The organism is Enterococcus durans NBRC 100479 = LMG 10746 (genome assembly GCF_001544215.1).
Lineage (GTDB): Bacteria > Bacillota > Bacilli > Lactobacillales > Enterococcaceae > Enterococcus_B > Enterococcus_B durans.
The window spans coordinates 1-57,671 of record NZ_BCQB01000013.1 but is presented as its reverse complement, the minus strand read 5'-3'; the positions used below and the strand labels follow the sequence as shown (position 1 = coordinate 57,671).

44 protein-coding genes, 5 pseudogenes and 1 other annotated feature (1 of these 50 running past the window's edge) are annotated in these 57,671 nt (G+C 37.9%); of the genes and pseudogenes, 19 read left to right on the top strand and 30 right to left on the bottom strand.

From position 1 onward, the window contains the following. The 4 genes from ED2_RS05555 to ED2_RS05540 all read right to left on the bottom strand — a co-directional run. The coding region annotated (locus ED2_RS05555; protein ID WP_060789704.1) for an AcpB/EbpR/MafR family transcriptional regulator crosses the window boundary (this coding region is incomplete at its 3' end): on the bottom strand, positions 1–68 show 68 of its 1,337 nt. 1,269 nt of the annotated region lie to the left of the window's left edge. Further along, positions 58–1,356: an NAD(P)/FAD-dependent oxidoreductase gene (locus ED2_RS05550; RefSeq protein WP_005875465.1), complete on the bottom strand. Its 1,299-nt coding sequence runs from the start codon at positions 1,354–1,356 to the stop codon at positions 58–60. The genes ED2_RS05550 and ED2_RS05555, both read right to left, overlap by 11 nt. 649 nt (positions 1,357–2,005) lie before the next feature. Beyond that, positions 2,006–3,556 carry an ArnT family glycosyltransferase gene (locus tag ED2_RS05545; protein ID WP_016177282.1) on the bottom strand — a complete coding sequence of 517 codons (1,551 nt, stop codon included), beginning with the start codon at positions 3,554–3,556 and terminating at the stop codon, positions 2,006–2,008. A gap of 656 nt (positions 3,557–4,212) precedes the next feature. Continuing rightward, positions 4,213–4,515, bottom strand: coding sequence for a hypothetical protein (locus ED2_RS05540; protein WP_005875462.1), 303 nt, complete (start codon positions 4,513–4,515; stop codon positions 4,213–4,215). Positions 4,516–4,684: 169 nt separating this feature from the next. Here ED2_RS05540 and ED2_RS05535 point away from each other — a divergent pair, with 169 nt between their 5' ends. The 3 genes and pseudogenes from ED2_RS05535 (at position 4,685) to lpdD (ending at position 7,269) form a co-directional block, all read left to right on the top strand. Next, positions 4,685–6,160 carry a UbiD family decarboxylase gene (locus tag ED2_RS05535; protein WP_016177281.1) on the top strand — a complete coding sequence of 492 codons (1,476 nt, stop codon included), beginning with the start codon at positions 4,685–4,687 and terminating at the stop codon, positions 6,158–6,160. A 121-nt stretch (positions 6,161–6,281) separates the two neighbouring features. After that, positions 6,282–6,848 (top strand): annotated as a pseudogene (locus tag ED2_RS05530) (UbiX family flavin prenyltransferase); the annotation flags it as partial. A 1-nt stretch (position 6,849) separates the two neighbouring features. After that, positions 6,850–7,269 (top strand): prenylated flavin chaperone LpdD, encoded by a 420-nt coding sequence (lpdD, locus tag ED2_RS05525; RefSeq protein WP_016177279.1) that lies wholly within the window; start codon positions 6,850–6,852, stop codon positions 7,267–7,269. 83 nt (positions 7,270–7,352) lie between these two features. Here lpdD and ED2_RS05520 read toward each other — a convergent pair whose 3' ends face one another. The 3 genes from ED2_RS05520 to ED2_RS05510 all read right to left on the bottom strand — a co-directional run bounded on the left by ED2_RS05520 (position 7,353) and on the right by ED2_RS05510 (position 10,021). Continuing rightward, positions 7,353–7,640, bottom strand: coding sequence for a DUF1905 domain-containing protein (locus tag ED2_RS05520; protein ID WP_016177278.1), 288 nt, complete (start codon positions 7,638–7,640; stop codon positions 7,353–7,355). 201 nt (positions 7,641–7,841) lie between these two features. Beyond that, positions 7,842–8,552 (bottom strand): DUF4811 domain-containing protein, encoded by a 711-nt coding sequence (locus ED2_RS05515; protein WP_005875454.1) that lies wholly within the window; start codon positions 8,550–8,552, stop codon positions 7,842–7,844. After that, the gene (locus ED2_RS05510) at positions 8,549–10,021 is read right to left on the bottom strand and encodes an MDR family MFS transporter (RefSeq protein WP_005875452.1); all 1,473 of its coding nucleotides are present in this window, start codon (positions 10,019–10,021) and stop codon (positions 8,549–8,551) included. The genes ED2_RS05515 and ED2_RS05510 overlap by 4 nt, the downstream gene beginning before the upstream one ends. Before the next feature lie 137 nt (positions 10,022–10,158). Here ED2_RS05510 and ED2_RS05505 point away from each other — a divergent pair, with 137 nt between their 5' ends. Then, positions 10,159–10,638 carry a MerR family transcriptional regulator gene (locus ED2_RS05505; protein WP_016177277.1) on the top strand — a complete coding sequence of 160 codons (480 nt, stop codon included), beginning with the start codon at positions 10,159–10,161 and terminating at the stop codon, positions 10,636–10,638. 77 nt (positions 10,639–10,715) lie between these two features. Here ED2_RS05505 and ED2_RS05500 read toward each other — a convergent pair whose 3' ends face one another. Further along, entirely contained in the window at positions 10,716–11,255 is a 540-nt protein-coding gene (locus ED2_RS05500; RefSeq protein WP_005875450.1) for a PadR family transcriptional regulator, read from the bottom strand. 103 nt (positions 11,256–11,358) lie between these two features. Between ED2_RS05500 and ED2_RS05495 the strand changes: the two genes are divergently transcribed. Next, the gene (locus ED2_RS05495) at positions 11,359–11,898 is read left to right on the top strand and encodes a phenolic acid decarboxylase (RefSeq protein WP_005875449.1); all 540 of its coding nucleotides are present in this window, start codon (positions 11,359–11,361) and stop codon (positions 11,896–11,898) included. A 206-nt stretch (positions 11,899–12,104) separates the two neighbouring features. Here the strand turns inward: ED2_RS05495 and ED2_RS05490 are convergent, their stop codons facing one another. Further along, on the bottom strand, positions 12,105–13,229 hold the full coding sequence (locus tag ED2_RS05490) for a class C sortase (protein ID WP_016177276.1): 1,125 nt from the start codon (positions 13,227–13,229) through the stop codon (positions 12,105–12,107). 236 nt (positions 13,230–13,465) lie between these two features. On the opposite strand from ED2_RS05490, the gene ED2_RS05485 reads away from it, so the two are divergent. Beyond that, positions 13,466–15,118 carry a putative glycosyltransferase family protein gene (locus ED2_RS05485; RefSeq protein ID WP_005875447.1) on the top strand — a complete coding sequence of 551 codons (1,653 nt, stop codon included), beginning with the start codon at positions 13,466–13,468 and terminating at the stop codon, positions 15,116–15,118. A gap of 127 nt (positions 15,119–15,245) precedes the next feature. Further along, a pseudogene (locus ED2_RS16325) lies at positions 15,246–15,371 on the top strand (DUF3788 family protein); the annotation flags it as partial. A 70-nt stretch (positions 15,372–15,441) separates the two neighbouring features. On the opposite strand, the gene ED2_RS05480 reads toward ED2_RS16325, so the two are convergent. Together ED2_RS05480 and ED2_RS05475 are read right to left on the bottom strand one after the other, a co-directional pair. After that, positions 15,442–16,266, bottom strand: a complete 825-nt coding sequence (locus ED2_RS05480) for an endonuclease/exonuclease/phosphatase family protein (RefSeq protein WP_002311045.1) — start codon at positions 16,264–16,266, stop codon at positions 15,442–15,444. Positions 16,267–16,483: 217 nt separating this feature from the next. Next, on the bottom strand, positions 16,484–18,646 hold the full coding sequence (locus ED2_RS05475; protein WP_002311046.1) for a PTS transporter subunit IIBC: 2,163 nt from the start codon (positions 18,644–18,646) through the stop codon (positions 16,484–16,486). 280 nt (positions 18,647–18,926) lie between these two features. Between ED2_RS05475 and ED2_RS05470 the strand changes: the two genes are divergently transcribed. The 5 genes and pseudogenes from ED2_RS05470 to ED2_RS16320 form a co-directional block, all read left to right on the top strand. Then, entirely contained in the window at positions 18,927–21,221 is a 2,295-nt protein-coding gene (locus ED2_RS05470; RefSeq protein WP_002311047.1) for a glycoside hydrolase family 65 protein, read from the top strand. Beyond that, a complete protein-coding gene (gene pgmB, locus ED2_RS05465) occupies positions 21,214–21,879 on the top strand; it encodes a beta-phosphoglucomutase (protein ID WP_005875444.1) in 666 nt (221 codons plus the stop codon). Before ED2_RS05470 ends, pgmB begins: the two co-directional genes overlap by 8 nt. Next, a complete protein-coding gene (locus tag ED2_RS05460; RefSeq protein WP_016177275.1) occupies positions 21,872–22,906 on the top strand; it encodes an aldose epimerase family protein in 1,035 nt (344 codons plus the stop codon). The genes pgmB and ED2_RS05460 overlap by 8 nt, the downstream gene beginning before the upstream one ends. A 68-nt stretch (positions 22,907–22,974) precedes the next feature. Continuing rightward, a complete protein-coding gene (locus tag ED2_RS05455) occupies positions 22,975–23,994 on the top strand; it encodes a LacI family DNA-binding transcriptional regulator (RefSeq protein WP_016177274.1) in 1,020 nt (339 codons plus the stop codon). A gap of 136 nt (positions 23,995–24,130) precedes the next feature. Then, positions 24,131–24,250: pseudogene (locus ED2_RS16320) on the top strand (DUF3788 family protein); the annotation flags it as partial. Between the two features lie 177 nt (positions 24,251–24,427). On the opposite strand, the gene nhaC reads toward ED2_RS16320, so the two are convergent. The 4 genes from nhaC to tyrS form a co-directional block, all read right to left on the bottom strand. Next, positions 24,428–25,810: a Na+/H+ antiporter NhaC gene (gene nhaC / locus ED2_RS05450; protein ID WP_016177273.1), complete on the bottom strand. Its 1,383-nt coding sequence runs from the start codon at positions 25,808–25,810 to the stop codon at positions 24,428–24,430. Between the two features lie 480 nt (positions 25,811–26,290). After that, on the bottom strand, positions 26,291–27,709 hold the full coding sequence (gene tyrP, locus ED2_RS05445; RefSeq protein ID WP_016177272.1) for a tyrosine-tyramine antiporter: 1,419 nt from the start codon (positions 27,707–27,709) through the stop codon (positions 26,291–26,293). A 310-nt stretch (positions 27,710–28,019) separates the two neighbouring features. After that, the gene (gene tdc, locus ED2_RS05440) at positions 28,020–29,894 is read right to left on the bottom strand and encodes a tyrosine decarboxylase (protein ID WP_060789703.1); all 1,875 of its coding nucleotides are present in this window, start codon (positions 29,892–29,894) and stop codon (positions 28,020–28,022) included. Positions 29,895–30,185: 291 nt separating this feature from the next. Continuing rightward, positions 30,186–31,442: a tyrosine--tRNA ligase gene (gene tyrS / locus ED2_RS05435; protein ID WP_016177270.1), complete on the bottom strand. Its 1,257-nt coding sequence runs from the start codon at positions 31,440–31,442 to the stop codon at positions 30,186–30,188. Positions 31,443–31,546: 104 nt separating this feature from the next. Continuing rightward, positions 31,547–31,751 (bottom strand) — a binding site (T-box leader). Between the two features lie 321 nt (positions 31,752–32,072). Between tyrS and ED2_RS05430 the strand changes: the two genes are divergently transcribed. Beyond that, complete coding sequence (locus tag ED2_RS05430; RefSeq protein WP_016252601.1) at positions 32,073–33,353, top strand: polysaccharide deacetylase family protein; 1,281 nt, start codon at positions 32,073–32,075, stop codon at positions 33,351–33,353. 873 nt (positions 33,354–34,226) lie between these two features. Here the strand turns inward: ED2_RS05430 and dhaL are convergent. Genes dhaL through dhaM form a run of 3 tightly spaced genes read right to left on the bottom strand, consistent with a single transcriptional unit; the run spans position 34,227 to position 36,224 of the window. Further along, complete coding sequence (gene dhaL, locus ED2_RS05425) at positions 34,227–34,829, bottom strand: dihydroxyacetone kinase subunit DhaL (RefSeq protein ID WP_005875433.1); 603 nt, start codon at positions 34,827–34,829, stop codon at positions 34,227–34,229. A gap of 14 nt (positions 34,830–34,843) precedes the next feature. After that, positions 34,844–35,827, bottom strand: a complete 984-nt coding sequence (gene dhaK / locus ED2_RS05420; protein ID WP_005875432.1) for a dihydroxyacetone kinase subunit DhaK — start codon at positions 35,825–35,827, stop codon at positions 34,844–34,846. Between the two features lies 1 nt (position 35,828). Then, entirely contained in the window at positions 35,829–36,224 is a 396-nt protein-coding gene (dhaM, locus tag ED2_RS05415; RefSeq protein ID WP_005875431.1) for a dihydroxyacetone kinase phosphoryl donor subunit DhaM, read from the bottom strand. 231 nt (positions 36,225–36,455) lie between these two features. On the opposite strand from dhaM, the gene ED2_RS05410 reads away from it, so the two are divergent. Further along, positions 36,456–36,779 (top strand): putative heavy metal-binding protein, encoded by a 324-nt coding sequence (locus tag ED2_RS05410; RefSeq protein WP_005875430.1) that lies wholly within the window; start codon positions 36,456–36,458, stop codon positions 36,777–36,779. 249 nt (positions 36,780–37,028) lie between these two features. Here ED2_RS05410 and nagE read toward each other — a convergent pair whose 3' ends face one another. After that, entirely contained in the window at positions 37,029–39,020 is a 1,992-nt protein-coding gene (gene nagE / locus ED2_RS05405; RefSeq protein ID WP_016177268.1) for an N-acetylglucosamine-specific PTS transporter subunit IIBC, read from the bottom strand. A gap of 399 nt (positions 39,021–39,419) precedes the next feature. On the opposite strand from nagE, the gene ED2_RS05400 reads away from it, so the two are divergent. Continuing rightward, positions 39,420–40,265 (top strand): LPXTG cell wall anchor domain-containing protein, encoded by an 846-nt coding sequence (locus ED2_RS05400; protein WP_016177267.1) that lies wholly within the window; start codon positions 39,420–39,422, stop codon positions 40,263–40,265. 68 nt (positions 40,266–40,333) lie between these two features. Here ED2_RS05400 and pepV read toward each other — a convergent pair whose 3' ends face one another. Further along, positions 40,334–41,752, bottom strand: coding sequence for a dipeptidase PepV (pepV, locus tag ED2_RS05395; protein ID WP_016177266.1), 1,419 nt, complete (start codon positions 41,750–41,752; stop codon positions 40,334–40,336). A gap of 146 nt (positions 41,753–41,898) precedes the next feature. Between pepV and ED2_RS05390 the strand changes: the two genes are divergently transcribed. The 4 genes from ED2_RS05390 to ED2_RS05380 all read left to right on the top strand — a co-directional run bounded on the left by ED2_RS05390 (position 41,899) and on the right by ED2_RS05380 (position 44,413). Continuing rightward, positions 41,899–42,729 (top strand): NAD(P)H-hydrate dehydratase, encoded by an 831-nt coding sequence (locus ED2_RS05390; RefSeq protein ID WP_016177265.1) that lies wholly within the window; start codon positions 41,899–41,901, stop codon positions 42,727–42,729. Between the two features lie 17 nt (positions 42,730–42,746). Then, complete coding sequence (locus ED2_RS05385; RefSeq protein ID WP_005875422.1) at positions 42,747–43,181, top strand: acyl-CoA thioesterase; 435 nt, start codon at positions 42,747–42,749, stop codon at positions 43,179–43,181. Positions 43,182–43,280: 99 nt separating this feature from the next. Next, positions 43,281–43,457 carry a hypothetical protein gene (locus ED2_RS15635; RefSeq protein WP_005875420.1) on the top strand — a complete coding sequence of 59 codons (177 nt, stop codon included), beginning with the start codon at positions 43,281–43,283 and terminating at the stop codon, positions 43,455–43,457. A gap of 287 nt (positions 43,458–43,744) precedes the next feature. Beyond that, entirely contained in the window at positions 43,745–44,413 is a 669-nt protein-coding gene (locus ED2_RS05380) for a GntR family transcriptional regulator (RefSeq protein WP_016177263.1), read from the top strand. A gap of 235 nt (positions 44,414–44,648) precedes the next feature. Here the strand turns inward: ED2_RS05380 and ED2_RS05375 are convergent, their stop codons facing one another. From ED2_RS05375 to ED2_RS05325, 10 genes and pseudogenes are all read right to left on the bottom strand, one after another. Continuing rightward, positions 44,649–45,332, bottom strand: coding sequence for a hypothetical protein (locus tag ED2_RS05375; protein ID WP_016177262.1), 684 nt, complete (start codon positions 45,330–45,332; stop codon positions 44,649–44,651). Further along, on the bottom strand, positions 45,301–47,430 hold the full coding sequence (locus ED2_RS05370) for a hydantoinase/oxoprolinase family protein (protein WP_016177261.1): 2,130 nt from the start codon (positions 47,428–47,430) through the stop codon (positions 45,301–45,303). Before ED2_RS05370 ends, ED2_RS05375 begins: the two co-directional genes overlap by 32 nt. 38 nt (positions 47,431–47,468) lie before the next feature. Further along, a pseudogene (locus ED2_RS05365) lies at positions 47,469–48,805 on the bottom strand (citrate transporter). 263 nt (positions 48,806–49,068) lie between these two features. Further along, a pseudogene (locus tag ED2_RS16315) lies at positions 49,069–49,209 on the bottom strand (DUF3788 family protein); the annotation flags it as partial. A gap of 370 nt (positions 49,210–49,579) precedes the next feature. After that, the gene (locus tag ED2_RS05355; RefSeq protein ID WP_016177258.1) at positions 49,580–50,929 is read right to left on the bottom strand and encodes an NAD(P)/FAD-dependent oxidoreductase; all 1,350 of its coding nucleotides are present in this window, start codon (positions 50,927–50,929) and stop codon (positions 49,580–49,582) included. A gap of 3 nt (positions 50,930–50,932) precedes the next feature. Further along, positions 50,933–51,337 (bottom strand): hypothetical protein, encoded by a 405-nt coding sequence (locus tag ED2_RS05350; protein ID WP_229090079.1) that lies wholly within the window; start codon positions 51,335–51,337, stop codon positions 50,933–50,935. Between the two features lie 60 nt (positions 51,338–51,397). After that, entirely contained in the window at positions 51,398–52,423 is a 1,026-nt protein-coding gene (locus ED2_RS05345) for an AcpB/EbpR/MafR family transcriptional regulator (protein ID WP_016177256.1), read from the bottom strand. 704 nt (positions 52,424–53,127) lie between these two features. After that, positions 53,128–55,365: an MSCRAMM family protein gene (locus tag ED2_RS05340; RefSeq protein WP_229109210.1), complete on the bottom strand. Its 2,238-nt coding sequence runs from the start codon at positions 55,363–55,365 to the stop codon at positions 53,128–53,130. Positions 55,366–55,539: 174 nt separating this feature from the next. After that, positions 55,540–56,702 (bottom strand): IS3 family transposase gene (locus tag ED2_RS05335; protein WP_123839725.1). Its coding sequence is split into 2 segments (ribosomal slippage): positions 55,540–56,426 and positions 56,426–56,702, totalling 1,164 coding nucleotides; the frame shifts between segments, so codons are not numbered across the junction. Between the two features lie 68 nt (positions 56,703–56,770). Continuing rightward, the gene (locus ED2_RS05325; protein ID WP_016177254.1) at positions 56,771–57,586 is read right to left on the bottom strand and encodes a hypothetical protein; all 816 of its coding nucleotides are present in this window, start codon (positions 57,584–57,586) and stop codon (positions 56,771–56,773) included. Positions 57,587–57,671 lie beyond the last annotated feature (85 nt).

Sequence of the window (57,671 nt, the reverse complement as noted above, 5' to 3'; positions counted from 1 at the left end):
AACACAAGTTCTCGCAACAACAAGACTTGTAACTGTTCTTTTTTTTCCAATAATTGTTCAATCTTCATGGGTGTCTTCAACCACCTTTGTAAAAGGGATCGGCATCCGATATTCCGGTTGGAAGAATAATTCGTGTTCCTCAAGTTGTTCCAATGTCCAGCTTTCTTCGATTGCTAGCGTAAATTGATCCAACAGATGGAAAATATTGCCTTTGCTTTGAAGCTGCGCACCAACTAACTGTTGCTGTTCATTTTGGATGATCTTGATCTTTACTGGCTGATGATCCGTAGCAGAAACCTGAGTTGTTAGATACTCTTTTGTGATTTGTTGGGGATAAAAAATGCTTTCTTCTTCTGTTATCCCTACGCTTCCTAGAAAATAGCCAAACCAATGATTGCCCACTGGACGATAGGTTCCCGGATCTTTCGTTGGTTTACCACTGATCGTTCGACTAACGACATGTGCCGTGCGTATCGCATTATTTACCAGTGACACGTACATTTTTTCTTCTGTCGGACGAAAATTCACCTGGATCGTGTCACCAATTGCGTAAATGTTTTTTGCCGAAGTTTGTAAGTAATCATCCACCCAGATCGTTCCGTCATCATTTAGTTTCAATTTTTCTTGCCAAAGTCGGTTATCTGGTCTTGTGTGGTTTGCCAATAAAACCAGATCATACCGTTCTTTTCGCTGATCCGTAGTGACTGTCACTGACTCAGATTCCACCAACGATTGGACCTGCTCGTTCAAGAAGACAGGAATCTTTCTTTTTTCCAGTTCTTCACGTAACGGGGCAACCATTTCAGGATCAAAATAGCGGAACAACAAATTTTTTCGGCTTTCATATAAGTGGATCTGCTTATTTTGACCCACCAATCCTTCCGCCAGTTCAATACCCACCTGACCGGCACCAACAATAGCTACCTTTTGTGCTTGTGCGATTTTTTCTTCTAAAGGTTCCTTTAAATGAGCATCTCTCACCGAACGGATCAATTCACTTTCTGTACTGATCGTTTTGAATTGTTGGTTCGACCCTGTAGCGATGACTAAGTGATCAAAAGTCAACTGGCCACCGTTTTGCAAAATAAGCGTGTTCGTCGTTGTCCCTAACGAAGCCACTTCTGTATTGATTCGCACATCCACATTGTAGAACGCTTCCATTTTTTCTTTTGTCATCCAGTAAAGCTGCTTTTCCTCAGTGATTTCTTTTTTCAAAAGCAAGTTGATTCCACTGGGGATAAAACCTATCTTCGCCTGTTTTTCAATCAATATGATTTCACTATCCGGACAATGCTTGCGCAGTGCCATTGCAGTGTGGATTCCTGCGAAGGAACCACCAACGATCACGACTCTCATTCATTTCCCTCTTTTCTAACACCCTAATTGAAGGGTATCATGTAACAGCAAATGTTTCAAAAAATGTACTCAGCGAATTGATCAAGTGATTCTGGATTACAAAAAATACTTTCATCTCTAAAATTGACCAACAACCTTCAACTATCGTAAAGCGACACATGTATTTTTAGATCAACATACACTTAGATAAAGATCAGTCTTTGAAAAACCGTTTATCCTTTTGGACTAATTTATGATAGAAAGAAAAAAAGGGAGAGTCTATTAACTCTTTTATTGACTCCTACTTTTGGATATGCAAAAGCTGAGATCTAACAAAAATTTCCTACAAGACCTATCATAATCATTCCCAAAAAAGAGTACGGTATGCTGCATGTTGAAAAATTGTACACAGAGATAATCACTTCATTGAATCAATAAGGAATTACCAATCTGGAAGTATTTCTCTATTTAGAGGTCTAGCAAATATACTCTTATTTTGGTACAAAAAAATAATCTAAATGCCAATCAAGTCGACTAGCATCTAGATATTTCGTCATGATTTATATCCCTAACTCTTTAAAAACGTTCAAACAATCCCTAGCTCAAAAATAGCTAAGCGCACATTTCCTGTAGAATTATTTTTAAACTTTACATTATTTATTAAGTAGAATTACACTTGCTTGTCCTTAACTGAAAATCTTTCTAGTAATACACCAATCAATAAAATTGCTGGAACAAAAATTCCCATTGCATATCTAGGACTAGCCTCCCAAAATAGCAAGAATGTAAAATAACCGGTAATATAAATCATACATAATAAAGCTATTTTACTTTTAGAATTGAACAAATAAATACAGGCCAAGAGCACACCAATATACAATAAATATTGAATCGTCATCATCCAAGAGTACAAGATCAATCCCGTAACCTTACTTGAAAATAAATTTGCTGCCTTTTTAGATTTCCCAGTACCTAAGTAGACTTCAAAAGAAGATTTTAAATCTCCTGATCCCCAAGTAACTGATACCTTATTATTCATTGCCTTTAGTAACTCTTTTATACTTAAATTTGCATAACGTTCCTTAATGATTTTTAAATGTTCTTGTTGTACTTGTGATTTTGGTTCTTTATTTTCTAAAAACAGGTGCCAAGTAAATTGCTGTTCAGCAGTTGAATATGCACCTACGACCCATGTAGATTTTTCATACGTTGTTAACCCTTCAGGAATAGGTGCATTATTAATACCCATCATTAAATAGTGCGTGTTGGGCTGTCCATAATTTGAATCTGGATACAAATGTTGACTGTTTATAAATTGTTTCCATCCAAAGTTTCCAACAAATAAAAATAAGAACGGTAATAATCCAAGTAATTTCCACTGTTTTCTATTGATAATTGCTAAAAATAATGCAATTGCGATTACTAGTATTAAAACCGTGCCCTTACTAATAAAGCCTACAGTACAAAATAAGAGCGCACAGATAAGATTTAAAGTCCAATTTTTTTTGTCTTTGTAACTTTGGATATACCTTGTCATAAAATAAAATGTTAATGAAACAAAAAAGAGTGCCAAAATATCTGTATAAGCAACTGGAACATGTAAAGTAATTTGTAACGCAAAGATAAGCAACTGAACAACAAACAATGAAATAAAATTACTTATTTTTATATTTTTTAGTGCTAGAAAAACAAAAGTTATCGTTAATATATGGATAATAGAAAATACCACGATTAACGCATAGTAACTTTGGCCAAAAAGCGCTTGTACACCCATAAAGATATACATCAAGAGTAAATTTTGTGGGTTCGAGTACATATAATCATAACCCCACTTCGCACCGTCTTTCAGTTGCTGTAAATAATTCAATACAATTCGTGTATCATCCACAGGTTGATTAAAACCTATATATTTTACAAATAATAATAACATGACAAAATAAAGAACTAGTTCGATAGTTAAAAATACATAAGTAAATTTATTTTTTAGAACTGGAAACTTCTTTTTTTTCAACCATTGAATAATCAAAAAATATATCAATAAAGAAAAAATAACACAAATAATATTTACTGTTAAAATCACTTTATAAGAGTAATTATTTCTAAATAAGGAAAAAATCATTCCTATTCTGGGAGAAAAAATACTTGCTGCAATTGTCCACAGTATAAATAGAAGAACTAGACATGAAAAGAATCGAAAAAAAATATTTTTATTTAACTGCATATCACCATACTCCTTTGAATTTTTTGCAAAAGTAAATCAGTCTTTTTTCTTTGTTTAAAAAAAGACCAATGTAATTACTGATAAATTCTAAATGTAGTAATTACATCGACAAATAATATATTTGTAGCGAATGATAGACATTAATAAGTGTCAAAGAAGCATCTAATTTCTTTAAAACAAGATATAATGAAAGTAGCTAAGGCTTTTACATTACTTTAAGCGTGTCATTCTTAAAATCATCATCAATAATAACTATTCATATTTAGAGACATTTTTATAGTTTTCCATTTCCTAGAAAAACAATGCTCTAGATTCTTCCATATCAAAACACGGATTGGTATACCTATCCTTATAAATAAACTCCTTTCAAAAACTTGATATGATAATTTTAATTGATAATACTAAAAAAAGGAACCAAACTAATATATATTTTTTTAACTTGTTTCAGTAAGAATATATTTATAAATGTATACCATTTATTCTTTTTTTATTACTATCTCAGTATTTTACTCTATATTTTTGAATTCTCATGTTTATCTAATAGTTCCATTATTTTTAGTTTCTTCTTACAACTTGTGCTTCTATTCTTTTGTTAAACTATTACTTCTCAAAAACGTTACGTACTTCTTTCACCTCCCGACTTTCTAACTCGTTCACTATAACTCTGCCATTGAGCTGCTTCCGTCACACCATAATTCTTCTGGTGTATAGCGATCCTTTCCATTTAGAACCACTGTTCCATCATCTTCAATAGTGATATTCGAACCGATCCACATATTTCGATTAACTGTTAACAGAAGTTTTCGTTTCCCTTTACCACGTTTTCCGAATTGTAAGGAATCTGTCATATCTCCGACCCAATGCGTACGTATGAATTTCGTTGAGCCATCCTCAAATTCAACTTTTAAAACATTCGCTAGATTTTCAGCACGTACTGCTTTTGGAAATTGTTTCGTCATTTCCTCTCCACTCTTTTGTAATCGTTTTCTTTTGATTATATCACAGACTATCGAATGATAAAAATACGTATCCATTCCACTATGGAATAGAAATCTTCATAACTTGAATTGTTTCACTGCCCTAAGGCTCGTACTATAAAGAAGGAAAGAAAAAAAGGAGGAAATACAAATGACAGAACAACCCTATGACTTAAGAAAAGTCATCGAAGAACTAAAAACTCTTCCTGGACAATACCATGAAACGGATCTTGAAATTGATCCAGAAGCAGATTTATCTGGTGTATATCGCTATATTGGTGCTGGCGGTACGGTCAAACGTCCCACACAAGAAGGACCTGCAATGACCTTCAACAACATCAAAGGCTTTCCTGGAAAACGAGTAAACATCGGAACAATGGCTAGCCGCAAACGTGTTGGTCAAATCTTACACCATGATTATCGTGCATTGGGACGCTTCTTAAAAGATGCCGTTGAGCATCCCCTTAAACCTGTGAAAGTAGACAAAGCGGATGCCCCTGCACAAGAAGTTGTCCACCTTGCAACAGACGCAGATTTTGATATCCGCAACATTTTACCTGCTCCAAAAAATACACCCGAAGATGCTGGTCCATATATCACAATGGGCGTTGTTTTAGGTTCTGATCCTGAAAAAACAATGAGTGACGTAACTATCCATCGCATGGTTTTGGAAGATAAAGATACAATTGGCATGTACATCATGCCTGGCGGACGTCACATCGGTCATTTCCAAAAACAATTCGAAGCATTGAATCAGCCAATGCCTATTACGATCAATATTGGATTAGATCCAGCAATTGCCATCGGAACAACTTTTGAACCACCTACCACTCCTCTTGGCTACAATGAACTATGGTGTGCAGGTGCTTTACGTAATGAACCCATTCAACTCGTTGACGGTGTTGCAGTAAACGAAGTCGGAATTGCCCGCGCAGAATTCATTATTGAAGCAGAAATCATGCCTAACCAAACAATGCAAGAAGATATCAACACGAACTCAGGAAAAGCAATGCCCGAGTTTCCTGGTTATACAGGTGATGCAAATCCGGCTGTGAATGTCGTTAAAGTAAAAGCCATTACTCACCGCAAAGATAATCCAATCATGCAAACAACGATTGGTCCAAGCGAAGAACATGTTTCTATGGCTGGCATCCCTACTGAAGCAAGTATTCTAGCACTTGTGGATAAAGCAATTCCTGGCAAAGTCGTCAATGTTTACAATCCACCAGCTGGAGGCGGCAAATTGATGACAATCATGCAAATCCGCAAAGAAAATGAAGCTGACGAAGGAATCCAACGCCAAGCAGCAATCCTTGCATTGTCCGCCTTCAAAGAATTAAAAACAGTTATTTTAGTTGATGAAGATGTTGATATCTTTGATATGAACGACGTTATGTGGACATTCAACACTCGTTTCCAAGGAGACAAAGATATCATCGTGATTCCTGGCATGAGAAATCATCCACGCGACCCTTCAGAGTTACCACAATACAATCCTGGCGTTATACGCTTCCGCGGGATGAGCGCAAAAACAATCTTCGATGGCACCGTGCCATTCGACATGAAAGAGCATTTTATTCGTGCGCAATTCAAAGAAGTAGATAACTGGAAAGACTATTTAAACTAAGTCTGATGATGCGTCATTTAAGAGTCCTTACCGATTGGTTCTTTCTCATTGATCTTGTTTGATGAGAGAGCCGATTGGTATTTTCCTTTAATACTAAAAAACAGAAGGGAACGATCCAAATGAAAAAAAAAAAATCGTAGTTGGTGTAAGTGGCGCCTCTGGTATCATTTATGCAATCAATTTTGTAAAAAAATTAAAAGAAAATCCATTAGTCGAAACACATGGTATTATCAGCACTTGGGCAAAAGAAAATTTAAAATTGGAATCAGATATGACGCTTCATGAATTTGAAGACCTATTTGATTATCATTATTCGAACAAAGACTTAGGAGCAGCTGTAGCAAGTGGTTCTTTTTTAACAGACGGCATGGTCATCGTTCCTGCGAGCATGAAAACAATTGCAGGTATCTCTATTGGTTTAGGAGAGAATCTGATTGCTCGCGCAGCCGATGTGACATTGAAAGAACAAAGAAAATTAGTCCTCGTTCCTCGAGAAACGCCGTTGAATGCGATTCACCTAGAAAATCTAACAAAATTAGCACGTCTTGGCGTGCAAATCATTCCACCAATCCCTGCTTTTTATAATCATCCTGAAACGATCCAAGACCTTGTGGATCATCATACAATGAAATTACTAGATCAATTTGGTATCGAGAATGACACCTCAAGACGTTGGCAAGGTGAGTAAGATGGAGAAAATCAAACGATTTTTAGTCACACAAGAAGCTTTTACGATGCAAGCAAATGTACAAGTTATCGGCAAAGATTTACTGATAACGATTACTGGTGGCAATGTAGCGCATATCGGGACAGTCACCACTGTTTCTAAAGAGACAAAAGCGCAAACGATTCGTTTCCCTAGTAATGATGGTCGCTTCCATAAAGATGATGTCTTAGCACAATCACTCCTTGCTATCATTAAAGATGAACTACCAGGGAATTGCGTTATCACTTCAGGTGTCCATGTCGACCACATTACGAATGCACAGATCCATGCCTCTTTTTCCATGGCAGAAAGTTTGGGACAGCAAATGTTAGCTTGGATGCAGAACCACCATTTCGACAACGAAAAACCTCTTTATTATACCAATGGAGAAAAACCATCCTAACTAAAAATAGATTGGCACTAGCAGACCAAAACAGAAATACTGACTGTTCAGTTGCTTACCAATCTGTTTTTTAGTTTACAGTTTTATTCTCTCAGCTCTATTGTTACATTTACACGATCACCGATGTCTTTTCCGATTTTCTTGCGAATGTCTTTTCGAATGCCTAAGATATAGCAAATACTGCCATCTTCCCTTTTCACACCCATATTCACAATACTACCTTCATATGAAACTCCATCAAACATTGCTTGGACTTTGACTCGTCCTGCGCCAAATTCTTTTCTGATATCATAAGGAAAAACAACGTATGCGCCTCCCTTACCAACTTCAGAAGAATAAATAAGTGATTCAAAAGAATATGTTTTTCCCATTGCTTTCTCCTACTTTTTTTATTTTAGTATACCAAAAAAGAGATAGATTATCGCTCCCAACGCTAAAGGACGGATCTTTGAAGTATGTAACAAAAAAGCCGAACCATTCATAATAACTTTCGTTATCTTTGAAATGATCCGGCTTTTTTGTTGAAACTTTGAAGTAGTCCCTCTTTTTGAATTGTACCTTTTGTTAAGAGATTACTCTCCTTTAGCTTCTTTTACTAATTTCGCTAAAGCTTGTTTTTGATAATCTGCGGCTAAGTCTTTTGTTAATTTTGCTTGTTCTTCTTGACTCATCGTTGGATTTTCAGTCATCGCTTTAACAATGCCTTCTTGCACATAAGCTTTAGCATCATTTGCCATTGTGCTTTGTTGTTGTTTCACTAGTTCAGCTAATTTTGCTGCTTGATCTGTACTTAATTCGATCCAGTCGGCTGGAATCTTGAATGTATTGACACGTTTGTCGTACTCATGATTGTTATCTGCTAGATTGAACCAGAATTTGTACATGTCATTTTTGTATTCCCAATAAGTGGTTTTCGATACTTTCTCTGCTTCACCACTTGTTTGTTCTACTTTATTTGTTTCATTATCGGTACCAGTCGCTTTTGGTTCCTTTTGATCTTCATCGGTGCGGTAAAGATAAACCTTTTCTGTTCCATCCCCTAATGCTTTATATAAAAGCATATTAGCGTTGTCAGATTTTGCACTAGAAACGATTTTCGTTGTTTTTGTTTCTGTTACTCTTTCCATTCCGAAGTGGTTCGAAAGGTTAGCAACGATCAAACCCAATGAAGCAACAAAAATCAAACCAAAAACCAACGATAGGAATGTTTGCCATGATTTTTTTGCAAATACATTTGTAGCTGCAAAGGCGATTAAACTAATGATCAATACTGCGATTATCATGCTTTATCTCCCGCTTTCGTTTGAACAGGTTCTTTTCTCTTCAATGCAAAGGCAATCAAGAAGCCGATGATTCCAAAGACGATTGCTACAATGAAGGCTGCATGGTAACCAGATAATGTCGCATTGATTGCTTGATCTTTATAAGCTAAAGGTGTGCTGTTCAATACTGATTTACCTGGAAGGTTGTCTTTTGTCACATTCGTCAATACGCTGATCAAAATAGCTGTACCGATCGAGCTGGCAATTTGGCGGAACGTATTGTTTACTGCCGTACCATGACTGATCAATTTATTTGGTAAAGCATTCATACCAGATGTAGTAACTGGCATCATAACCATTGAGATACCGAACATGCGGATCGCATAAAGAACGACGATATATAAGACTGGTGTTGTTTTTGTTAGGAATGCAAACGGCGCTGTCGCAGCGGTTAAGATGAACATCCCGATAATCGCTAAACGTTTTGCTCCATATTTATCAAAAATGGCTCCAGTGATCGGCATCATTGCCCCCATGATCAAAGCACCTGGCAATAGCATCAAACCAGAATGGAATGCTGATTCACCACGGATATTTTGGATATATAGAGGTACAACCATTTCAGCACCCACCATGGCCATGTTTGTTACTCCAGCCAATACAGCCGCAATTGTAAAGGTAGACGATTTGAATACGCGTAGTTCCAAGAATGGATTTTCCAAATGAAGTTGGCGCCATGCGAATAATGCAATAAATACGACACCTACGATCAAGAAACCAATTACTTTGGCACTGCCCCAACCAGCGTCACCAACACTTGAGAATCCGTAAAGTAAGCTACCGAATCCAATAGTTGAAAGAATAGCTGATAAAATATCGATACTTGGATTAGATAGAGGAATCACGCTTCTCATTAAGAAGAATGCCAACACTAAAACTAAAACGACGATTGGTAAAACCATACCAAAAAGATCACGCCAATGATAATTATCAATGATGTAACCTGATAAAGTTGGGCCTAAGGCAGGCGCTAGTCCAATAACGATCCCAGACATCCCCATTGCTGACCCTCTTTTTTCTGGTGGGAAGATGGATAACATAATGTTTTGTAATAAAGGCATTGAGATCCCTACACCACATGCTTGGATCAAACGTCCAATCAATAATGTACTGAAGTTTGGTGCAACAAAACAAGTAATTGTTCCAATCAAGAAAATGGACATAGCTGAAAGATATAAGTTTCTTGAACTAAACTTATTGATCAACCAAGCTGTGATTGGAATCATGATTCCGTTAACTAATAGGAATCCGGTTGTAAGCCATTGTACGCTTGAAGCAGAAATATCGAAAGCTTTCATCAATGTAGGGAAAGCTGTTGTTAATAATGTCTGATTCAAAACCGTACAAAACGTACCAATTAATAAGACAACAACTAAAAGTGTCCGATTATATGGTTTGCCGTAAATATCTACGGGTTGATTTTTACTCATATTTCTCCTTCTTTCTGAATTTTTTCTGAAACCACTAGAATACTTTAGTCCTATTTTTTGTGTTTGTCAACCTACTTGACACATAAGTTAATGAAAGTATAATGGAGGAAACAGGAAGGACAAAAGGAGTGACTAAAATGGTTGGTGCTTCTCTCAAACGATTGTTAGAAAATGATCAATTACTAGTCGGAATTAGTGAATTAAGTGAACTCGTCGGGGTTTCTCCTCGACAATTACGTTATTGGGAACAAAAAGGATTGATAGACTCCATCGCAGCAGATAGCAATTGTCCTCGAAAATATCGTTTTCCAACAGTCGTAAAAGTTGAAATGATCAAACTTTATTTAGATGAAGGCTATACTTTGATGAAAGCCGCGGAAAAAGCAACGATCCGTCAAAAGAAAATGCATCACGTCAGAAAGGTTTTCTCAAAAGCAATCAAGGAAATCGAGTTGATTGATGAACGTTATACCGTCCTCTTGATTGGAGATTTCAAAAAAGAAGATGCACAGATCTATATCATTCATGATGAAGAAACAGATGAACTAACGTATAAAGTTTTGCCTGTGGGTGAAAAAACAGATGTAAAACAATTGATAACTGACCTTTATTCATAGAAGTCAAAAAAAATGTAGTTGATGGCCTAGCCTTCCTCCAGTTGTTGGATGTGGCTTTCTCATCAGCTACATTTTTTTCATTTTTCTTCTAATACACTGGTCAACCAATTGGTATATTCTGTTTCACGATTGATTGCATGTGAAAGAATCAGATAATGCCCGTAGTTCTCATGTTTTTCCTTTTCTGTAGGGAATATCACTGCTTTTCTTGCTAATAGGTGGACACGCTTTTCTTCATGGAGATCTCTTTGCTGTTCAATGATCTCTCTCAGTGCCGGATCATTGACGTCTTTAACAAAGTACAGCTTTAACACAAATTCATCCCGATTGACTGGTAATTCATTCGTAGGAGTATGGATCCATTCGTTTAATAATATTTTTCCTTCTTCTGTTAATCGATAAATCTTTTTTTCCAATTTCATACCAGTTATTTCAACTTCATGTTCGATGATTCCCCGTTCTTCCATTTTTGCCAGTTCTGGATAAATCTGACTATGTTTTGCTTGCCAAAACTCACCGATTTCATTTTTAAATGATTGATTCAGTTCATATCCTGACATGCTTTTCTTGCTCAGCAACCCTAATAAAATATAGCGCAATGTGTTTTTCCTCGCCATCAGTCTTCCTCCTTGACAAATCATTCAATTCATTCTATCATAAATGAGTAATCAAAAACATGTAGTTTATTACATGTTTTAAATTAAAAGGAGATGCTTAGGCATGAAAGAATTTAAAGAGTTTAAAGAATTAGAAGATTTTATCGGTACACATTTTATCTACACATATGACAACGGTTGGGAATATGAATGGTATGCAAAAAATGACCATACTGTCGATTACCGTATCCATGGTGGGATGGTTAAAGGACGCTGGGTCAAAGATCAAGAAGCTGACATCGTAAAATTAACTGATGGGGTATTTAAAATTACTTGGACTGAACCAACAGGTACAGATGTTGCATTAGACTTTATGCCAAATGAAAAGAAATTACACGGCACGATCTTCTTCCCTAAATGGGTCGAAGAACATCCAGAAATCACTGTAACTTTCCAAAATGAACACATCGCTGAAATGGAAGCTGCTCGTGAAAAATATGAAACTTATCCAAAATTATTGGTACCAGAATTTGCCACGATCACTTACATGGGCGATGCTGGCGTAGATAATGAAGATGTCATCAGCGAAGAACCTTATGAAGGTATGCCTGCAGATATCCGTGAAGGCAGATACTTTGACGAAAATTACAAACGTGTAAAATAAGCGATTATGTAGTGTGGTTGGATCAAAAGTAAAAATCACTTTGATCTCACTACTCGAAAAAGGGCTTGGGACAAAAGTAAGAAACACTTTTGTCTCATTCTTTAAAAACGAATAAACGGTGGGAGCAGAAGCAACCTCTTTTTACTCTTCTGATATTTTTGTCAGGATCCCAACAATCAAGTCAGTAAAAGTTTAAGATTACTCGTTTATTCTTTGATCTGATAACGATTCGCTTCATTATCCAAAGTCCTTATTCTTTTGTGTCGTTTTATAAATAGCATCTGTTGCTGGTTCAAGCGTGTGACTCCAAATTTCACTCGTTGGTTTGGTTTCTCCATAGGAACTAGCCAGTAAGAATCCCCCTTAAGCTGCGTAAAAGTAAGCTGGCCTTCTTCATTCGTAACCCCTTCCAAAGGAACGCCGTGTTGGAGGACTGCTTTTTTCTTTTTCACGCAAAAACGTTGATTGCCTATCGGGGTCCCTTTCTTATCCGTGAAGATGAATGTAAAATCAAATAGCCGTTTCTTCAACAGGAAACGATACACTGTACGAAAAATACTATAAATGATCATTCCAACAAGTAAGGCAACTCCTAAAAGAATCAATAGATGGATCAGTTGACTTTTTCTCGCTCCATCATTTTCTATTGCTTGGACTTCTTCATTATAAGGAACTCGTTCACCAGTGACTAATAAACGATGCGAATTGATCATGTACGGTGTACAAGTCAACAGCGTGACGATATCCTTCCCATTTTCCAGTTTGATCCCAGATGTATCATCAGGTTCTACTACTTGGATAGTGCTAACTTTATATGCTAACTTTTCTCCCAACACAGTTAAAATAAAAAGATCTTCTTTTTTTAACTTTCCTAAATCAGTGAATAGTCGCCTCGTTGAGAGACCACTGTGAGCAGAAATCACAGAATGGGATGGCACACCTCCCAATGGAAAAGAAGTGCCCTGTAATACACCTGCTCCCTTTTCAAGAACTCGCTGGTTCAAGGTATCATATAATGCAACATTCACGTTGATTTTTGGAATATTGACTGCTCCGATAAGCTGGGCAGATGAATGTGTATCGGTCAGTTGATTGTCAAAGGGATCAACTCCGGGAGCCAGACCAGCTTCTACCTTTTGTTGATTTTCTTCTTGCATCTGTACTTTTAATTTTTCTTTTTTCTTTATAGATATTTGTTGTGCTTGCTCAATTCGTTTTTGATCGATAAAACCGTTCAACGAGTCGCTATAGAATGGATAGAGGGTGATCAACAAACCTATCAACATACATATTAGCAAGAACACCTGAAAGACTAATCTTTTTTTCTTCAACTCAGACTCACCTTCATCCCCCTTTTTCTTTTATTATAAATGTCTAATGGATAAATGAAAACGAAAAGCCGATTCTTATTTTTTATTGATAAAAAAACACTTCTTCTCTGTGTAAAATCACTTGATAATTTCTTGTAACATTCATAAGCTTTTTCATATATTTTCTAATTTCTTGCCTCAATTTTCCGTAAGCTTTATGATGAAGCTAACTAATCTATAAAAAGGAGTATGAAAAATTGAAAAAATATGTTCCGTATTTGACAATTTTGCTTTTCGCAATTTTATTTATTCTGCCAAATATCCTTACACATAAGTTAGTTATTGGAGCGGATGCCCCATTTCACTACAATCGGTTCTACGATGCAGCCGAACAGTTCGCCAATTGGGATTTCCATTATTTCCCTTCTATGTATGGATTTCAACAAAGTGGACGGATCGTAAATGCTGTCTATGGTCCATTATTTGCTTATTTCCAAGGATTGATCGTCTTACTCTCAGGTAGTTGGTTCCATTACCAAATTTTATCTAATTTTATTCTTTTCCTGATTTCTGGGTGGTCGATGCTGACTTTACTAAAATATGTTCACGTCAAAAACTGGGTAAGTGTGCCTATTTCTGTTTTGTTCATGACAACTTATTCGATCCAATATTGGGCTGTCAATCAAGGCTTTACTAGTTGGGGTACTTGTTTTTATCCCTTATGTATGATTCCAATGGTGGATTTTGTTGTCCACCGACGCTTTCCCGTTCTTAAGGTCACTGCCTCGATTGCATTGATGACTCAGATCCATTTATTGTCTTCTGTGATGCTGGCACTGATGTATGTTCCTTTTTATCTTTACTATTTCTTTGATCAGAATGAAAAAGGAAAAGCTTTGTTGCAATTAGGAAAATCAGTCTTGCTCTATTTCGTGTTGACTGCGAATATTTGGGGTGGTTTAGCCCTAGTCTATAGTGGCAACAAAATACTGCCGCCTTTCGTGAATCGTGAGATGAGTCAAAAAGCAATCAACTTGGATGGAAGCTACTGGTTGACCTATCCCAAAATCTTCTCATTGATTCTATTTATTGGTTTCTTATTATTCTTACTGTTTCGACGTAGATATGATCCTTTCACTAAGTTACTACTTCGTTCAAGTATCGTCTTTTTCTTACTATCAACGAGTCTGATTCCTTGGACCACTTTAGTAGAAAAACAGGTGCCTTTTATCAGCTTAATCCAATTTCCATTTCGCTTTTTTGTGCCATTTACGTTACTCTTCTTACTCTTTTTGGCACTTGCACTGAATCAATGGGAAAAGAAAACGTGGTATCGGACACTTAGCGTATTGTTTTTACTGGTTGCTTCAGCCCAAACGCTTCAAAACTTATACAAACATTTAGACAGATGGGAATCTGAGACGTTTGTCAGCCGCCACACTTATTTATTCGATACACCAGAACAAGCCAGAAAAACATTTTACAGCCAAGACATGTCAACGAGCTTATTCGTCTTCCAAAAGACAACACCTGATTATTTACCGATTTATAAAGACACCACAGCCAATAAATACGATCGTTACAATGAAGAAATACTAGAAGGTGAAACAACCTTCATCAAAACACACCCTGACGGACGTTTAACGATCAAGTGGAAAAATAACGGTCAGAAAACAGTCCATTTACCAGTCATTGTTTACGACCGTACAGTATTGTTGCAAAACGGCAAACCTTTGACAGATTATGAATTGACAGACATCGGTACGCCAATCGTCAAACAGCATAATGGTATCAATGAGATCACCTTGTATTATGACTTGCCGCTCTTCTTTTATTTCATCATCGGGTTGACCTTCATTGGTTGGCTGATTTTATTCATCATGTTTATTAGAAGTCGGATACATTCATAAAAAAATGAGGTCGAGACAAAAATCGTTTATGAGAAATCAGAGAAAAAAAAACGAACAATACATTTTTTGTATTGCTCGTTTTTTTTAAATTTCCGAAAAACCTGCCTTTCGGACGTCGTTTATTTGAGAGAGGCTAGGACAGAAGTGTTTAACTCCGAGAAATAAGAAGAAATTCACGAAAATTACTTTTCAAATTTTTGTGAATTTCGGCTTATTTCCGAAGGAGTTGTTTCTGCTCCCGCCGTTTATTCGAGAGTCTGTAGCAAACCTGATTTTTAGATTTGTCTCATATTCTTACTGTGACAATATTCCTTCGTTTCTCTTCACTCCAACGTGACTGCTACCCCATAATGATCACTGACAATCGGGCCATTTTCCCCGTCAAAAATACGTTGATAACTTGTAACAAAGCAATCTTGTGGTACATAAATATAGTCAATACGTAGCCCCTCTTTATTGTTTTCCCAGCCATCGATTCTCTTTTCGATCGTTGCTTCAGCTTGTTTTTTTTGAGCGATTGGATAAGCATCACGAATAGGCAACTGACTTTTTGCCACTAAATCGTACCCGCTGCCTTCAGCAGGATTGTTGAAATCCCCTAATAGATACAGTGGTGTTGTAAGAGGCGCTAAACTTGCTTCTAATTCTTTCCACTCAAATGCAAATCCGCTTTTTTCATCTGCCCACCAAGAAAAATGACAGCTTGCTACAGTAATACATTGTGATTTGACAGAGGTTTGACCCACTAATATTTTTCGAGTATGGTAATCCTCTTTTTCTTTCGTTTCGGAGACTAGGTGCGTTTGACTAATTAGTGGTTGTTTGGAAAGAAGCGCATTGCCTTCCTCATAGATAGCATAGCCGATATGACTCATTTCCCAACTCCAATAGTAAGTTTCACCTTGTTCTGCTAAGAGCTGGATCAAGCAATAGGCAAAGTTATCCGAGCGGACAGGCGTTTGTTCCTGCACCTGACTAAAATTCTTCAGCTGCTCACTGGTTAGTCGTTTTGCGTCCATCGTTTGATTGACTTCTTGCAATGCGATCACATCATATTGTTCATGACAGATTTTTTGAGCGATCTGTTTTAATTTTTCTCGTGGTTCCTCTTCTAACCAGCTATGCGTATTCAACGTCATTATTTTCATATAATTCTCCTTCTTAATGGGATGGGCCGAAACATTGCTCCCACCTTCTGAATCCATATAGATATAGGTAGAGACCCCAAAGTAGTTCACTCAAAAAATAAGCCAATAATCCCTGAAATAGGAAAAGCAATTTCGGGATTATCGGCTTACTTCTAGGATTACACACATCGAACACATTCTTTCGATATGAAATACACACATGAACTTCTGAGATTCTTTACAAGTTTATTTTCCCGATCACTGTTCCTCGTTCAGTGTCTCCTAATTTATTGATGGTCAGCCCATTGACTTTGTCATCTGTAAAGACTACTATGATCGTCGTTTCTTTTCCTTCGTTCTTGATTGCATCTAGATCCATCTGAGCAATCGTTGTTCCTGCTACTACTTCTTGGCCTTCAGAAACTAAGATCTCAAATGCTGGCTGGCTCATCTGAACAGTATCCAGTCCCATATGGATCAAAACTTCTGCTCCTTCTGCTGTTTGCATGCCAATTGCATGCTTGGTTGGGAAGACACTCACGATTTTACCAGAAAGTGGTGCCGTCACTTCTCCAGTGGCAGGAATAACAGCAAAGCCATCACCCATCATCTTTTGTGAAAAGACTGGATCATTCACATCTTTTAAAGCAATTACCTCACCAGTTGCTACAGTGAATAATTCTTTTTCGATACCTAAAACATGTTTCTCTTCATTCTTCTTATTTTTATTTGTTGCCTCAACTGTTGGCTCTGGAATATCAGCGCCTGATTGTAGTAAATCTTCAATATCCGATTTCAACACATCCGCTTTTGGTCCATACACGGCTTGCACACCTTTGTCCTTAACGATCAAGCCCATCGCTCCAGCACGTTTCCATTCTTCTTCTGAACCGACTTTCCCAGGATCCTCGACGCTGACACGTAAACGAGTCATACAAGCATCTACATCCTTGATGTTTTCTTTCCCACCTAATAAATGGATGATCTTAATGATTTGTTGATCTGCATTAGTTGCAGAACCTGACGGCGTTTCTTCACTGTCGTTATCATAGTTCCCATTACGTCCTGGTGTAGCATAATTGAATTTTTTGATCAAGAAGTTTGCCACAAAATACGTCAATACTCCAAATAATATGACACAGATAACAAAATTGAGCAAGTCGATACCTAGTCCTGCTTTGATCGCTAATGGTGTACGTGTCAATAGTTCAATGTTCCCAAATGAATGGACACGTAAAGGTAGAATATCTGCCATTGCAAAAGCTGCCCCTTGGATCACGGAATAAACAATGTAAAGAGGTACAGCTGCAAACATGAACATGAACTCTAATGGTTCGGTTACACCTGTTAAGAAAACTGCAAGTGCTGCTGAAAAATACATTGATTTATATTTAGACTTTTTGTCTGGATCAACATTACGGTACATCGCTAGTGCTAATCCCATCAAGATACCGGAAGAACCAATCATTTGTCCCACTTTAAAACGAGCAGGTGTCCAGTTCGTCAATACGAATTCATATTGCGACATATCGCCGGCGCCTTTCAAGTTGACCAAATCAGTCGCCCACGCCAACCATAAAGGATCTTGTCCAAATACTTGTGTTCCCGCTTGCGCACCAGATAATATCTCATAGGTACCACCTAGCTGCGTATAATTGATTGGGATCGTCAACATGTGATGTAAGCCAAATGGTAACAATAGACGTTCCAATGTACCATATAGGAATGGTGCTAAAATCGGAGCGCTTTCTTTTGACTCAGCAATCCACAATCCAAAGTTATTGATCCCTGCTTGGACATTCGGCCATACAATAGCAAGAATCAAGGCAACAATCGTTGACCACAAAATAACTACAAAAGGAACAAATCTTTTTCCATTAAAGAAAGATAATGCGTCAGGTAATTTACGATAATTGTAATATTTATTATAGGCCATCGCCCCAACGAACCCTGCAATAATCCCAACAAATACCCCCATATTTAGCGCTGGTGCTTCTAATACACTGGTAAAGAACCCTTTGACCATGATTTTCGTGCCAAACAAGGTATGCGTAAATGCGTCTTCATTTGCCAACATCTCATTAGTCACACCAAAAATTGCTCCCGTGATCCGATTGATCAATATAAATGAGATCCCCGCAGCGAATGCTCCCCCTGCTCGTTCTTTTGCCCAACTACCACCTATCGCTAGTGCAAATAAAAGATGTAAATTTCCGATAATTGCCCAACCAATATTTTCGATCACGCCACCCGTTGTAACTAAAGGTGCAAGATCAGGATTGATCAACGGAATCGATTTACCGATACTGATCATCAAACCTGCCGCTGGCATAACTGCCACAACGACCATTAAAGCCTTTCCAAATTTTTGCCAAAACTCAAAGCTAAATATTTTTTTCATTTCCTCGTCTCCTTTGTGCAATCGGTTTCGTTATTAGTTATTATAGCGTGTGTTTCTTTTTTTGTAAATGCTTTATTTCGTATTTTTATGCTTTTTCAGTAAGTACTCAATCGTTCTTTATACATTTTTTCTGTTCATATTATAGTAGTAAATATTGATACAATAGCTTTTATTTTGTTTTTTCATCCACTTCAAAATTTAATTTCACTTTTCTAGTTGACTTACGCAATCGGTTGCGTTTATTATGGACGTATAAACGACAACGTCTAGGAGGAGAACAATGAAACAAATTAAACGGTTATTTCAGATCGACCCTTGGAAAATCAGCACGAATAAATTAGATAAAGAAAATTTACGCTTGCAAGAATCATTGACCAGTATCGGTAACGGTTATATGGGTATGCGCGGAAATTTTGAAGAAGCATATTCTGGTGATCATCACCAAGGAACCTATTTAGCAGGTGTTTGGTACCCTGACAAAACACGTGTTGGCTGGTGGAAAAACGGCTATCCTGAATATTTTGGAAAAGTAATCAATGCAGTCGATTTTATCGCTATGGATCTTTTTATCGATGATCAGCTGATTGATCTAGCTACACTTACTACTGAAGATTTTTATTGGGAATTAAACATGAAAAACGGTGTTTTGACACGTAGTTATACAGTCACTACCCCTTCAAACAAAGTTCGTCTTTCATTCGAGCGCTTTTTAAGTATTGTCAAAAATGAAGCCGCTTATATTCGCTTAACCATTGAAATGTTGGAAGGAAATGGAACTGTAAAAGTTATTTCTAAGCTAGATGGCAATGTCCAAAACGAAGACAGCAATTACGATGAACACTTTTGGAATGACATCGATCATGGCGTCAAGGAAGAAATAGCGTACTTAACGACTAAAACGATCCCGAATAATTTTGAGATCGAGCAATTTACAGTGACCGCTGGGATGCGCCACTACGTTGATGGAAAATTATATACGCCAAGCTACCAAGAGGGCACCTTAGCAATCGAAGGTTCATTCACCTTTGACTTAACAGAAAATGAAACACTTCTAATCGACAAAGAAGTATTGGTTTTCACAAGCCGAGATATCCCTGAAGCGCAACAAGCGACACATCTCTTTAAAGAATTCAACGAATTGAAGGTTCACTATTCCCAAGCAAAAGAGGACCAAACAGCCGCTTGGTCTAAACGATGGGAATTGGCAGATGTAGTCATCGAAGGAGACGATGAAGCACAACAAGGAATCCGTTTCAACCTCTTCCAGCTATTTTCTACTTATTATGGCGAAGATGAACGTTTGAATATTGGACCAAAAGGCTTCACTGGCGAAAAATATGGTGGTGCAACTTACTGGGATACTGAAGCCTATGCAGTGCCTCTGTACCTCGCTTTAGCGAAACCTGAAGTCACTAAGAATCTCTTGAAGTACCGCCATAACCAATTGCCACAAGCAATCCATAATGCACAACAGCAAGGCCTAAAAGGCGCGTTATATCCAATGGTCACTTTCACAGGTGTCGAATGCCACAATGAATGGGAAATCACGTTTGAAGAAATCCATCGAAATGGCGCAATTGCCTACGCTATTTATAATTATACTAACTACACTGGTGACATCGACTATTTAAAAAATGAAGGTTTAGAAGTCTTGGCAGAAATCGCTCGCTTTTGGGCAGACCGAGTCCATTTTTCTAAACGAAACAATCAATATATGATTCACGGGGTTACAGGACCGAACGAATATGAGAATAATATCAACAACAATTGGTACACAAATACGATTGCTTGTTGGGTACTACGTTACACACGAGAAAATTATTTGAAGTTCAAAGAAGAGAGCACTGCTAAAATCAGTGACGATGAATTGGCACATTGGCAAGAAATTGCTGAAAATATGTACTTCCCAGTAGATGAAGAATTAGGGATTTTTGTCCAACACGATACTTTCTTAGACAAGGATCTCAAACCAGCAGCGGAACTATCTGCAAGTGAATTGCCATTGAATCAGCATTGGTCATGGGACAAGATCCTTCGTTCTTGCTTCATTAAACAAGCAGACGTTTTACAAGGTATCTACTTCTTCAATGATTCATTTACAAAAGAAGAAAAACAACGCAACTTTGATTTTTACGAGCCAATGACTGTCCACGAGTCTTCCCTATCTCCTAGTATCCATGCTATCTTAGCTGCTGAACTAGGCATGGAAGACAAAGCCGTTGAAATGTATCAACGCACTGCTCGTTTAGATTTAGATAACTACAACAATGATACAGAAGATGGCTTACACATCACTTCAATGACAGGAAGTTGGCTTGCTATCGTACAAGGATTCGCGCAAATGAAGACAGATCATGAACAATTAAGATTTGCACCATTCTTACCTAAAACATGGTCTGCTTATTCATTCCATATCAATTATCGCGGCCGCTTGTTATTTGTCGCCGTTTCAAATGAACAGGTAACATTGAACCTCTTATCTGGCGAAGCATTACCGCTAGAAGTCTACGAAAAAGCGTATGTCCTTACTGATCATTTGACTATTCCATTACGAGAAGGTGAAGCGAATGTTTAAAGGTGTATTATTCGACTTAGATGGGGTCATTACAGATACCGCTGAATTCCATTACCGTGCTTGGAAAAAGCTAGGTGATGAGATCGGTATTCCCTTCGATCGGTCATTCAACGAACAATTGAAGGGTGTAAGCAGAGAAGATTCTCTGACTCTCCTTCTTGCTCATGGAAAAAAAGAAGAGCAATTCTCAAAAACAGAATTTCTCGAATTAGCGAAAAGAAAAAATGAGTATTATCTTGAAATGATCCAATCGATCACACCAAAAGATGTTTTTCCAGGGATTTTAGAATTATTAAAAGACTTACGGGCAAACAATGTCAAGATTTCACTAGCATCTGCAAGCAAAAATGGTCCTTTCCTACTTGCCAAGATGGGTCTAGAAAGCTACTTTGATGCGATTGCTGATCCGGCAAAAGTCGCTAATGGAAAGCCTGCACCAGATATTTTTCTACTTGCTGCGAAAGAAATCGGTTTGACCCCTCGTGACTGCATCGGAATCGAGGATGCAAAATCTGGAATCGCTGCGATCATTGCTAGTGGTGCGCAACCTATCGGCGTAGGACGTTCAGAAGATCTTGGGGAGGATATTCCAATCGTACCTGATACAGCTTCATTGACTTTCGATTACTTGAAAAAAACGTGGCAGCCAAATGCCTGAACCTTCTATTTCAGTGACTCCTATCCCCAACACTGAATTAAAAAAAATCACATTGAAGAACGACGAATTGACCGTCGTTCTTCTAAATTATGGCGCTAGACTTCACCAAATCTTTGCTCCAGATAACAAAGGACATTTAGAAAACGTCTTACTTTCTTATGATGAACTTTCAGATATTTTAACCGATGAAAGTTTCTTTGGAGCCACAGTCGGTCCCGTAGCAGGCAGAATCCGAAATGCTACATGGGGAAATCATCAACTTGAAAAAAACGCCGGCAACCACCATATCCACGGAGGAACAAATGGATGGTCTTTCCAATATTGGGATGTCGAAGTGTTCAAAAATCCACAGTCGATCGGCGTTGTCTTTTATTTACAAGACACTTTTTCCGATTATCCTGGTCCTATCACAGCAACGATCACGTATCAGCTAACTGCGAATAGCCTGGAAATGATCACAAAAACGAACAGTCCCGTCGAGACGATCTGCAATCCAACCAATCATGCCTATTTCAACCTTTCTGGGAATGGTAAACGCGACATTGATACACATGAACTGGCTGTCCAAGCAGAAAGTCTATTGGTATTAGATGAAGATAAACTACCCACAGGCGAACAAATCACTCAAGCGGATTTACCGATCAATTTCAAGAAACCACATACAATCGAAGAAATTCTCAACGCTTATCCAGAAGGACTTGATGACGTTTTTGTTCTTACTACACCGAAACGTTCAAAAAAGGTGCTGTGTCTTTCAGAAAAACAATCTGGACGCCAGTTGTCTATAGCAACAACAAATAGAAGTGTGGTATTATTTTCTACGACTGGTTTTGAAGCTGATTTTATGATCAACGGGAAACATATGCATTCAAACTATGGTTTAGCTATCGAGCCACAAGAATTTCCGGATCTAGTCCATTTACCTGAACTCGGTTCGATCGCTTTGTACCCTGGCCAAGAAAAGGTCAATCATACGACCTATCAGTTTACTATTTTACCGAATGAACAGATAGCAAATACTCAATAGTTGCTTGTTTTGATTACGAATAGTTCAGAAAAGAAGAGATTTTTATTTAGAAGAAAGGTGTTTAAATTATGGCAATTACGGTAAAAGATGTTGCAAACAAAGCGGGAGTAGCTACCTCTACTGTCTCGCGCGTCATCAATGACCATCCAAGTATTTCCGAAGCAACCAAAAAGAAAGTCCGAAAAATCATGGATGAACTTGGCTATGTACCGAATATCACTGCTAGAAATTTAGGTAAACGGGTTTCTAGTGCCATCGGCGTGATATTGCCGCCACTTGATTCTAAAGAACGAATCGGTAATCCCTTCTACTTAGAGATCATGGATGCAATCAATGAAGAAGCACGTCACCACGACATGACAACAGCCATTGCAACAGCGAAAAATTTTGATGTCTTATTAGAAAATGTCCAAAGAATGCACTTACAAAAACAAGTCGATGGCTTTGTCTTAGTGTACTCTGATAGCGAAGACCCAGTCATCGATTATTTGTATCAAAACGAGATCCCCTTCACCCTGATCGGTCAACCTTATCAGCATGAAAATGAGATCATCTACGTTGATAACGACAACCAGCTATTGGGAAAACAGGCAACTGATTTTCTTATCCAAAATGGGCATGAACAGATTCTTTTCGTTACGAACACGACCCACGAAAGCCTCTATTTCGAACGCTATTTTGGGTATCAAAAAGCGATGATGATGGCTGGACTAGATGTTCACCCTAGCGTCGTGATCGAAAAGGCAGAAGACTATCTATCCTTTGACACTATCTTAAAAAACGCCGGTGCTACAGCACTTGTGGTAATCGATGATATTTTTGCACTTCGCACGATGCAATTAGCGCAAATGTACGGTTATCTTATTCCAGAAACCTTATCGATCATCAGTTTCAATAATTCGATTTTTTCTACACTGACTCATCCTTATCTCACAAGTATCGATATCGATATTTCCGAATTAGGGCGAGTAGCCATGCAAAAATTACAAGAATTGATCCATAACGAGATCAGTAGCGGCGTGCGCCTAGTCATCCCTCATCACTTGATCAAGAGAGAAACAGTTGTGCCACTGAACCCCAAGCAATAACTGGTAGAAATTAAAATGAAAAGATAGAATAACCAAAAGATGAGATTGAGACAAAAGTGTTTCTTACTTCTGTCTCAACCTCTTTTTTGAAATTTCCGAACAGCCTGACTTTTGGACACCGTTTATTTGAGAGAGGCTGGGACAGAAGTGTTTAACTCCGAGAAATAAGAAGAAATTAACGAAAATTGCTTTTCAAATTTTTGTGAATTTCGGCTTATTTCCGAAGGAGTTGCTTCTGCTCTCGCCGTTTATTCGAGAGTCTGTAGCAAACCTGATTTTTAGATTTGTCTCGACCTCTCTCTTAATTTATAGTTCCCATGCTTGTACATATTTTCTTTAGTTTTAAAAAATAAAAAAGGAGCCAAGTCACCCAACAGACTCAACTCCCTAAATATAAGTAACTACCGCAGCAACAATGAATTACTTGTCTATCTTAGTTTACTCCTATCTGGCTCTTTTCCTTCTTATGATTCAATAAGAACCCGCCAATAATAGTGAAAATTGGCGCTAAGATCGCAAAGAACGCGAATGGTAAATACTGTAACGCACTGACTTTCATCGTACCCATGATAAATGTGCCACTTACTCCCCACGGCACTAATGAATTGACAGTAGCACCTGCATCAGCCAATGTTCGCGTCAGATATTTTTTATCTAGACCGCTTTGCTCAAAGGAACGTTTGAATGTTTCTCCTGGTAAAATAATTGAAAGATATTGTTCACCGACGATAAGATTGATCCCGATACAGCTTAAAGCTGTAAACCCAATCAAGCGTGACGGACGATCCATCTTTTCTCGTAATTCTTGGACAATCGTCTCTACGATCGTATATTTGATCAGCAATCCTCCCAATGCGAGAGCCAGTAATATCAAACTTGCAGAACTAAGCATACTCATAATGCCACCTCTAGAAAGCAACTCATTGATTTTTGGATCTGCTGTTTGGGCAACATATCCATTCATCAAAATATTGGCTACTCCTTGGATCGTCAATCCAGGCTGGTGGATAAATGCCAAGACAATTGCCGTAGCCGAACCAGTGAGCAGCGTTGGGATGGCTGGTATTTTTTTGATTGCTCCACCGAATAAGACAAGCAATGGAATCAGTGTCCATGGAGAAATCCAAAAACCAGCTTTCATATTTTGGATCATCTCAGTAATTGCTTGAAGATCAGCTGTGTGACTACTATGACCAAGAAAAATATAAAATAACATAGCGATCACAAACGCTGGCAAGTCGGTATACCGTATTCCGGCAATGTGTTCAAATAAATTGACTTCACCGATCCCAGCAGCTAAGTTTGTCGTATCAGATAACGGTGAACAATTATTTCCTAGAAACGCTCCAGAAACAACAGCACCCGTTGTCATCGCATCATTAAAACCTAAAATATGTCCTATACCTAAGAATGCGATCCCAATCGTTGAAATCGTCGTGAATGAGCTGCCAACTGTGATACCAACGATCGTACAAACTAAAAATGCCGTTGGTAAAAAGAAGCGGACAGAAATCAATTGGAATCCATAAACCATAATTGTCGGAATGGTTCCAGATAATATCCATGAAGCAACTAAGACACCGATCAAAAGAAAAATCAAAATCGGGATGATCCCTGGTGTAATCCCTTTTACAATTCCGTCATGGATGTCATCCCAAGAGAATCGTCTAAACCGACCATAAAATAACAAACACATAAAAGCTGTAAGTATCGGGATATGTGGGGATAATTGAAAACCGATGATCAATATACCCAATATCGCTAATAACACAACTAATACAGCTATACTCTCTTTTAACGCTATTTTTTTATTCACTGTACGTCTCCCATTTCTTGTAAAAAAGGCCCTACCATGAAAAACAAACTGTTCATTTGGTAGGACCAACCTTGTAATAGAATCATCTGAGGGAAAGCACCAGCTTAAGAGATCTGCATTGTTTAATCTCTTTGTTTGGTGCTACTCCCTACAACTAACTGATCGTTAAAAAGTTATTTGTGTAAAAAGAGCTAGACAGCTTTCATATTCAAACCCTCAGCTCAGAATAAACATTTCTTTAAAAAACAGCACTCTCAAAAACAAGCCGAACAATCCCAAAAATAGGGAAAGCTATTTTCGGACCATCCGGCTTGTTCCTTGGAGCTAAATGAGCGTGGGAGTAAAAGCAACTCCTTCTTAAATAAGCCGAAATCCACTAAAATTTGAAAAGTAATTTTCGTTAATTTCTTCTTATTCTCGGAGTTGAACACTTCTGTCCCAGCCTCACAGTTTAAACGTTTTTTCCAACTTCTTATTACACTATTCTTCTATACTTTTTTCTACTTCAGTTCCCCATGAATCCTTTTTGAATCGATTGATGATCAAAGGAATAACAAACATCACGATTGCAATGATCGCAACCAATAACGCATCTGTTAATGTTGATGTTCCTAAAGTTGAGAAGACAACTGCAATGATCGAAAAGATCAACATGCAGCTAACGACCCAAGCTAAGCCATTTCCGTTTTTACCAATTCGATAAGGACGTTCTAACTCTGGGTGACTCTTTCTCATTTTTATCAAGGAAACTGCAATCAAGATATATACGATACAATAAATAACTGTTGTTGCATTTGTTAACGTCAAGAATACGGCACTTACATCATCCATTACTCCATAAAGTAAGGCAAACATTGAAATAACGATTGATTGAGTTAACACGACATTTCTAGAAACGCCATATTTATTTTCTTTATGGAAGCCAAATTTTGGTGGTAAGAATCCTTCTCGTGCTACTTGGATGATGGTTTTTGATGGACCAGTAACCCAAGCTGACAACTGTAAAAGTACCCCAATGAATACCATGAAACTAAAGATGTTCCCAATAATCGATGGTAAGCCAAGGATATCGCAGTAAATCAAGATAGGTTGAGTAATATTCGCCAATTCCATTTTTCCATTTGGCACAACATTTGCAACTAACATCGCATTGATCACGTTTAAAAGTACCAAACCGATCAAAGCAATAAAGACACCTTTTGTATAGTTCTTTGTAGCATCTTTTAAGCGTGGCATATAAACAGAACTCATTTCAATACCTACAAAAATAAATGTGATACCTGCAAGATATTTCAATGAATCACTGTGTTGTAAGTCTGGAAAAGCTTTTGACCAAGAGAAGTCACCTAAATAGCCATTTGATACCAAACCAACTTTGAATGCTGCAAACAAGCCTAAAACAAACATGATCACAACTGGGATATATACGCCTAACCAGACACCGATATTCCCACCAACTTTGGCCATATCAAACTTCAAATTCAAAATAGTGATAATCCAATAAATAACTAAAATACAAGCTAATACAAATAAATGATTATTGCCAAGTTCCACATTTCCAAAAGTATTTCCTAGTAATGGGCCTAATGTTGAAGCAACCATGACCATCCCTGGGAACATTTGCACCCATAGTAACCATGCAACTACAAATCCCCATTTACTTCCTAGCGCTGTTTTTACCCATAATTGTGGGCCACCTTCTTGAGGTAACATCGTTGAAAGTTCACCGGAAACCATTGAAATAGGACCAGCAAAGAATAACACTGCAAAAATCGAATAAAAAATCAATGTCCAACCAACTGCAGCTAACGTCGGAATACTCCGAACTGTCGCACATAACGCCATCGTCAGACCGACAAAGGTCCCTAGACCCATTTTACTTACTTGTGATTTACTCACTTTTGACACTCTCCTTGTTTTTTTGGATAAAAAACGGTGTCTTCAAAGTAATCGCAAGTCGCAATAACCGAAAGCAAAGAGGTTGCTTGATTAAAAATTGTTATAACGTACAAAGGTATTTGGTAAATCGAACTTCAGCGCGCATCAAAAAATAAAAAAGCAATGCTTTTTTTCTAGTCAATTTCAATTATTTCCACAACCTCAGCTGTTTTGAACTTATTGCTTGAAGCGATTTTCTTCAAAGACAATCTCAAAACAAAAGGTAGCTGACCCCGTCTTTTTCAGACGGAATCAGAGCCACCTTATTCGATTATTTTGCTTCGCTTGCTAATAATTGATCTGCGTAGATTTTTTCCAATCTTTCTTGAAGAGCTGCTTTGATTTTTTCAGCATATTCTTCAAAATGTTCTTCTTTATTCATGTATGGTGTTATAACACTTGCTCGCAAGACAGTTACTTTACCAGCACGGTTCCATTCTTCATCAGAAAATCCTAATTGATTTACAAATTGTAATGGACTATTTCCGTAATCTGGGATGGCAAAGTCTGTATGTGATGTCAAGAATTCATTTCCATAGATGCTTCCTTTGACATATGAAGAATAGTCATACACATCATGGTTCAATTTATTCATTGCAACTAAATCGTCGTTGCCTTTTTCCTTGAATACATAGTCAACCATATTGAAATCTGGATATGTCAATGGGTGTACTTCGATTTCTTTATCGCCAACTTTGAATGATAAGTTATTCAAGAAGTTATAGAATCGATGTGCCCCTTCGATTGAAGCACCCATCAATTTACCATAACCAGTTACGTTTAAAGGCAATACATGGTGAGCAGCCCAAACACTAGCAGCTGTCGCACCAGCTTTTGAACCTTCTAAGATATATGCACCTAGTAAAGCAGGAATATCTGCACCTTTTTCAAATACGTATGTTGCAAAGTAAGAGATCACATCTCTCATGCGTACGTCTTTGATAACGATACCGCCGGCTGAGTAAGGAACATACCCCATTTTATGTGGGTCGATCGTTACAGATTCAGCTTCTTCGATTGCTTTATATGCACTGTGAACTTCTTCTAAAATATAATTTTTGTTTTCTGTGAAGACGTTATGTTTGAAATGTACGTCTTTCAATTCTTCAAAAGGAATGAAGTTGTTGTCTTCGTCTAAGAAAATCGCACGGCCATAACCGCCATAAGCAGCATCTACATGCAAGTAGAAATAAATACCGTCTTTTTCTAGTACGCGACGCAATTCAACGATCTTATCGATTCCGTCGATTGCTCCTTCTTCGGTTGAACCAACTACACCGACAACACCCAAGATTGGTGTTTTTTCAGCTGCTAAACCACGAACGATTTTTTCAAGTTCGTTGATATCCATGCGATAGTTGTGATCAACTGGTACAGGGATAACTTGGTCTAGACCAACACCGATAATGTCGGCAGCTTTTAGCCATGAATAGTGTTTTGTTTGTGGTACTAACCATTTTCCTAATTTTTGTAAGTTTTTCCCGCTTCGTGCAGAATGTGCTTTGATGTCATCAATTTTATCTGGAACACTATCTAACAAGTCCATGATTTCTTTTGTAGACATGTTCATTAATTCCCAATCACTTTTACCAGCAACTAATTCAGGTGTTACTTCTTGCATCGCAAGAGGTAAAGATTTGATATTACGTGCATACCAAAGTCCTTCTAAGTTTGCTAAAGAGCCATCGGCAACAATGTGTCCCCAGCCATCTTTATAGCTCATTAATTTTGCAAATTCTAATCCTACTTCTTCTTCCATTTGACTTGTTGCTGGAGAAGACTCGTAAGCGACGTTATTACCATTCCATAACATTGCGAAATTATACGCTAGTAAAGATGGCATTAATGTTTCAGAGTTCATGTGGCCCCAGTAGCGACCGGCATTATGCCATGGTACGGAATGAGTACGCATACGTGCTGAAATTTCTGATAAAACATCTTTCGTGCGGTTCACAGTATGTTCAAAACTTGCACTGCTTTTTTCTTCTGGCGTAATGATAGGCATGTCCTGGGGCATGTAGTTTTGACGCCATCCTAAGTGTTCGTCCACTAAATCGTTTAACAAAGCTTTATAGATTTGGCCGTTCTCAGCTTTGTCCCCGATAAATAGGGCGTTAAGGTTTAGATCATTTGACAATGATTCCATGTGAAACCCTCCTAAAAAAAATATTTAAATTTTGTCGAGACCCACATTACACCTGTTTTTTATTTCTGTAAACTAAATCACAATCGTTTTTCTAATAGAAATTTCATAAACGCCAATTGTCTAAATTGTTTACACATTTAAAAAAATTAAAAAAAACGAGGGAATTTACAAAAGTAAATTCCCTCGCAAGGATTGTATTAACGACAACCAGCGTTTCCTTTTTAGGATGGGTTTCAAAATTGGAATCTTGTAATAGTCTTAACCTTTTTCAAGGCAAAAATTTACTAAATTCTAATCAACTACTTTGGCCAAAAAGTAGTTTTTCTTACCTTTTCGAATAACCACAAACTTACCATCGAATGCATCAAATGGATTTATGACAAAATTTAAATCGGTAACGCGGTCACCGTTAATACTAATAGCTCCGTTTGAAACATCTTCACGCGCTTGGCGTTTTGATGGTTCAATTTTTGTGGAAACAAGTAGTTCCACGATATTTTCAGGATTGCTTGAAATTTCTACGTTTGGCATTTTTCCAAACCCTTGTGCAATTTCAGCTGCATTTAATTCTTTGATATTTCCAGAGAACAATGCATCTGTTATTTTTTGCGCTTCTTTCAAGTCTTCTTCACTATGCACGAATCTCGTCACTTCTTCTGCTAAGCGGCGTTGTGCTTCACGTTTTTCAGGTTCAGTCTCTACTTTTTTCGCTAATTCAGCGATTTCTTCTTGTGTCAAGAAAGTAAAGAATTTCAAGTATTTCACTACATCACGATCATCTTGGTTCAACCAGAATTGGTAGAATTCAAATGGGGATGTTTTTTCAGGATCAAGCCAGATTGCGCCACCTGCAGTTTTACCAAATTTAGTCCCATCTGCTTTAAGCATCAACGGAATCGTTAAACCGAACGCTTCTGCCTCTGGCCCTTCTAATTTACGGATCAAGTCCAATCCAGCTGTGATGTTGCCCCATTGGTCGGCCCCACCGATCTGTAATTTAACATCGAATGTTTTGTGTAAATGTAAGAAGTCGATTGATTGCAGGATTTGGTAAGTAAACTCTGTAAATGAGATCCCTACTTCCAAACGACTTGCGACGATATCTTTTGCCAACATCGTATTGATGTTGAAGTTTTTACCGTAATCTCTCAAAAATTCAAGTAATGAGATTTTTGATAACCAGTCGTAGTTATTCACAAATGTAATATTTGCATCTTTTCCGAACAATTTTCTCATTTGATTTGATAGTGCATCTACGTTATGTTGCACTTGTTCCATTGTTTGTAACACTCGTTCTGTCTTACGTCCACTTGGATCACCAATCGTTCCTGTTCCGCCACCAATAAGAATATATGGATGATGGCCCGCCAATTGAAATCTTTTCATCATCATAAATGGGATCAAGTGTCCGATGTGCATAGAATCTCCAGTTGGATCAACACCGCAATAAAGTGAGATACTCTTTTCATCAACGAGCTCACGAAGTCTTTCTTCGTTCGTTTGTTGATTAATGGCGTCGCGCCAAGTTAATTCATCGATAATATTCATTTTAATGCCCTCCGTATAATTTTTTTATGAAAGCAGGAACCTGCTAGCATGCTTCATTTGTACTACTAAGTGGAAACGACAAAAAATCCCTTGGTTAATCTTAACCAAGGGACGAAATTTCGCGGTACCACCCATTTTATATGTTTTGTAGTAAAACATATCACTCGAACATTTAACGCTGTCGCGTGGCATCACTGCCATAGGCTCCTAAAATGTAATTCGCTTTAAAGCATGTACTAGTTCTCAGCAACCACTAGCTTTCTGAAACATTGGCTTTAATAACTACTTCGTTTTGATCATTGCCTGTTATCTAATTAATATGTGTCTATCATAGAACGGCATTTTTTCTTTGTCAACAAAAAAGTAAAATTTTTTTTATTTTAGTTTTTCTTGGAAATAAAAACAGCGAAAATCCGAACATTTTCACCTCTCTCACTTTATAACTTTTACAAAATAGTACTTCTCATAAAAAGCGCTCTAATCAAAGAAAATAAGATAAAAATCAAAAAAAACAAAAGTTTCTTTTACACTTGTTTCTATATTCGTTACAATGGTTATGGGAAGTTTTTCAAAAGGTTAAGAAAAGCTTACGGGGGTTTTTGAAATCAAAAAGTAGTAGGGGACGATAAAATGAAACATACACAAAAAATCATATTGGCTGTCACTTCTGTATGCACTGTTATTATTCTAGGTGTAAGTATCTTTTTTGTTACACAAGCAGCAACAAACAATAAATTAGAAAACACTAGTCAAACAACTCAACACTCAAGCAGCAGCTCAAAACCTGTTGAAGATAAACAAACGACGAAACAGCTTGCTGCAAGTTATCGTTATGATGAAGCCATCGCCTTACTTGAAAAAGACGACGCTAAAGAAGCGCAACAATTGTTAGCAACCTTGAAAAAAGAAAAAGAATCCTTGGTAAAATGGGAAGACCCAGCCAAAATCTCACACGTCTTCTTTCATAGTCTGATCGTTGATCCAGCTAAGGCTTTTCATACCCAACAAGCCCAAGGATATAAAGATTATATGGTCACTATTTCCGAATTCAATAAAACCATTGACCAGTTATATAAAAATAACTATGTTCTTGTTAATCTAAATGGATTAGTCAAAAAAGGACCAGATGGAAAACTGACCTTTACAGGTGTTTCTCTTCCAGAAGGAAAGAAACCGTTAATTCTTTCGCAAGATGATGTCAGCTATTATGAATACATGGACAATTCAGGATTTCCAAGTAAGTTGATTGTCGATAAACAGAACCAAATCAAGAATATTTATATCGACAATAAGAAGGAAACTGTTGGTGACTATGATATGGTTCCCCTGATCGATTCATTCATTAAAAAACATCCCGATTTTTCTTATCAAGGCGCCAAAGGAACATTAGCTTTAACAGGCTATAATGGTGTACTAGGCTACCGTACATCAAAATCCGAATACGGTGATAACGAAAAAACAAATAAAGAAATTGAAGCAGCCAAAAAAGTTGCTGATCAATTAAAGAAAGACGGTTGGAGTTTTGCTTCCCACACATGGGGACACTTGAATATGACACAAGCTTCTTTAGCCGATATCCAACAAGATAACGAACGTTGGCAAAATGAAGTTGCACCTATTTTAGGCAAAACAAATATCCTGATCTATCCATTCGGTGCTGACATCAGCGATTGGCAACCTTATTCCGAAGCAAATCAAAAGTTTGCTTACTTGAAACAACAAGGATTTGATATCTTCTGCAATGTCGATGCCTCAACTCCTGCATGGGGACAACTAGGAACTGACTACTACCGTAACGCCAGAATCAACATTGACGGTATCCGCTTCGCAGCTGACCTAAAAGGAGAAAATCCAATACTTGATCAATTTATCAACATCAAAGAAGTGTATGACCAAAAAGATCGAGGATAAGGTTGTGAAAAGGCTGGTCTGCATCAAGCAATAAGAATGAACAGAGAAAAACAGCTTCTCATGTTTTTCATCTGTTTAGGCTTATTGTTGAAGATGCAAGCCTTTGAACACCGTGGATAGAGGTTGTGAAAGAAGCGCCCAGCTCCGAGCAAATAAGAACTAGATTTCTAAAATAGTTTCTCATATTTTGGAAATCTAGCGCTTATTGCTGAGGAGTTGCTTCTTGAACACCGTGGATAAGGTTGTGAAAAGACCGTTCAGCTCCGCCGACAATAAGAATGGATTTTTCGAAACAGCTCTCCATGTTTTGAAAAATCCAGACTTATTTCAAGGAGTTGAGCTTTGAACACCGTGGATAAAGGTTGTGAAAAGAGCGTTTTGACCTGAGCAATAAGGATGAAAATCTCGAAATAGCTTCCCATATTTTGAGATTTTTTGACTTATTGTTGAAGGTCAGCTCTTTGAACACCGTGAATAAGGTTGCGAAAAGGCTGGCCTGCATCAAGCAATAAGAATGAACAGAGAAAAACAGCTTCTTGAATACCGCAGACAGGTTGCAAAAAAAGTTTTGACCTGACAATAACCAGTAAAACAGAAGGTGAGACCATTGCTAAAAGTAGCAGTGGTCTCACCTCTGTTTTGCACAAGTCATCTTTGATTATTTCGTTATTTTAATCAGGATCAAATTCTTTTTTCCATGCTAAAGAGTGATTTTTTCTTCTCGATTTTCACTTTCTTCGTTTAACTTTTGGTAAATATCTCTGTCAAAAAAAACTCTAGGTAGACACACGAAAGCAAACAAAAAGCCTAACTTTTGCAACAGTTTATGCTGTCGTTCAAAGTTAGGCTTATACAGTTTATAAATAGCCCTTTCTATCCATGAATCACATCAAGTAATGTCTGGAATAAGATTGCACTAGAAGCTGCCCCTGGATCAATGTGTCCAATCGCCCGTTCCCCTAAATAAGAGGCACGTCCTTTTTTTGCGACCAAATTTTTAGTATGTTCTTTGGCATTTTCGATGACGTCTGCGGTTAGCTGATTGTTTTTTAATGCTTCCGTAACAGGCAACCAAACATCTAGCATTGTTTTATCCTCTGCTTCAGCTTTTCCTCTTGCTTGTATCCCATTTGTACCTTCTTCGATGATTTTCCCTAATTGCTCTTGTGAATTGATGATGTCAACATCCTTTGTCGCTTTCATCATGTTCATGAATGCTGAACCATATAGCGGACCTGAAGCTCCTCCAACTTTGGAGATCATTGCCATCGAAAGAACTTTAAAGGTGTCACTGATTGTTGTCGGTTCCTCTTTCTTAAAGGCGTCTTCAAATGCGGAAACACCTCGCCCCATATTATTTCCATGGTCACCGTCACCGATCGGCGTATCTAGATCACTAAGATAACTTTTGTTTTCATTGATTTCTTTTGTAAATTTCATCAACCATTCTTGTATCTCTTTTACCGTTACATCCATCTGTCATTCACCCTTTACCAAGAAATTGTTTGTACGTCACTTATCAATGCTTCTCGCCAGTCTTTATCCTTCAAATCGATCATCGTCAAAGAAAGTCCTTGCATATCCAGAGAAGTCATTAGATTACCGACTTTATGAAAAGTCACATTTATATTTTCTGCTTCTAACAAAGCTAAAACATCATTCATGAAAACAAATTGTTCCATTAGTGGTGTGCCACCCATACCATTGACTAAAACGCCGACTTCTTTCGGTTTTTCCGTATAATCAGCTAGGATTTTAGTAACCAACTCTTTAGCCAACACTTTGGATGGTTGCAATTTTTCTCTGCGATAACCAGGTTCACCGTGAATGCCGACTCCATATTCGATCTCATCTTCTGCCAATTCAAATCCTGGCTTACCTACTTCCGGAACAGTAGCAGCGCGAAGAGCGACACCAATCGTTTTGATTGCCTGCACTACTTTATCCCCTAGTTCCTTCAACTCAGCTAAAGATTGCCCTTTTCTAGCCGCATCTCCTAAAATCTTATGGACCAGGATCGTACCAGCCACACCGCGTTTTCCTGCAGTATAGGTGCTATTTTCTACCGCAATATCATCGTCGACCACAACACTTTCCACTTGGATGTCATCCATCGCAGCCATTTCTTTGGCCATATCAAAGTTTAGAATATCCCCAGTATAATTTTTCACGATCAGCAAAACGCCTTTTCCCTGATTTGCTTCGTTGATGGCTGTTTGTACTTGGTCTGGCGTTGGAGAAGTGAAGACATCCCCCAAAACAGCAGCACTTAGCATCCCATTTCCGACAAAGCCTGCATGTGCCGGTTCATGGCCACTTCCACCACCAGAAACTAACCCCACTTGTTCGACCTTTTCATTTTTTGCTATTACTCTGGAATCAGCTACACGATGGATAAGTTCCGGGTAACTTTTCACAATTCCTTGCAACATCTCTTCTACGATATTTCCCGCTTCATTCATGATTTTTTTCATTTTATGACCAACCTTTCTGTCCGGCTTTTTTCGCTTCTGCTATGATTTGCGTGAGATCATCCGTCACTCCTGCAGTAATTGCACCAGCAAATGCCCCTTCCACAAGAGGTGCATCAACAAGGTAGTATTTTTTTTGCACTTCCTCATCTAGCATATCTTTGGCCATTTCAGCATTTAGTACCGCACTGCCGATATCCGCAAAAACTAGATACGCTTCTGCATCCTTTGACTGATCGACTGCATCAATGATCTTCATTGGATCTGAACCAATCTGACCATCGATCCCTCCCAAAGAAAAAATAGTGACATCCTCCGATTTTTGCATTTGTTCAATCATTTCTTTCAGACCATCTGTCACCTTTTGGCTGTGGGAAATAAGCAAAATACTTTTTTTCATTTACGTTCGCCTTCTTTCATCTTCAGGTATATTTGTTTCCGTTTTCATTTTTTCGAAAACAAGCTTCTGTAAATCCCCCGTTTTTTCCTACATTCCCAGTATATAATACAATCGGCTTTTTTTGGAAATGATGCGCTGTATTTATCACTACATTTTTGATTTTTATTTTCCACTCCTCTCTGTTCTTGCCATATATTCTGGTATACTGATTTTAAAGAAAGGAGTGATCGAATGATCATTACAACAACGAACAGTGTTGAAGATAGAACAGTCGAGTCCTACCAAGGAATCGTATTTGGTGAAGTAATCACAGGGATCAATGTATTGAAAGACTTAGGTGCTGGTTTACGCAATGTTTTTGGAGGTCGCTCAAAAAGTTATGAAGACGAGTTGATGACTGCTCGTGAAGAAGCCCTCCGAGAAATGGAAGACCGTGGAAAATCCCTTGGAGCAGACGCAATCATCGGTGTCAAAATGGATTATGAAGTATTAGGTAGCGACAATGGTATGCTAATGGTTACTTGCAGTGGCACAGCCGTTAAGTTAAACCGCTAGACGCTAAAAGGCTGAGACAGAAGTGTTCAACTCCGAGAAATAAGAAGAAATCAACAAAAATTGCTTTTCAAATTTTTGTGAATTTCGGCTTATTTTCCAAGGAGTTGCTTCTGCTCCCACCGTTTATCCGTTTTTAAAGAATGAGACAGAAGTGTTTCTTACTTTTAGCCCACGCTTATGGTGCCTGATACTACAAAAAAGTGCGAATACAGCCAGAAATGGCTCGTCATTCGCACTTTTTTCTTAAAATTATCCTTTTACCTGTCCAACCACTTCATTGGCTTGCACGAGTGCATTTGAGCGAATAGACAGTTCCTTGACTGCTGCTCCGTTTGTGAAAACAACGATCATATCTGATTTTTTACCTGCTTTTTCAAGCATTTCTAAATCAACTACCGCAATCAATTGTCCGCGAGCAATTCGTTGTCCTTCTTCAACATAAAGCGTAAATGGTTCGCCTTTAAGATCGACCGTATTGATCCCCATGTGCAGTAATACTTCGAGTCCATTATCTGTTTGGATACCGATCGCATGTTTTGTCGGAAAGACATTTAAGATCGTTCCAGAAATAGGCGCAAATACTTCATTCGCTTCAGGTAAAACTGCAAAACCGTCTCCCATCATTTTTTCAGAAAATACAGGATCAGCTACTTCGCTGATTGGAATCAATTCACCTTTCGAAGGCGCGTATACAGCTAGCTGCTCTTCAGGTAAAGTTGTTTTTTCTTCTTTTTCTTCTACGATCATAGGCTTAGCTACAGATTCGCCTGTGTTTGTTCCACCTTGTTGCAAACGACTCATTTCATCAGCAACGAATTGGACTTGTGTACCTACGACTACTTGTATATTTGTTTTGTCGATCACTTTCACTCCAGGGACACCTGTCTGTTTGATTTTTTCTTGATCGACTTTGTCAGTGTCTTGGACTTGAAGGCGCAAACGCGTCGTACAGTTATCGATGACACGTACATTTTCTTTTCCACCTAACGCCTGGTAGATCTGTGTTGCTAAAACAGCAAATTTATCATCACCCGTGGCAATATCTGGTGTTTCTTCTCCCGCTGTTTCTTCTCTTCCTGGTGTCATCAGATTGAATTTCTGAATAGCAAAGCGGAAGCCGAAGTAATAGATAACCGCAAATACAGCTCCTTGGACTAAAAGCATCAAAGGTTGATTTGCTACAGGATTTTTCAGCGATAAAAAGTAATCTACAAAACCAGCACTAAAAGCGAATCCAGCCGTCCAATGGAAAAAGGCGCTGACAGCTAATGAGATACCAGTAAAAACAGCATGCAAAACATATAATGGCCAAGCCACAAACATAAATGAGAATTCCAAAGGCTCAGTCACACCAGTGAAAAATGATGCAAAAGCTGCTGCCAACATCAAAGAAGCAGTTTGCTTTTTCTTTTCTGGTCGTGCACATTGATAGATTGCTAATGCTCCAGCAGGTAAGCCGAACATCATGACTGGGAAGAAGCCCGCTTGATACATCCCAGTTTGCCCAACGATTGCTTGACCACTGTCTAAAGCTTGCTGACCTGCTAAGAAATTCCCGATATCATTGATACCAGCTACATCAAACCAAAAAACCGAGTTCAGTGCGTGGTGAAGTCCTGTTGGAATCAATAAGCGATTGAAAAAGCCATATAACCCAGCCCCTACAAAGCCTAAGTGTGAGATTCCTTTACCAAATGCCACTAATACATCATAAACACTTGGCCAGATGAATAAAAGAATGGCAGATATAACCAACATTGCTAATGCTGACATGATAGGCACTAATCGTTTCCCACTAAAGAACGATAACGCCATCGGTAATTTAACTTGACTAAATCGGTTATACATCGCTGCTGCAGTCAATCCGGCGATGATCCCAATAAATACATTATTATCCATTGTACTGAACGCAGGATTCACATCGCTCAGCTTTTCCAAACCTAATAGTCCTTGCACAGATTCAGATGCTAAGACCGTTTGTGGAACTAAGTACGCCACTAATCCTGCAAGTGCTGCCGAACCGTCCTTATCTTTAGACATTCCTAAAGCTAATCCTACGGCAAATAATAATGCCAAGTGATTTAAAATTGCTAATCCTGCATTCATCAAAAATGTAGTACCAGCATTACTGACACCCATTCCAACGATCCAGTTTGCAATTCCCACCAACAATGAAGCTGCTGGTAAAACGGCAACTGGTAACATCAGAGAGCGTCCCATTCGTTGCATATAAGCTTTCATTTTCTTCCTCCTAGAACAATCATCCATCTAAATAAATGCAATAATTTTTGAAAAATATTTCTTTTTTGAAAACTTTCAAGAAATTATCTAAAAATTAATAAAATGAGTATACCACTTTAAAATAAAAATGAACAGATTTTTTTAAATTTATAAAAAACACTGTTTAAACAGCATAATAAAAGAAAAAAAAGTAAAAAAATCACACGGTAATGTTATATACCAATTTCATAGATTTCAATCATAAGAGAGGAATTCTCTGCATTGAATACTAAAAACAAATTTTTTTACATTAACATGATTTGGTAATAATTAGACAAACTCCTAAGATTGTTCATAGTTATTTGTTGCCTTTTTTACTATAATCATAAGTTAGTAAACAGTATCGAGAGTGGGGAAATTATGAAAAAAATAGTTATTGTATCACTAGCCTTATTGACTTCCAGTTGCATTTTCCTTCAACAAGAAGTACAAGCAGATACAACGTCTGATAGTCAAATTATAGAAACAACTACAACTACTGCGGAAGATTCTTCTTCAGCTACTACGGACAGTCAGTCAACTAGCGAAACAACTTCCAGCACTGGATCAGAAACCGATAGCTCGGCTACAGAGACTTCTTCAAGCAGGGATACATTACAGGATTTAGAAAATCGTAGAAAAGAAATCGAACAGGCCTTAGAAGAAGCCAAAAATCGATTAGCTGAACATCATCAACAAATCCAGCAAGACTTATCTGCATTAAAAGACCAAGCTGATAAAGATCACGCACAAATCCAACAAGATCTAGCAGGTGCAAAAGCGAAAGCTGAACTTGCCAAAAATGATATAGATGCAAAGATCCAACAAGCAAAAGCACTCCAAGATGAATTGGATGCTTTCGGGCAGTCTGCTGCTGCTTCCATAAACAATGTCCAACCAGAGATCGAAACAGCTAGTGCAGACATCCATTCAAAAATCACTGACGCAAAAGCAGTCATGGCTGATTTTGACTCTAAAAAAATAGATCTACAAGCAAGCATCAAACGGATCAAAGAAACGTTGAACAATGTCGGAACAGATTTTTCTCAATCAGCAACATGTGAAGCACCACAAGCAACTAGTACGGCAAAAGTAGCTAGCGAACAACAAAACGCCTCTGCAAAATCCTTGCCAAAAACAAATGAAACAAGTTCACCAATTTTTTTGTCTACTATTGGTACATTTTTTGTAACACTTGGCATACTCTTGAAAAAACGAATAAACTGACATCAACTTGATGCACAAAAAAAGAAACGAACCGTGACGGTTCGTTTCTTTTTGCTTTTAATCAATGATTATTTTGCCAAACGATAAATAGCATCTGCATAAATAGCCGTTGCTCTGAATAGATCGTCTAAACTCATAAATTCATTTGCTTGGTGCATTGTATCTGTGTAGCCTGGGAACATCGCACCGTAAGCAACACCACGTTTCAATAGACGTCCATAAGTTCCGCCACCGATGATTTGTTCATAACCTTCTTCACCTGTGTGATCTTTATAGACTTGTAACAATGTTGCAACCAATGGATCATCCATTGGTACATAGTGAGGTTCCATTACACGTGCACCACGAGTAACTGAAGCTCCTTCTTCTTTGACTGTTGCTAAGATATCACTTTCTAAGCCGTCAACAGTCACACCTTGTGGGAAACGGAAGTTCATGTTGATGAAGTTATCATCTTCTGTTCCATTTTCTTTAAAGGCAAATAAGCCAGCGTTCATTGTTAATTTACCCATTTTTTCATCTTCATATGCCACGCCAAGTTTTTCACCATAGAAATCTTCATGGACATACGCTGCTGCAACATGGATAAATTGTTTTGCTGAACCAATAAATTCATAGTTATCTAGGAAAAGAGCTAAGAATGTCCCTGCATTGATTCCTGCTTGAGGACTTGCTCCATGAGCGCCTTTTCCGATTAAGTCGATTTTTACATACGTATTGTCTGCTTCGATCGAACCGCTAACTGGATTTGCTTCAGTAAATTTATAGAATGCTTCTTCCATCGCAATCGCTGCATCCGCATCTGGTACTTGAAGAGCTGCAGTAGCTGTACCAGGGACCATATTTTCACGCAAGCCTGAAACAAAGGATTTCAATACGTAGTCACCTTCGTTATCGCCTTGGAATCTCAAAGCAAGTGATACATTTCCTTTTTCACCATTGATGATCGGGAACTCAGCATCAGGAGAAAAACCAAAATCAGGTTCTTCTTCATGTTGGAAATAATAAGCCATGTCGCCCCAGCCGCTTTCTTCATCACTACCGATAACGAAACGAACTTTTTTAGACAATTTCAAATCTAGTTCTTTAATGATTTTCATTGCATAATAAGCTGCCATACTTGGGCCTTTGTCATCACTTGAACCACGCGCAAAGATTTTGCCATCTTTGATTACTGGTTCATAAGGATCAGTATCCCAACCGTCACCAGCAGGTACAACATCCATATGGCCAAAAATCCCTAATGTTTCATCACCTTCACCAAGATCGATATGTCCTGCATAATTATCCACGTTTTTGACAGCAAAGCCATCACGTTCGCCATATGCTAACATGTGTTTCAACGCATCACGAGGACCAGGTCCAAAGGGTGCATCCGGTGTTACTTTTGAATCATCACGTTCACTGCTGACACGTAAAAGATTTTTTAAGTCTTCAAGCAAGTCTTCTTTACGTGCTTCTACTTCTTTTTGCCAATTGATTGTCATAAAGTTAATCCTCCACTCATTAAGTCTACCTGTTCATCATACCATAAATCGAAGAAAAAAATAGTTCAAAAAATCTGACAATTCCTAGTCCAAAGAGTGTTCCAACAAAAATATCTACGCTATAATACAAGAAAGGAGGCATTTCGATGATAATAGATGAACGTTTGGTACAACAAGTCATTACTCCACGTCCAGCTGAATCACATAAAGGGACATACGGCCGGACAGTTTTGATTGGCGGCAATGAACAATATGGCGGCGCAATCATCATGAGCGCTTTAGCTACAGTCAATAGCGGCGCTGGTTTGACAACTGTCATCACCGCTCCTAAAAATCACGCCCCCCTTCATGCCCATTTACCAGAAGCAATGTGTGTCGATTGGCATGATAAAAAAATGATTCTTTCCGTACTTGAAACAGCTGATATTTTATTGATAGGTCCCGGACTCGGCACTACTCCTGAAAGTTTCGATCTACTTGAGTTGATTTTAGCCCATCAAACTAAAAAACAATGGCTGATCATGGATGGTTCCGCTCTAACTTTATTTGCAAAGGAACAGCTAGAACTTCCTTATCCTAAACAAACAGTTTTCACACCACATCAAATGGAATGGCAGAGACTTACCTCATTAGCGATCGCTGATCAAACGAAAGAAAAAAATAGCATGAAACAGCGGGAACTAGGAACGACTGTCGTACTAAAAAGTCACCAGACGACTATTTATGGTCAAAAAATGATTTATCAAAATACCATAGGTTCTGCTGCAATGGCAACTGGTGGAATGGGGGATACTTTGGCAGGTACGATTGCTGGTTTTCTCGCCCAATTCCCCAAGAATGACCAGACAATCGCAGCGGCTGTCTATCTTCATAGCTATATCGGAGATCAATTAGCCAAATCACAATACGTTGTGCTCCCTACGCAAATCAGTCAGCACTTACCACAATGGATGCATCATTTCAGTCAAAAAAATTAAGATCAAGGAGTTATTTTATGGAACTGTTTACTGGATATATTCGAGAACCTTTTTATTATGAAACTGATCAGATGGGAATCATCCATCACAGCAATTACATTCGTTGGTTAGAAGAATCACGTGTGGCATTACTCGATTATTTAGGGTTCAGTTATAAAAAAATCGAAGAATTAGGACTGATCATTCCCGTACTTGAGGTCACTTGCCAATACAAAGAAATGGTCCGCTATGGCGAACCCATCCGTATCTTACCGAAAATCGCGAAGTATACGGGCACTCGCTTAGATTTCACCTATGAAATCTATGGTTTAGCAGATAATCAGTTACGAACTACTGGCTCAAGCAAACATTGCTTTTTAACTGCCGATACGCAACGATTAGTCAAACTCAGTCGTTTTGATACACAGTTGGATCACCTATTCAAAGACTACGCGCAGTTGGCGAACGAATGATTTCTCTCTACGCAAAAAACTTTCCTTTTATTTAAGAAAATCAGAGACTTTTTTCTTGTGTTATATAGGACAATTTGTATAATAAAGAGAAAAAAGCAGGTGATCATCATGTATGTTGTCAAAGTATTGCATGGTTACATTGATAAAACTGGCTGCCGCACACGAGAAAAGAACCCTGATAACTTGTTGATTTTCAAAGAGAAAAAAGACTCTGAAGCATTTGCTAAACAGATCGGCGGCCGTGTCAAACAACTGCATGAGATACGACCTGATTGATCATTTTGTTAAAAAATTGAGTCTCTTGTGAGGTTGGGACAGAAGTGTTTAACTCCGAGAAATAAGAAGAAATTCACGAAAATTGCTTTTTAAATTTTTGTGAATTTCGGCTTATTTCCGAAGGATTTGCTTCTGCTCCCACCGTTTATTCGTTTTTAGAGAATGAGACAAAAGTGTTTCTTACTTTTGTCCCATGCTTTTTTTGTTTGGACCTATTTCGCTCCTCTCTCTCCTGTAAACGATTTATGTTATAATACTTGTAAAACATTGTGTAGAAAGGAGCATTTATGGCTGGCACAAACTTACAACAACAGGCTTACGAAACAATACGTAAGCAGATTATTTATTCTGAGTTAGCACCTGGAAGCAGAATCTCAGACAAAGTCTTAGAAGAACAACTTGCCATCGGTCGCACACCGATACGAGAAGCGTTGATCCAGTTACGCAACCAAGAATTGATCAAAACGATCCCACAATCTGGAACCTTCGTGTCAAAGATCGACATTCGTTCTGCATCCTTAGCTCTCTATACTCGAGAAAAGCTAGAAAATCCTATTCTTCAAGAATGCAGCGCCAAAATGACCCCACAGGATCAATTGACATTAGAAGATATTTTGGAACAAACAGACCAAGCAATCATGATCCAAGATAAAAAATTATTTTTCTATTTAGATAAAGCGTTCCACCGCACCTGTTATAAAGTTGCTGAAAAATCAGAAATCTGGGATTGGATCGAAAGCTATAGTACACATCTTGACCGATTCAGATGGTTACGGTTGAGTATTACAGAACTGGGTTGGGGTCGTGTTTTAGATGAGCACCAAACACTCCTTCAATCCATGATCGATCATAACCTTGATGAAGTGAGTTTTCTTTGCAGCATGCATATGCATATGATCATTGAAGAACAGGAATATGTACGACAGGCTTACCCAGATTATTTTGAGAAAGATTAGATCAAGAGATGTGAGAAGGAGAATCGGTCAATTCCATTGAACAATTGAATTTCCCTTTAGATGGTTCATCAAATCTTAAAAACTCACATCCACCTCTTTAGCTCGCAAATACTATCAGACAAAAAAATCACTAAAAAAGACAGATGATCCCAAAATAGCAGCGCTAATTTTGAGAGTAACTGTCTTTTTTAATAGCCAAAATCGAACTATCCTGTTTAGCTACCTTTTTATTATTTCAAGCTTCGATTTTTCTTTGTTCAATCTCTTGTACTTCTGCAAATAATTTTTCACTCCGCTCTGGATCGTACGGCCAAACCATCGCTACCTCCAATATATATGGATGAAAACCAAACTGATTGATTTCCTGTGAAAAACTCATTGCGGCGATTTCACTCAGGGAACGAATCGTTGAATAATATTTGTAAGAAAAGATATGCCATAGTTCGATTTTCGTTTGTTGTGTATAGATCAATGGATCACTCATCTCGATATGATGGAATAATTCATGGGCCAAAATCGAATCAGTGATTTTGGTCGTTGTTAGATCTGGATGATCACTTTCTTGTACAAACCGTTGGATAGGTTCCAACATCAATCGGATACCCTCTTCTTTGTCATAGGTGGCAAAAGTTACACGTTCAGCTGTTGTTTCTGATTTACAGTGCACTACCTTAGTACCTAATATTCCACAAAGCTCCATGATGTTCTTATGGGGATATCTTTTTCGCAATGCCTGTGCCATTTGTTTCCCACACATGATTGCTTGTTGAATAAATTCTTTTCGTTGCTCTAAAGAGACTTTTTTTCTTAAAATATCTCTTTGGAATTGATAATACCCCCAACTTTCCTCTGAGATAGTAAACAACTCATTGAGCAATCGATTTAGTTTATGTTTGCTTGATGTTTCCAGCAACGACAATCACTTCTTCCCCTGGTTCCAAAGTAGAGATTTCCAGATCCATCAACAATTGTAGCTGTTCAAGATCCGTTGCAGTAAAGTCAGAGATCCTTGCCCCCAGACAGAGATAAAATTCTGGACGAGCAATCAGTTCCGTTTGATAAACTGCCATCTCTTCCCATAGTTTTTCTACCGCAGATAAATAATTGCCAGCAGTCGTTTTTAAGCAAGCAGCATTCCCTCGCTGTACTTTGATAAATCCCTTTTGATCGACGATACGGATCGCTCCGGCATTTTTCGGACGTTTTTTTTCACCCACCACATAAAAGAACGGTGTGCTTTCTATTACCTCGACTTCCGCTGTAGAAACTCGCATATCTTCAGCAGCTAACTCCAACGCTTCTGGCAGCGTGATCTCTTTTGTTAAATCAGTTGCTTTTACTTCTGTCGAACCCGTAGCAATAGCTGTGACTTTTGATGTTTGAGGATCAATTTCAACGTGGATCTCAATTGATTCCGGTGTTGCGCCTGATTCGATTGCTTTATTCATTGCCTCATTCTTCAATGCACGAATATCTTCTTTACTTGGAGATGGGATGATCCGTTCTACAACATCTCGTACCATCGCTAATGCAACACCGATCGACGAAATCACTTCCGCATTTTCAGGGATCGAATATTTTACACCCATTTTATTACTAAAATAAGTAATCAGTGAAGCAGCTCCGCCGCCTACACCTACCAATGAGATCTGATCTTTTTCTAAATGGTATTTTTCAGCTAACTCCAAGATAACTGGCTCGATTTTAGCATACGATTTTGCCATGATCTGTTCCGCAATATCTTCTACTGTAGTTTGACAATAATCTGCTAAAGCTTGTAGCGCTTTACGGGCAGAAGGGACATTCCCATAAGAAAAATGCTCTTCTTGCACTAATCCCAATACATTTGCTGCACAAGTATTTGTGATCGTTACTTCTTGGCCATCCTCCATCACGACTTTGACGTAGTCTGCCGGATCGCCTTCTTTTGGTGAAAAGAATACTACTTTCGGTCCTTTGATTTCTTCTGTCGGTGTAAATACAGCATAGTCCAAACCTGCGATATGCGCAGAACGTGGGCCTACATCAATGATCCCTGCTTGATTGGCGCGAACCATCGAACCACCTGCTACTCCTAACACTCGAACATCTAATGAAGAAATATAGGTTGGATGCCCACCAACGATCGAATAATCGATTGCCGGACGGCCGTTTTTGATGACACCGATATTAGTTGTCGTGCCCCCCACTTCAAAATAGACTCCGTTGGATGCCCGCAAGTACATCAATGACCCCATCACAGAAGCTGCTGGTCCAGAAAGCATTGTCAATACTGGGCGTTTTTTCATCTCGTTGATTTCCATAACGCCCCCATCACCACGCATGATCATCAAAGAAACATTGACCCCTGCTTCACGCACTGAATTCTCTGTAGAAGTAGCAGTATCTAGCATTTTAGGCAGAATAGAGGCATTGATTGCTGCCGTTCTCGTTCTTCTAGTCAATCCATATAATTTAGTGATATCAGATGCCATCGTTGTTGGAATGGCTTTACAAGAAGCAGCTTCATAAACAACACGTTCTGGCTCACCATTATCTACCCCAAAGGCCATCGAAGATACTAGTACCTCCGCTTTTTCTTTTTCTAAATTAGAGATCGTTTCAGCCACTCGATCCACATTCAAATGTTTTACTGGTAAAAAAGCATTGACGATTTCGATTTTTTTCTTGTTCCCTAGATCAATATCGTTCAATCGTGTTTGTCTTTTGGCTAAAAATCCTTCAAGACCGCCTTTCGACATGCCGATTACTCCAACTTTAGCTACATCTCCTTCAATCAATGCATTCGTTGCTTGCGTTGTCGAGTGAGCCACGAAAACCACATCATCTGGACTGATTTGATTCTCTTGTAAACAGTTTTGAAAAGACTGCACCACTCCTGCTGCCACCCCATTCAAATGATCATGTGTCGTCTTCACTGAAGACTTCCCAATAATTTCATGTGTGGCATAGTCGATTGCTACCGCTTTTGTATGTGTCCCGCCAACGTCGATCCCCATTCGTACAAACCGTTTCATCCGTCATTCCTCCATTTCATTTCTATTGTCACAATCTGTTAGAAGTTACCATACAATAAGAACGTGATCATACAGACAATTGCTCCAATTATCCAACCAGTTGGAATTGATTTTTTCATATACTCTCTTGAAGATACTTTTGTATATCCTAAGCCCCAAGCTACCCATGATTGCGTAATATCTAAATGCTGTGGCGCAATCGTCGTTGTTGCAAATAGCGGGAATAAGAAGGCAACGGGCATTGTTGGATTCACTGCTAAAACAACTGCTAGAATGGCTGAACCAGAACCCACTAAACTTAAAGGCCCACGGAAAAATCCAAGTGGTGTCAATATAGCAAATGCTATAGCCAAAACTAAAGGCGTTTTTGGAATAAAGTCCCCAAAAATTGCTGAGAAATAAGAAGAAGCATACGCAGCAGAATTATTGAACATCGCCAAAGTCATTAAAAAGCCAACCATCGGCGCAACATCTGTCGCTCCATCTGTAAATAATTTAGCAAATTGACGGCAGATTTCTTTATATCCTCCACGTAATTTTCCAGTAAATAATAATGCCCAGATTCCAGCAATCATAAATCCTAAAATGATTGGAATATCTAATAACACGACACCTAAAACTGGGATAAGTACTGCTAACCAAGAAATCATCGGTGCATCACCGCCATCACTTTGCACTTCAGCAGCCATTGCGTAACGTTTCTTTTTGTTCATTGATATATTAGACACAACTAAAACAACAATCAAACTTACAACCATACCAATCATTCCGATTTGGAAATAATCGTTATACGTATAGCTTTCTGCTGCCGGATTGAATCCAGCGTAGATCGTTTGATATTGCTTGAAGTTCACAATGTTAGCAAAAATCCCTGCCATGATCGAACCCATGAATGAAAACAATGCAATCGGAGCCGAAATCCCTAATGACATCAAGATAGGTAAAACAATTACTGCAATCGAGATAACTGGTCCGATCCCTGTCATAGACATAAAGATAATAGCAGTTACGATGCAAAGCAAACTCATCGTGATCCGTGGTTTATCTCCACCAAGTTCCACTACTTTTCGAATCAATGTAGCTGCTATACCACTATCCACCAACACTCGACCAAAGAAAGCACCAAAGAATACATTTACTAAAATCGACTTCGCATATTCTGCAGGACCGTTGCATAGATATGTGTCAATACATCGATCAATCCTTGACCTTCCATTGCTGGGTTAGGAGAAAAGTAATTACCTACTAACGCCAAACTCATCCAAACCGTTGCCATGATCGCTAAACCAACCATCAAGTTGTAACCCTTCACACAATACCAAACCATAAAGAAAAACGAAATAACTAATAAAATACCTATAATAATATCACTCATACTGCCCCTCCATTTTCTTTTTAACTAAATCAACAGAACACTCTGATATATCAGCTACCTCATTCTAACGAATTAAGTAATCGCTTACATTAAAATACGCGTATAATAGGTGCATATACGATTAAAAAACACTAATTATTATATATCTAAAATAATTTGCTGTTGGGAATCATCTACGTTCTCTTACGAAAAATAGGGAACAATATAGAAATAGAAGAGCGTGAATGTGGGACAAATCCGAAAATCAGGTTTGCTACAGAATCTCGAATAAACGGTGGGAGCAGAAGCAACTCCTTCGGAAATAAGCCGAAATTCACAAAAATTTGAAAAGCAATTTTCGTTCATTTCTTCTTATTTCTCGGAGTTAAACACTTCTCTCCCAGCCTCTCCCAAATAAACGGCATCCAAAAGTCAGTTTTTTCGGAAATTCCAAAAAAAAACGAGCAATACAAAAAACGTATTGTTCGTTTTTCTCTCCAATTTCTCAAACCTAAACGTGTCTCGATCTCTCTAAAATGAATAATCGACGGTACGAGGAGCAATCCTTCAAAAATAAGCCCACATTCACATAAATCTGAAAAACAATTTTCGTGAATCTCTTCTTATCTCTCTGAGCCAAGAAGCGGCCTCATCTTTTTTTATCTTGAAAGAGTTGCATCTCTCTCAGTTAATTGAACATTTACCGCATCCATTAGTTTTCCTTCTCCATGTATACCAAAACTTGCCTACTATTATGAACACTGTGGTCGGTGGGCATGAAATTCATAATGAAAGCTATCCTATGGCTGGTAAACTTTCTAAGGCAATTTGCTGAAGGTATCTTGCATAGGAAGTAAATTCTGGTTGGAAGTAGAAATCGGATTGAATGATATCGAATATATCCATTTTTGTTTGGATCATCAAAGATAACAAATTGATTAATTCAACTAAAATTTTTGATGTTGTCAAAAGCTCTGCACCCAATAAAATATTTGTTCCTTTTTCAAACATCAATTGTAATTTTAGCGTTTCTCCACCATCAACGGAGATTTCTTTAGTAACAGACACGCATTTTCGTTTATAAATAATCGTATCTATTTCTGTCATTCCACTACTTGCCAAGTAATACTCTCCAAATGTTGTTGCAATTGTCCGATTAGAAGACTGATATGGTAACTGATTATTGGAATAAATATTATAAGCGGCTACAAAACCACTACGTTGGGCTTGCGAAACAAGTGGTTTAAACACCCCACCAATTTCTAGTTGGGTTGAGAACAGTGGCTTTTCAAGCAAATCCCCTACTGCATAAATATTTTCTATAGATGTTTGAAGATAGTCGTTTACACTAACAGTATGATCAAAATTCAAATCAACCAGCCCTTCCAGTAGCTGCGAATTAGGTAAGGAACTGCTGGTAGATACAATCAAATCGACATTGGAAATTTTCTCGTTACTATGAAAAGTTAGCGTGTACGTACCCGTCTTTTTATCTTTATCAATTTTCTTTACAGTAGTATTCAGATTGAATGTAACATTATTCGGAATATTGGATAGTATGGGACGAATGAATTCTTCATCAAAATAGCCAGCAAGTGGATAGTCTCTTCGATCAATTAAAAATAATTCTTTTTCTTTCATCCAAGTATCTGCAAATTCCATCCCCACAAAACCAAGCCCAATCAATGCAATTTTCTTAGCTTTTTTGATGCGGTCTAACGCAAACGCAGATTCATTAAAACTTTTATACGTCAATATATCCTTCTTCTCACTCGTAAGGCTGAGGGGTATCGCAGGAGTCGACCCAATTGCGGCAATTAAGAAGTCGTAAGGTAGTTCTTGGGTAATTGTCGAACCATCGTTTATCATTGTACAGATTACCTTGATCTCATTTTTTTCAATTTTCAGTACCTCTGTACTTAGAAGAACCTTTACTCCTAAGTCCGTTAACTCTTTAGGAGAATAGTTATGCGCTTCTTCTAATTTTTGAATAATACCTTTGGAAACCAAATTAATGCCACTAGAAATAAAAGCAAGCGTCTGATTTTTCTCAATCAGCGTTACATCTATCCTTGGATCTAAAATTTTTAATGCTCTAGCAGCAGCCACACCTGCATGAGAACCACCAATGATTATACATTTCATTCACTAAACCTTCTTCTTATATATCTTTACTAGAATCTTCTGTATACGATCAGAATCATAGGTTGTTTCAATATCGGTCAACAGATAATAATAATCATGAGCAAATCGTTCTGTAGATACGATCAGATCTGTAATCAAAAGATCGTATTTTTGTTGTTCAGCTGCTTCTTCAATCTCAACATCAAAAAAATAATGCATCAAGTAGGTTAGACGAAAAAAGACACCTTCTTTGATAGAATAATCTTTATGGATAGAAACACCTATACGTATCTTTATTGAATAATTCTTTAGGATCTCTAAAAGGAGGTTGAAGTATCTTCGATAAACAAGAGACAATACTTCTGCAGTAATAAAATCAGAAAAACTCTCTTCAATGGAAGCAACCAACTTGTTTGAAATAGTCAGCAATCGTTGATAAATCTCCATGTTCGCTAAGTGAGAAATGCTTTTTCCTGAAAAATAGTAGAACTAACCACAAAATTTCGTGATTTTACAATGCAGATTCGTCAACGAATACTCAATTTCGCGCCTTGTTTCAATGGTTACTTTCTCTTCGTAATGAGGAAAGACTTCATGGACTCGTCTTAAAAATTCTTTATCCAGTAAGGCTACTTTTCCATTCGATTTGATTTCCTTTGTTCCGAGCGGTAAATATTTTGAATCATACAATTCGAAAGATACCATAAAAGAATACAAAATCATTATCTCATCCTCTCCGATCAGTAATGAATAATGATCCAAAATGGAGAGAAAGCTTTTCTTGATTGCTTTATACAGCGCTTGATTCTCAACTTCTAGATAATTTGCATCCATCGAAGTGTCGTTTAACAGTCTTATTCTTTTTATCGTGATATCTAGCCATATTCGCAATTTTATTTTTCCTTGGATGGAAAATTTATAGTTACTAAGCACTTCGAAAGTATTGATAAATGCATCCGCAAATGGATGTGTGCGTTCCTGAAACTTTAGAAGGTGCTGGTTAAATGTATACGCATTGACAGTCAGACTGTACAATAAGTATCGTATCTGTATCTCGTCTCCATGCATTTTTACATTTTTTATTTTGAGTTGAAACTCTTCAATTTTTGAGTTCAAAAGTTTTATTTTTCTAAAGATCGTCGCTTCACTAAGATACAAGCGAACAGCCAGTTGAGAAATCGATGAACTCTCAAAAGAAACTTTTTGAATGATTTGATAATTTATTGACCTTCTTAGAAATGTACTATAAATTTCAGAAAAGTCGATATTTTCTTCGGTATCCAACGTCAAAAGACCCGTCTCTGACGTATAATTTATGGCCACCTTACGATCAACATAAGTTTCTTTAAAAAAATCATTGAATAACCCTACTGCTTCCAATACCGTGTTTGCGTTTATTTTTAGAGAACGCCTGACTTCTGCACATGCAACCCCTTTCTCCCCCGCACTGAAGATCTTTCTTAGGATCTTCAATTGAATAGTTTCGCTATTATCAAGTAAATCATAAATATCCATACAAACCTCCCCAACAAGTTGTCATCATATTATTTCCAAAATTTTCTGAAAATTAAATGTGACAATATTCCTATTCTATCGATATAGCTAAATCATTTACATATGTTTCCCTTTTTCACTTTGTTACTCCAATATTTATCCTTTATATTAACACTATTTACCTGATTTTTTAGCCTAAATCGTAATAAAATGAATTAAATAACATTTTAAATCTCTTTAAAGGTATATTTATTCATTTTGCTATATTCGAACCGAGGTTGGGCTCTTGTTCCCATTATTCAATTATCAGCTTATTTGATGAACCGAAAATAGAAGCCATCTTGAAAATTTATTGTTTCCCATACCAAATTTTTGGTTAGCTTATCCATTTAGTATAGGAATGAATCATTTGAGCCTAAATTACAGAAGAAACTATCTCCTTTAAGAAGGTAATTTCTTCTGTAATTTTTCGATCATGTTCTTTTAAGTACTACATACAAATAATTGATATCCTCTAGATAGTTCATCTGACATTTTATACTTTACAAAAGGTGTGAATTGACTGCTCTAGACATAATTATAGAGATAGTTCTTTTGGGGAAGTTCAATCATGCAACGTTTATACCTAAAAGCCCACTAAATCAAATTCGAAACATTTAAACCAGTGGACTTTACTCACACCTTTCAACGGTCACTTTTTATATTCGATTTTGCGAAAAATTTACTTATTTTCCAGATTTAACTTTTTTCTTCATTAGTCCAAAGACACCTATACCAACAACTACTACTCCACCGATTAAAGGAACGATGCTATTTTTTTCTTCTCCTGTTTTAGGATAGGCTTTGTAGGTAGCATTATTAGGCGCTTTTGCTGTTCCAACAACTTTTGCTTTGCTGTGTGTTGCTGGTTTAGCAGAAGCCTTCGCTACTGTTTTTCCAACTGTTGATTTGCTCTTTGCTGCTGGTCTAGCAGGTGTTTTTGGTTGTTCGGCTTTATGTGGTACCACTGGTGTGCTCGTATCAAATTTTGTAACTGCCACATTTGAAGAGTCTTTGTCTAAAGTAAAGTTGACTGGGCTTGCATCTAATTCATATCCTTTAGGTGCTTTAGTTTCAACAAATTGATAGTGACCTACATCCAATCCGGCAATTTCAACTACACCATTCTTATCCGTGACTAAATCTTTTTTAATGATTTTACCTTGATCATCCAACAAGTTGAAGCTCGCTCCTGTTAGTAATTTCTTCGATTGACTATCCCGTTTTTCCAAACGAACCGAACCTTTTATCGCTTTGTTTATCTTTGTTAGATAAAGAGTATCCTTTTGATTCCGCATAATCGTAAATTCTACTGGCTTGGCATCAAGTTCATACCCTTTTGGTGCCTTGGTTTCGATAAATTGATAGTGCCCAGGACGTAAATTTTGAACGGCTAAGCGGCCGCTTTGAGAGGTTGTCATTTCTTCCATCACTGTTGTTTTGGTATCTTTATTGATCAATTTGAAAGTCGCCCCAGCCAATTTTGTTCCTGTACGACTATCCGCTTTATCTAAAACCACCGTTCCTTTAATCATACGATTTGTTTTTACTACTTGTAACGCTGTTGCTTGTGCTTTTGTGATCGTAAACTTAACAGGTGTTTTATTGATTTCATATCCAGTTGGTGCAACCGTTTCAACAAATTGATAGTCACCTGGCTCTAAGCTATCTACTGAGATTTTTCCTGATGCGTCAGTCGTCAAATCTGTTGTGATCGTTGTACCATCACTTTTTTGTAATTCAAATACCGCATCAGGCAATACTTCAGCTGTTTCAGCATCTTTTTTCGTTAAAACGACAGAACCTGGCGTTGCTTTGTTAGTAACCTTTACTTGTTTAGCTGTTGTTTGCCCTTTTTCGATTGTAAAGGCAATTGGTTGACTATCTAATGTATATCCAGTTGGTGCAGTTTTTTCAATAAATTGATAATCACCTGGCAAAAGTTTATCTACAAAAATCTCACCTGTTTTATCCGTAACTAATTGGTCTTTGACACGTTTTCCTGCTGCTGTATCCAATTCAAAGATCGCTCCGGGTAAAGTTTTCCCAGTATCTGCATCCACCTTACTCAACACGACAGAACCCAATGTTTCTTCATCGGTTGCAGTAACTTCTTTAGCCGTTGTTTGATTTTTTTCGATCGTGAATGGAATAGGATTGGCATCTAATGTGTATCCATTGGGTGCCTTGGTTTCGATAAATTGATAATCACCTGCTAGCAAATGATCCACTGTCACTGTCCCATCAACACCCGTTGTAACTGATTTAACAAATGTTCCATCCGCCTTTTGTAAATTGAAACTCGCGTTGGGCAACTTTGTTCCATCCTTTGCTGCCTTTTTTGTTAAAACAACACTACCGGTTTGTTGTACATCTTTGAAAACCGCAGTCCCTATTTTTCCAGCTTCAACAGTTACTGCCGCCGATGTAGTATTCAAACTATAGCCATCAGGCGCCTTGGTTTCAACAAAACTATAATTTCCAGCAGTCAAGCCAGCAACTGTCGCTGAACCGCTTGCATTAGTAGTAACGGTCTTAACTGTTTGATTGTTGGCATCTTTCAAATCAAAAGTCGCACCAGCTAAAAGTGCATCCGTATTTGCATCTCGCTTAAAGATTTTTGCTTGACCTTTATTCGCATAATCACCAAGTCCCATCCCACCAGCATCAAAAGTAAAAGTAGCGTGCGCATCATTAATTTTAGTATGGTTACTATCAAAAAGGGTTGCGTTATTTGTTACGCTGATTTCTAAACTATTCCCGTTAGGAGTAATCAAAGAACTAAAATTAGGATCATCGACAGATATCGTTGTTGTGTAATTAATCCCAAAGTCATCTGTATTCCCTTCTGGAATCGTAACGTGGATCTTGAACTTTCCATTCCCCTCATCATCAACCGAATCAAGGAGTGATTTTGTGCCCATAGCATAATTAATACTAGGACTTGAACCGTCCTCTCTCACATGAAGTTGGAATGGCAACAGTTTTTTTGACAAATTTTATAAGGTGCAGAACTTCTTTCCGTATGCTATTCCGATTGTCCTTGACAATGAGCCTCCTCGGATGTGACGATCTTCGGCAGGAGCTAACAGTTAAAGTTAGACTGCCTCGCTAGCGTTAGCACATCCGAGCTCATTATCAAGGATTCGCTGCGCCAATCTCTGGTTACGGTAACCAACCGGTGTCTCGTAGCCAAGTTTACCGTGCAACCGAAGGTGGTTCCACCAATTGACATAGTCAAATAACTCCAAATCCAATTGTTGTAAGGTTTCAAATGTGTATTGATAGACAAATTCTACTTTCAACGACTTATAAGTTGATTCAGCTACGGCATTATCAAAAGGACAGCCTTTATCACTCAATGATCGATTGATGTCAAAAGTTGTTAATAATTCATCAATAGCTTGGTTATCAAACTCTTTTCCACGATCAGTATGAAAAATCTCAACCTCTGTCAGAGGTTGTTTGATACGGCTAAATGCTTTTTTTACTAGAACGGCATCTTTATGTTCTCCACAAGAATAGCCGAGAATTTCTCGATTGAACAGATCCAAAATGAAACAGACATAATTCCATTTTTTCCCGACTCGTACATAAGTCAAGTCTGTTACGATCGTTTCTAATGGGTTGTCTCTTAAGAATTTACGATTCAATACGTTTGTCGTTTTGGCTTCATTGCAAGTAGAATGATGTACTTTAAAATAAGCAACAGTATAGCTCGATTTTAATCCTCTATTTTTCATGATTCTACTAATTTTTCGTCGGCTGATCTGAATGCCTCGTTTTGATAAGGCTTTTTTTATTTTTCTTGAGCCGTAGGCCTTTCGGCTGCGGATAAATTCTTCAGCGACTACTTCTTCAAGTTCTGATTCGTCTTTCTTTGGTTTTGATTGATAATAATAGGACTGACGTGATAGACCTAATATTCTGCACATCGCTGATATAGGGTAAAGATGCTTATTCGCATCGATTACTTGTCTCTTCGTCCGAATATCAGCGCTGCTTGCTTTAAAATATCATTTTCCATTTCTAATTGCTGGTTTCTTTTACGTAGTTCTAACAATTCTTTTTGTTCAGGCGTAAGATTATCTTTTTCTTTGAATGAACCACTCGTTTTAGATTGCTTTACCCATTTGTCAAATGCTGAAGCCGTTAGTTCATATTCTCGAATGATTTCTACACGTGGCTTTCCAGCTAAGTAAAGATTGACGATTTGTTGCTTGAATTCTTGTGAAAAAGTTCTTCGTATTCTCTTAGACATAAAAAGTCCTCCTGGTATGTTTTCTTCTAGTCTACACACCTTAATTTTTCTGTCTAGTTAATTGTAGCCTATCCAAGTTGCCCACTTGTAGGATAAAAACTGTCTTTATTTAAAGTAAGAAACGGGGTAGAAAGACTATCTTCAATTGTGTACTTACCTGGTGATAACTTATAGTGACTCAAACTAACCCACCATACATAAGTCAATATTTTAGTATCTGAGTGGTAATAGTAGTTACCATCTTTAGTTAGAGCATCTACTTTTGAAGGGTCTCCACTCTTAATTATAGATGGTACAGTAGATGCCCTCTTATTAATTACATAATGATGACCACTGAAATCAAAAGAACTACCGCTTCCATCATAGGTGATCGCTAGCTTCAATTTTATCGAACCCGTAATTTGTTCTGCTGGCATATCCTTGATAAACGTAAATTTCATTGGTACGTTGCCATCAAATGTCCCCTCAGCCATCACATCTCCAATGTTCTTATCCATCACCTGTACTTTGTAGGCTAACGGACCAGATAATTTAAAGACGCTAGGAATATCTGACAAGTAGAAATAATCTTCTGACTTAATTCCGGTTGAATTAGGAATAGAAAAATCATATGCCAAATCGAATGTCTCACTATCACTCGTATATGTTGTATCTGGTGGAACTACATTCCCATTCTGCAACAATTTCTCATTTGAATAAGTGATTGGTACTTCTTTTCCGATATCAGCAGCCTGTGTATTTTGACTGAAAACAGTGAGTAGACTTAATTGGCCAATAACCATGATCAACGTAATGATCAAATTTGCTGATTTTCCGATTCTATCCTTTGTTTTTCGTCTGAGTTGCTTGTCATTTTCTAATTCTGTTTTACTCAACTTTTTCAACCCCTACCCTCTATTTAAATTTAAAATATCCATTCATCTTCTGTAGATACCTCATCTTTTGATTTATCTATTTTTAGATGTGGAA

What these genes read in the sequence shown, in the direction of transcription:
- ED2_RS05550 (WP_005875465.1), bottom strand. Translation starts at nt 1,356, where the DNA reads ATGAGAGTCGTGATCGTTGGTGGTTCCTTCGCAGGAATCCACACTGCA.
- ED2_RS05545 (WP_016177282.1), bottom strand. Translation starts at nt 3,556, where the DNA reads ATGCAGTTAAATAAAAATATTTTTTTTCGATTCTTTTCATGTCTAGTT.
- ED2_RS05540 (WP_005875462.1), bottom strand. Translation starts at nt 4,515, where the DNA reads ATGACGAAACAATTTCCAAAAGCAGTACGTGCTGAAAATCTAGCGAAT.
- ED2_RS05535 (WP_016177281.1), top strand. Translation starts at nt 4,685, where the DNA reads ATGACAGAACAACCCTATGACTTAAGAAAAGTCATCGAAGAACTAAAA.
- lpdD (WP_016177279.1), top strand. Translation starts at nt 6,850, where the DNA reads ATGGAGAAAATCAAACGATTTTTAGTCACACAAGAAGCTTTTACGATG.
- ED2_RS05520 (WP_016177278.1), bottom strand. Translation starts at nt 7,640, where the DNA reads ATGGGAAAAACATATTCTTTTGAATCACTTATTTATTCTTCTGAAGTT.
- ED2_RS05515 (WP_005875454.1), bottom strand. Translation starts at nt 8,552, where the DNA reads ATGATAATCGCAGTATTGATCATTAGTTTAATCGCCTTTGCAGCTACA.
- ED2_RS05510 (WP_005875452.1), bottom strand. Translation starts at nt 10,021, where the DNA reads ATGAGTAAAAATCAACCCGTAGATATTTACGGCAAACCATATAATCGG.
- ED2_RS05505 (WP_016177277.1), top strand. Translation starts at nt 10,159, where the DNA reads ATGGTTGGTGCTTCTCTCAAACGATTGTTAGAAAATGATCAATTACTA.
- ED2_RS05500 (WP_005875450.1), bottom strand. Translation starts at nt 11,255, where the DNA reads ATGGCGAGGAAAAACACATTGCGCTATATTTTATTAGGGTTGCTGAGC.
- ED2_RS05495 (WP_005875449.1), top strand. Translation starts at nt 11,359, where the DNA reads ATGAAAGAATTTAAAGAGTTTAAAGAATTAGAAGATTTTATCGGTACA.
- ED2_RS05480 (WP_002311045.1), bottom strand. Translation starts at nt 16,266, where the DNA reads ATGAAAATAATGACGTTGAATACGCATAGCTGGTTAGAAGAGGAACCA.
- ED2_RS05475 (WP_002311046.1), bottom strand. Translation starts at nt 18,646, where the DNA reads ATGAAAAAAATATTTAGCTTTGAGTTTTGGCAAAAATTTGGAAAGGCT.
- ED2_RS05470 (WP_002311047.1), top strand. Translation starts at nt 18,927, where the DNA reads ATGAAACAAATTAAACGGTTATTTCAGATCGACCCTTGGAAAATCAGC.
- pgmB (WP_005875444.1), top strand. Translation starts at nt 21,214, where the DNA reads ATGTTTAAAGGTGTATTATTCGACTTAGATGGGGTCATTACAGATACC.
- ED2_RS05460 (WP_016177275.1), top strand. Translation starts at nt 21,872, where the DNA reads ATGCCTGAACCTTCTATTTCAGTGACTCCTATCCCCAACACTGAATTA.
- ED2_RS05455 (WP_016177274.1), top strand. Translation starts at nt 22,975, where the DNA reads ATGGCAATTACGGTAAAAGATGTTGCAAACAAAGCGGGAGTAGCTACC.
- tdc (WP_060789703.1), bottom strand. Translation starts at nt 29,894, where the DNA reads ATGGAATCATTGTCAAATGATCTAAACCTTAACGCCCTATTTATCGGG.
- tyrS (WP_016177270.1), bottom strand. Translation starts at nt 31,442, where the DNA reads ATGAATATTATCGATGAATTAACTTGGCGCGACGCCATTAATCAACAA.
- ED2_RS05430 (WP_016252601.1), top strand. Translation starts at nt 32,073, where the DNA reads ATGAAACATACACAAAAAATCATATTGGCTGTCACTTCTGTATGCACT.
- dhaL (WP_005875433.1), bottom strand. Translation starts at nt 34,829, where the DNA reads ATGGATGTAACGGTAAAAGAGATACAAGAATGGTTGATGAAATTTACA.
- dhaK (WP_005875432.1), bottom strand. Translation starts at nt 35,827, where the DNA reads ATGAAAAAAATCATGAATGAAGCGGGAAATATCGTAGAAGAGATGTTG.
- dhaM (WP_005875431.1), bottom strand. Translation starts at nt 36,224, where the DNA reads ATGAAAAAAAGTATTTTGCTTATTTCCCACAGCCAAAAGGTGACAGAT.
- ED2_RS05410 (WP_005875430.1), top strand. Translation starts at nt 36,456, where the DNA reads ATGATCATTACAACAACGAACAGTGTTGAAGATAGAACAGTCGAGTCC.
- nagE (WP_016177268.1), bottom strand. Translation starts at nt 39,020, where the DNA reads ATGAAAGCTTATATGCAACGAATGGGACGCTCTCTGATGTTACCAGTT.
- ED2_RS05400 (WP_016177267.1), top strand. Translation starts at nt 39,420, where the DNA reads ATGAAAAAAATAGTTATTGTATCACTAGCCTTATTGACTTCCAGTTGC.
- pepV (WP_016177266.1), bottom strand. Translation starts at nt 41,752, where the DNA reads ATGACAATCAATTGGCAAAAAGAAGTAGAAGCACGTAAAGAAGACTTG.
- ED2_RS05390 (WP_016177265.1), top strand. Translation starts at nt 41,899, where the DNA reads ATGATAATAGATGAACGTTTGGTACAACAAGTCATTACTCCACGTCCA.
- ED2_RS05385 (WP_005875422.1), top strand. Translation starts at nt 42,747, where the DNA reads ATGGAACTGTTTACTGGATATATTCGAGAACCTTTTTATTATGAAACT.
- ED2_RS05380 (WP_016177263.1), top strand. Translation starts at nt 43,745, where the DNA reads ATGGCTGGCACAAACTTACAACAACAGGCTTACGAAACAATACGTAAG.
- ED2_RS05370 (WP_016177261.1), bottom strand. Translation starts at nt 47,430, where the DNA reads ATGAAACGGTTTGTACGAATGGGGATCGACGTTGGCGGGACACATACA.
- ED2_RS05355 (WP_016177258.1), bottom strand. Translation starts at nt 50,929, where the DNA reads ATGAAATGTATAATCATTGGTGGTTCTCATGCAGGTGTGGCTGCTGCT.
- ED2_RS05345 (WP_016177256.1), bottom strand. Translation starts at nt 52,423, where the DNA reads ATGGATATTTATGATTTACTTGATAATAGCGAAACTATTCAATTGAAG.
- ED2_RS05340 (WP_229109210.1), bottom strand. Translation starts at nt 55,365, where the DNA reads ATGGGCACAAAATCACTCCTTGATTCGGTTGATGATGAGGGGAATGGA.